The organism is Pseudomonas spirodelae, from assembly GCF_034653255.1.
GTDB lineage: Bacteria > Pseudomonadota > Gammaproteobacteria > Pseudomonadales > Pseudomonadaceae > Aquipseudomonas > Aquipseudomonas spirodelae.
On record NZ_JAYEET010000041.1, the window covers coordinates 1 to 46,178 of the forward strand.

Sequence of the window (46,178 nt, forward strand, 5' to 3'; positions counted from 1 at the left end):
TCGGCCAACTGCTGCCGCATCAGTGGGCATCAAGCTGAGTCACGCAAGCTAGACTGGCGGTGACGATCAGATACTACTCATTGACTTTTTTGGGCGTCACTCCGTCAGCAAATAGCAGTCGGAATATGGGCAAGTTGAACGAGGCTCTAAGCCACCAAAACCCACCAGTAACCACACTGGTGTATCACCCCAAACAGCCTACCCGTAATAGTCTCGCACTGATTTTTATGCGTGCAGCGTGTGATACAGAGTAAGCGTGCAGCCTGTGATACAGGCTACCCGTTCAGCGCGTGATACAGCGTTGGAATGTGTCTTGGCTGGACGCTTACGAAAAAACAAAGCGTTTTCCAGAAAATTGCTGAGTTTGTAGAGAAGTTTAAAGGCGTTGGGGGGACGGTCTGATTAGACCTTTCTGCCTGCCTGAAAAGCCTTTAAGGCGCGAGGGAATGCGGGGCGATTCAGTGGCCATCCGCCTAGCCCTTCTTCTCTGATGAGTCGCGATCAATGGCGGAGAGTGGTGCATCGAGCTTGGCGGGTGTCATTCCGTGCTTGTAGGCGTTGTACTGCCAGGTGGCGAACCGTTGCAACAAGAGCTGATTTTCACGCTTCAACCGTTCGTTCTCGCTTTCCAGGCGACTGATACGCTGCTCGGCAATAGCCAAGCTTGCCGGTCTCTTTGAGCTTTTGAATCCGGACTTGATCTGCTCTTTTTTGAGCGCGAATGCCGTCTTGACGCGCTCATGGGCATTCAGTGTCTGCCTAGTAGGCCGGGTACCGATCAACGGAGCGACGGCATCACACAACCCCTCCCAAGTCAGCTTGTCACGCACACTGTCGATCTGGTTGATGATGATATCGATGTCTTTTCCCGCTAGATGCTTGGCCATGACCTAAACCCCCAGCAGCGCGCGCAGCTCATCGATTTCCGGCTCCACAACGTCTTCAGATGGGGCCGACAGTTTAGGTGTTGCGGACTTAGCTGCGAGTGCCCGTTTTAAAGGACTGAACTCCTGATCATGTCGCATACGAATCACTGCACCATTCGCGGTGTCGGGCGACTCAAGAATCTGAATCAGTTGTTCAATTCGCTCGACTGTCTTGATCTGGTGCGCTGTCCAACGGCCAACACTGCCCACATCAAATTCACCGGAACTGCTGGCGTCCTGCGCTTTCTTAAGTTGCAACCGAGTACCGTCACGCTGCTGCTTCAAACGCTGCAACTTTCCTTCGTCGCCTTTGACGCATACCTGCTCTGTGCAATTCAGACAGTCCCTATGTTTCTGACAGGGCAACATCGAAAAATCGTGTACACAGAAGCCGTACTCAGTCACATGAGCAATACCTTCGCCCACAGCCTCAAGATCAGCAAAAGTAACAGGTATATTGGCCTTGATCTTTACTAACGCTGAGCCAACACCAACGCCCTTAGCTAGAGCCACATACTCATCGGTGGTCATGTGGTTGTAAGTGGCATTTTGGTGAATATTTGCCCTACCAGACCAGCGGGCAATGTAAAGCTCACCAAGGGCGTTCTGCTGACCGATGGTGTTCAAATAGTGCCTAACCTGATGAGAAGTCATCGATATTTCAGACCCGTCCAAATTCTTATAGCCATTGCGCGTCCAGATGTTTTTTTCTTGGCCATCGATATAATTCAAATCGGTTGTAAACGTGCTCTTGGAAGGCACCCACAACAACACTGGACTCGGGCCCATATCTCCACGCAATTCGTTCCAGCGAAAGCAGCAGAGCGCATCGGAGTACTTAATATGCCGTTCCTTGTTTTTCCAAGGCCAGCCTTCGGGCAACTGGCTGCGGCAATAGGTATTTAGGAACTCGAGGGTCAAAGGCTCGCCCGTGACCTGAAGCACCTGATAAGGCTCATATTTCTTGAAATATTGCCTTAGGGCAGTTCGCGTATCGTCGTTAGACAAGCCCAGCGCTCTGCACGCCTGCTGATCGGTCAAAGGTTGCGTTTCGGATACATTGGGACAGCTTTCATGGCGATAAAACTTGTCAGGATTCTCTTCGTACCAACGCGCCAGTTTTCGTCCCGCGTCGGATAGCTCCGTGAGCCGCCGAACGGCCTCGATGGCCGTCTCGTTGAAGACTTCAGAAGACCACTTGATGTCAGAGCCAAACCCCTTTCCGCCATAAAACCGAAGACCAACGCACTTGGTGCCCTGGTCATCATCTTCGTAGTGCAAGCAGTTAACAGGTAAATCCTGAATCTCAGTAATACGCGAGGGCGCGCACATCAACAAAGCGAAGATCGACGTCGTGAATCGGTCTCGCGCCGCCTGAAGGTCATTTGCGAACATCTCAGCCATCCAGTCCAACCATTGCTCATCTGGCATCTTTGCATTGCGCTTAGCTTTGGCCTCCGGGTTTGTCCGGATGATTTCTGCAGGCTTTGAGATTGGGTTTTTCCAAATAACTTGGCGTGAAATCATTCCGCTCTCATTGAGAAACTCAATGAGCTTACGAAGGGCAATTCCAGCTTGATATGCGGCCGTCTGATATTCGCGTGCAACTACTGCGGCAATATCCATGACATTAGTATCGACCAAGGTGATATCGGCCTTGCCTTTGACTTGCAACAAGGCTTTTTCGATGCAGCGAATGGCCTTGATTTCGTTTTTGAGCTTTGCTGGGTTGTGGCCCTGCTGGTAGCGCATATAAGCCTTGGCGAACGGGATGATCTCTGCGTTCAGCAACTGTTCAGGGGTGTAACCACGCGAGGGCGCTCCCATGACAGTGAAATTGCAGACCTTTGGCCAAGCATGGCTGTCCCAGTCCAGGTCAGCCCCAAAAACTGTGAGTTTGTCACGGCACATAGCAATGAAAGCTTCCAGATTAGCTCTAGCATCAAGCTCTGCTTTTGGCTTAAAGAGCAGAATGTTAGACATCTTCGTCATCCTCCCTCATTGCCTTACAACGATTTACTACGTCACTGACAGCAAGAATCAGACGGTCATTGACGGCAGCAATCTTAAGGTCGCCGGTCTGCTCAAACACGCTATCGCGCTCATTGATTAGCCCGTCAAGGACAGCTTCGTGAGGACCGTCAAGCCACGGTTGGAAATTGTTACAGGTGTAACAGGCAATGGGGGCAAGCGCGCCGCAAAATCCGTAACTGCCGCACGTGCCCACACCTTGCGCACCATTAGTAATGCGGCTACTTGGGTCATCGCCACGTATCGCGTCGCGCTCAGAGGCGATAAGCACACCCTGAAATGCCTGGGCGATAGGCCCGAGCCGCAGGGCTACTGCTTTGTTGATGTGCTTAACGATATCAGGGATGTTTTTGACGTAGACGCCGACATGCTGCGTGTCAGAGTGGTCCAGCGCCTCAGCAATCACGTATTCACGCTTGCCTTCACGCGCCAAGTTCGTGCCCAGCGTGTACCGGAAGCGATAGGGCGTGAGGTTGATCGGCAGTCCGGTGCGCTCGCTGATGACGTTGGTTGCGTCTGAAACCCTAAGCATCACGCCGCCTAAATTGGCAGTTCGCATGTGTAAGTAATCCATTGTCAGCTGCTCTTCCAAGCCAGCACTGGGATCGAGCACGCTCAAATTTGGAAATAGCGGCAGCTCGGATACCAGTTGGGCAGCCACTGACTCGCCCACCATACTTGCAAACTCTCGCTGAGTAGCCGCAGCCTGCTCTTGTAAAATAAGCCAGAGGTCTTCACTGACTGCAAACTTGCTGAACGAGCTGCGCCAACCCTGAAAATGCTGCTTGGCACGCGGGAAGTTAATAAAAAATTTGTCGATGCCATCTTTACTGGTCTGCTTGATGAGATCTTTGATCTTCAAACCAGCGACCTGTACTCGCCGCCGACCAGTCAGCGCGATAGTGAGTGTGAGTGCGGTATCCACTAGCGCCAGTCGCCCCTCACCGAAGGCGGTAGTTACAGCTTCGACCACGCCCTGCATTTCAATATCAGTCAACGGCCCAGAGTCGGGGCACATCGACTGAACGGCATACCCTCGCTCACCAGCGCTTAGGCGCCACTTGCTTAGCAGTTGAACGACCTCATCGGCAATGCCAGGGTGCCCCATTGCATGCCACTGCCTGATAAACGTGCGCAAAGAAGCCAGCTGCCACTCGGTATTTTTGTCGAGCGTAGAGCGGTAAGAAATAAGAGACTCGACGCTAAATGGCAACAGACAAGTGATCGTCTTAAGGTAGGTTTTACAGTGGTAAAAAAGACTTTGGGTATAGCCTGCCGAGGCTGTAGTGGCATAAAAAGCGAGCACATGACGAAGCGCGAGGTATAGATCAGGACTCAACAGCGATTTGACCGCAGCAACTGTAAAGTTGTAATCCTTACTGAGCCTCCATTGATCATCACTGAGCCTGAATTTATAGCCTTCTCGCGAAAGGAGCTCTTCATCTACAACCACCGGCGCGACCTGCCCACTCATACCTTTTCTCCTTTGTTTAAATAGCGGTCTTGCAACCCGAGCACCGCCTTAGCCGCCTCCTCTTTAATGTGCCGCTTGTTATATGTCGCCGCCGTGCCTGATGTAGGATTCCAGCCCATCAGGTAAGAGCGCACTTGCTGCTCGCGCTCAGGCGTTACGCCTTTTTCATCCAACTGTTTCGAGAACACATAATTCCAGGCGTGGCGCAAAGCATGAGCATGCACGTCACCGAACTCTGGCCCTAGGCTTTTGATCTCACGCATGAACTTGGCGAATCCTGCTAACGACAGCGGACGCCCGCAAGATGGGCCGACCTTGTGCGTAACGAACAGATAGCCGTGTTTTTTCGCTCCCGGCACTTTGCTCCGATACTTGAGCACGTAGTCATGAATGCGATCAGCCAGTAACGGATCGACGGGAATGGTGCGCTCACGCGTCTTCGCAACGGGCTGATATGAGCGCAGATCTCCTTTTGCATCAGGCCGCCGAACAACCGACAGTTTGTTTGCAGAAAAGTCGACATCTTCGACCTTCAGGTTCAACAACTCGCCGCGCCGCATGCCTGTCACGCGCAAAATGGCAATCATCAACGCATTGCGAACCTGCACCTCATAACTTTTAACCGGGTTGTCCTTACAGCCAGGCTTAAGCGCCTTGTCGAGCCTGTTGAGCAACTCAACATCGAGATGCATCTCATCCCGATCCTTTTGCGACTTATTAGAAATTTTCGGGCGGCAGGCCTTGAGCGTGCTGACCATAGCCTGAATGCGCTTTTTAGTTTCCTCAGAGCCTTGCTGAAGCTGAACCGCGAGGAAGCCAAGGTACTCCGCTACGACCGTCAGGCGGGCATATTGCACCTTGGTAGAGACGACCTTTGGCTTGTGCTTATGCGAAGTGATTGAGACGACTTTCTTTTCAGCCTGCACGTCGCCATCTAGTGAGCGCTGCATGTAATCGCGTATAGCGTGAATTTGATAAGCCTCGAGAAGCTCACCACTGGCAAAGCTCGATTCGATATCGACCTTGTAGTCAGCCTGCCAATCGTAGAGCACCTTTATCGCACTTAAGGTGTTTCTGATGGTATTTGCAGCCCTGCTGCCACCTCGGATTACCACAGTGACGTACAGAGCGGGGAAGTAAAGGGGCATACCGTTTTCGTCAACGAGAAGCATGTAACGCTCGCCGCCTTGAAAGATCACGTGCCTAACCGAAAGCCCCATGACAACCACCCATATAATTAACACTTCTACACGGTATGCTACTACCTCTAATCTTACAATAAATATTTTACACAGTAAAAAACAAGAGCCCCCGTAATACGGGGGCTCTGTGTTAAAAATTTACACTATGGTCTTAGGTACGGGCTAGAACGGAATATCGTCATCAAAGCTGTCGAAATCCGGCGCAGGCTGAGCCGCCGGTTGTGGTGCCGGACGCGGAGCGGCTTGCTGTGGTGCGCGCTGCGGCGCAGCAGGACGCTGCTGACGCGAAGCAGAATCACCACCGGTGTTGTCTGGACGGCCGCCCAGCAGCTGCATGGTGCCCTGCATATCCACAACGATTTCAGTGGTGTAACGCTTGATGCCGTCTTTTTCCCACTCGCGGGTTTGCAGTTTGCCTTCGATATAGACCTGCGAACCTTTGCGCAGGTATTCGCCGGCGATCTCCGCGACCTTGCCGAACATCGAAACGCGGTGCCATTCGGTCTTTTCGACCTTCTGCCCGGTTTGCTTGTCGGTCCACTGCTCGCTGGTGGCCAGGCTCAGGTTGGTAACCGCGTTGCCGTTTGGCAGGTAGCGGGTTTCCGGGTCCTGTCCGCAGGTGCCGACCAGAATGACTTTGTTAACCCCACGGGCCATAACGTTCTCCTAAGCTTTCAGCACGTCGCCGGCGCCGGCTCTAGGAGGCGCTCGAGGGACGTACGATCCAATTGTTGGGTATCCACTTTGATATAGATGGCCGCTTCATCGCGCGCCACTACGGCATCCGCCACTCCGGGCACTGCCTGTAAACGCTCGGCCAGTCCAGCTTCTTGCAACGCTGCCGCTGAAAGCGGCAGGCGCAGGCTGGTTACATACGGCGGTTCGCGCATAGTAACAGCAAAGGCTAGCCAAAAAAGAGCCAGTAAGGCACAGCCCGCAAACACGCCCGACAGACTGTAGTGCTGATACAGCCAACCACCAAGGATGCCGCCGATAGCCGCGCCAAGGAACTGGCTAGTGGAATACACGCCCATCGCCGTCCCTTTGCCGCCAGCCGGTGCAACCTTGCTGATCAGCGACGGCAACGAAGCTTCCAGCAGGTTGAATGCCGTGAAGAACACCACCGTACCGAGCACCAGCGCGCGCAGACTGGTGCCGAACCACCAGAAGAACAGCTCACACAGCAGCAGCACCATCACCGCGCCGAGTAGCACATGCTTCATCCGGCGTTTTTTCTCGCCATAAATGATAAACGGCACCATGCCGAAGAAACCCACCAGCAGCGCCGTCAGATAGACCCACCAGTGCTCTTCCTTGGCCAACCCGCCCTGCTCCACCAATGCCAAGGGCAAGGCGATAAAACTAGCCATCAAGATTGCATGCAGCACCAGAATGCCGAAGTCCAGGCGCAACAAGTCCGCATTTTTAAGGGTCGGCACTAACGCCCGCTTATTCACCCCGGACTCGCGATGCTGCAACGGCCCGGCGGAAGAAGGCACGAGCCCCGCGACAATAACAATACCCAGCAGCGCCATGGCGGCGGTGGCAAGAAACAACCCCGACAAACCAAAGGCGCGGGTTAGCAGCGGCCCCACCACCATCGCCACGGCAAAGGACAGGCCGATGCTCATGCCGATCATCGCCATGGCCTTAGTCCTGTGCTGCTCGCGGGTAAGGTCGGAGAGCAACGCCATCACCGCCGCAGAAATCGCGCCAGCCCCCTGCAGCACACGCCCGGCAATCACCCCGTAGATCGAATCGGCATTGGCCGCCAGCAGGCTACCGGCGGCAAAGATCACCAGCCCCGCATAGATCACCGGACGACGACCGATACGGTCACTGAGCATGCCAAAAGGAATCTGCAAAAACGCCTGTGTCAGACCATAGGCACCGATGGCCAGGCCGATTAGCGCCGGCGTACTGCCCTGCAATTCCATGCCATAGGTTGCCAGCACGGGCAGCACCATAAACATACCGAGCATGCGGAACGCGAACACCAGCGCCAGGCCACCGGCCGCGCGGGTTTCACTGCCGCTCATACGCTCGCTGTGCGGATCATGCATGGGAAAGACCCTGAATAAAGAGGCGGCGATTCTACCAGCACTCAATCGATGCGGCACAGCAGTGACGCTTTGCCGCGCTCGCCTTTGGCCCCGTATACTCGGTGGTTTTCCGCCCGCCATGCGAGGCCGCTGTTTGTGGACAAGATTCTGATCCGGGGTGCCCGCACCCATAACCTGAAGAATATCGACCTGACCCTGCCGCGCGACAAGCTGATCGTGATTACCGGCCTGTCCGGCTCCGGCAAGTCATCACTGGCTTTTGACACCCTCTACGCCGAGGGCCAGCGCCGCTATGTCGAATCACTCTCGGCCTACGCTCGGCAATTTTTGTCGATGATGGAAAAGCCCGATGTCGACACCATCGAAGGCCTCTCGCCAGCGATCTCCATCGAGCAGAAATCCACCTCACACAACCCGCGTTCCACCGTCGGCACCATCACCGAGATCTACGACTACCTGCGCCTGCTCTATGCCCGCGCCGGCATTCCGCGCTGCCCGGACCATGACCTGCCGCTGGAGGCACAAACCGTCAGCCAGATGGTCGATCAAGTGCTGGCTCTGCCCGAAGGCAGCAAGCTGATGCTGCTGGCGCCGATTATTCGCGAGCGCAAGGGCGAACACTTGGCGGTCTTCGATGAACTGCGCGCCCAGGGCTTTGTCCGCGTGCGAGTCAACGGCAAGATTTATGAGCTGGACGAGCTGCCGAAACTCGACAAGCAAAAGAAGCACAGCATTGATGCGGTGGTTGACCGCTTCAAAGCCCGCGGCGACCTGCAGCAGCGCCTCGCCGAGTCGTTCGAGACGGCACTGAAGCTGGCCGACGGCCTGGCGCTGATCGCCCCAATGGAAGGCGAGAGCGGTGAAGAAATCATTTTCTCTGCGCGCTTCGCCTGCCCGACCTGTGGCCACTCAATCAGTGAACTGGAACCCAAGCTGTTCTCGTTCAACAACCCGGCGGGTGCCTGCCCGACCTGCGACGGTCTTGGCGTTAAGCAGTTCTTCGACATCAAACGCCTGGTCAATGGCGAGATGACCCTGGCCGAGGGCGCAATCCGCGGCTGGGACCGACGTAACGTCTATTACTTTCAAATGCTCGGTTCCCTTGCCGCACATTACGGGTTCAGCCTGGAAGTACCCTTTGATGAGCTCAGCGCCGAACACCAGAAGTGCATCCTGTTCGGCAGCGGCGCGCAGAACGTCGACTTCAAATACCTCAACGACCGTGGCGATATCGTCAAACGCTCGCACCCGTTCGAAGGCATCGTGCCGAACCTGGAGCGGCGCTACCGTGAAACCGAATCCACCAGCGTGCGTGAAGAGCTGGCTAAGTTCCTCAGCACCCAAGCCTGCCAGGACTGCCGCGGCACCCGCCTGCGCCGGGAAGCGCGGCACGTGTGGGTCGGCGAGAAGACCCTGCCGGCGGTCAGCGGCATGCCAATTGGCGACGCCACCGAGTATTTCGGCAGCCTCGCGCTGCCGGGGCGACGCGGCGAAATTGCCGAAAAGATCCTCAAGGAAATTCGCGAGCGCCTGCAGTTTCTGGTCAACGTCGGCCTCGACTACCTGACCCTGGACCGCAGCGCCGACACCCTGTCCGGCGGTGAAGCGCAGCGCATCCGCCTGGCCAGCCAGATTGGCGCCGGCCTGGTCGGGGTCATGTACATCCTCGACGAACCCTCTATCGGCCTGCATCAGCGCGACAATGAACGCCTGCTCGGCACCCTGCGCCACCTACGAGACATCGGCAACACGGTGATCGTGGTCGAGCACGACGAAGACGCTATCCGTATGGCCGATTACGTGGTCGATATTGGCCCAGGTGCCGGCGTACACGGCGGTCAAATCGTCGCCCAGGGCACAGCCGCTGAAGTCATGGCTCACCCCGACTCTCTGACCGGCAAGTACCTCTCCGGCCGAGTGAAGATCAAAGTGCCGGACAAGCGAACGCCACGCGACAACACGCTTTTGCTGAAGATTAAGGGGGCTCGCGGCAACAACCTGCGCAATGTCGACCTGGAGATCCCAATTGGCCTGCTGACCTGCGTCACTGGCGTATCCGGCTCGGGCAAATCGACACTGATCAACAACACCCTTTATCCGCTGAGTGCCACTGCGCTCAACGGCGCCACTACCCTAGAAGCCGCCGCCCACGACAGCATCGACGGCTTGCAGCATTTAGACAAAGTGGTCGACATCGACCAAAGCCCGATAGGCCGCACGCCACGCTCGAACCCGGCGACCTATACCGGCCTGTTTACGCCGATTCGCGAACTGTTCGCGGGCGTGCCGGAGTCGCGCTCGCGCGGTTACGGGCCTGGGCGCTTCAGCTTCAACGTCAAGGGCGGGCGCTGCGAGGCCTGCCAGGGCGACGGCTTGATCAAGGTGGAGATGCACTTCCTGCCGGACATCTATGTGCCTTGCGACGTGTGCAAGAGCAAACGCTACAACCGTGAAACCTTGGAAGTGAAGTACAAGGGTAAAAGCATCACCGAAGTACTCGACATGACTATCGAGGAAGCGCGACTGTTCTTCGATGCCGTGCCGGCGCTGGCGCGCAAGCTGCAAACCCTGATGGATGTTGGCCTGTCCTATATAAAGCTGGGGCAGAGCGCGACCACCCTGTCCGGCGGCGAGGCGCAGCGCGTCAAGCTGAGTCGCGAGCTAAGCAAGCGCGACACAGGCAAGACGCTGTACATCCTTGATGAGCCAACCACCGGCCTGCACTTCGCCGATATCCAGCAACTGCTCGACGTCCTGCACCGCCTGCGCGACCACGGCAATACCGTGGTGGTGATCGAGCACAATTTGGACGTTATCAAGACCGCCGACTGGCTGGTAGATCTCGGCCCAGAAGGCGGCTCCAAGGGCGGTCAGATTATTGCGGTCGGCACACCCGAGGAAGTCGCCGAAATAGCGCAGTCGCATACGGGTTACTTCCTCAAACCGCTACTGGAGCGTGATCGCGACTAACCTCGCACGCTACAAAAAAGCCCCGCACAAGCGGGGCTTTTTATTATCAGCTGCAACCTTACATCTGCGCCTGCAGGTAGTTCTCTAGACCAATCCTGTCGATCAGCCCTAGCTGCACCTCCAGCCAGTAAGCATGATCTTCTTCAGTGTCCTTGAGTTGCACCAGCAGGATATCGCGGGTCTGGTAATCCTGATGCTGCTCGCACAGGGCAATACCTTTGCTCAGTGCGGCGCGCACGTGATATTCCAGCGCCAAGTCGAGCTTGAGCATCTCAGGCACTGTTTGGCCAAAACGGAAGCTATCCGGAACCATGTCAGGCGAACCTTCGAGAAACAGAATCCGCTTGAGGATGGCATCGGCGTGCTGAGTCTCCTCTTCCATTTCATGGTTGATGCGCTCGTACAGCTTGTTGAAGCCCCAATCCTCATACAGGCGCGAATGCACGAAATATTGATCACGCGCCGCCAGCTCGCCTTTAAGCAGCATTTTCAGGTAATCGATGACTTCTACATGGCCTTTCACGGGGCATTTCCTTAAACGAGCGGTACAGGCGTTAATGCTGGCCTCACGCAGCGCATGGGTCAAGCACAAAGCTAGAATCTAGACGACCACAGGTGCTTAGCAGCGCTCAGTACAGCAGGTGGGCGACGCTTATTTCACGTATAAAAAAACCGGGCCAAGGCCCGGTTTTTTATACAACCTACAACTTACTCAGCGTCTACAGCTGCACCAGCGACCGGACGGTCAACCAGCTCAACATAAGCCATTGGAGCATTGTCGCCAGCGCGGAAACCGCACTTGAGAATACGCAGGTAACCGCCCTGACGGGTGGCATAGCGCTTGCCCAGGTCGTTGAACAGCTTACCAACGATAGCTTTCGAACGTGTACGGTCGAAGGCCAGACGACGATTGGCAACGCTGTCTTCTTTAGCCAGAGTAATCAGCGGCTCGGCAACGCGACGCAGCTCTTTGGCTTTCGGCAGAGTAGTTTTGATCAGCTCATGCTCGAACAACGATACCGCCATGTTCTGGAACATGGCCTTGCGGTGTGCGCTGGTGCGGCTGAGGTGACGGCCACTTTTACGATGACGCATGGTTCAATTCCTTACCAAACTCACGTTCGGTGATGATGACGATCAGGCAGTCGCCTTATCGTCTTTCTTCAGACTTGCCGGCGGCCAGTTGTCGAGGCGCATACCGAGGGAAAGACCGCGAGAAGCCAGAACATCCTTGATTTCAGTCAGGGACTTCTTGCCCAAGTTCGGCGTTTTCAACAGTTCCACTTCGGTGCGCTGAATCAGATCACCGATGTAGTAAATGTTTTCTGCCTTGAGGCAGTTAGCCGAACGAACAGTCAATTCCAGGTCATCAACCGGACGCAGAAGGATCGGATCGATCTCGTCTTCCTGCTCGATAACCACAGGCTCACTGTCACCTTTGAGGTCGACGAACGCAGCCAACTGCTGTTGCAGGATGGTTGCAGCGCGGCGAATAGCCTCTTCAGGATCCAGAGTACCGTTGGTCTCTAGGTCGATAACCAGCTTGTCCAAGTTAGTACGCTGCTCAACACGAGCGTTTTCCACCACGTACGACACACGGCGTACCGGGCTGAAAGAAGCATCCAGCTGCAAGCGACCAATGCTGCGGCTTTCATCTTCATCGCTCTGACGAGCGTCAGCCGGCTCATAGCCGCGACCACGAGCGATGGTCAGCTTCATGTTCAGCGCGCCAGTGGAAGCCATATTGGCGATTACGTGGTCGCCATTGACGATTTCGACATCGTGATCCAGCTGAATATCGGCAGCGGTAACTACGCCCGAGCCCTTCTTCGCCAGAGTCAGTGTCACTTCGTCACGACCGTGCAGTTTGACAGCCAGACCTTTCAGGTTGAGCAGGATTTCAATGACATCTTCCTGAACACCTTCGATGGCGCTGTACTCATGGAGTACACCGTCAATCTCGGCCTCAACTACTGCACAGCCAGGCATAGAGGACAACAAGATGCGTCGCAGCGCGTTGCCCAGGGTGTGGCCAAAGCCACGCTCGAGAGGCTCGAGAGTGATCTTGGCGCGGGTCGGACTGACCACCTGCACATCAATGTGACGGGGGGTCAGGAACTCATTTACCGAAATCTGCATGGATGCACCTATTTTCTAGCCCTTACTTGGAGTAGAGCTCGACAATCAGGCTTTCGTTGATGTCGGCGGAGAGATCACTGCGAGCCGGAACGCTTTTAAACACGCCAGACTTCTTCTCAGTGTCTACATCTACCCATTCAACGCGGCCACGCTGAGCACACAGCTCGAGAGCTTGAACAATGCGCAGCTGATTCTTCGCCTTCTCGCGAACTGCAACGACGTCGCCAGCTTTAACCTGGTAGGACGGAACGTTTACAGTATTGCCGTTTACGCTGATCGACTTGTGCGATACCAGCTGACGGGATTCAGCGCGAGTAGAGCCGTAGCCCATGCGATAAACCACGTTATCCAAACGGCACTCGAGCAATTGCAGCAGGTTCTCACCAGTAGCGCCTTTCTTGCCGGCAGCTGCTTTGTAATAACCGCTGAATTGACGCTCAAGCACACCGTAGATACGACGAACTTTTTGCTTTTCACGCAGCTGAGTACCGTAGTCAGACTGACGACCACGACGCTGACCGTGAATACCTGGGGCTGCTTCGATGTTGCACTTCGATTCCAGAGCGCGTACACCGCTTTTCAGGAAAAGATCTGTGCCTTCACGACGAGACAGTTTGCATTTGGGACCAATGTAACGAGCCATTTCTCACTGTCTCCTGATTACACGCGACGCTTCTTCGAAGGACGGCACCCGTTGTGCGGGATAGGCGTCACATCGGTGATGCTGGCGATCTTATAACCACAGCCGTTCAAAGCACGGACAGCGGACTCACGACCCGGACCGGGACCCTTAACGTTAACGTCGAGGTTCTTCAGGCCGTATTCCAGCGCAGCTTGACCAGCACGTTCTGCAGCCACCTGGGCGGCGAACGGGGTGCTTTTACGCGAGCCGCGGAAACCCGAACCACCAGAGGTAGCCCAGGACAGAGCATTGCCCTGACGGTCAGTAATGGTCACGATTGTGTTGTTGAACGAAGCGTGGATGTGGGCGATGCCATCAACCACTGTCTTTTTGACTTTCTTACGAGTACGAGCAGCAGGTTTTGCCATGACTAAATTCCTGTCGATGCGCGAATGCGATTACTTGCGGATCGGCTTACGCGGGCCCTTACGGGTACGCGCGTTGGTCTTGGTACGCTGACCGCGAACCGGCAGACCGCGACGATGACGCAGACCACGGAAGCAACCCAGGTCCATCAAACGCTTGATTTTCATGTTCACTTCACGACGCAGGTCGCCTTCGGTATTCACCTTGGCTACTTCGCCACGCAGCTGCTCGATCTGCTCATCAGAGAGATCTTTGATTTTTGCAGCCGGATTAACGCCGGCGGCAGCACAGACTTTCTGTGCAGTAGTGCGACCAACACCATAGATGTAGGTCAACGAGATAACAGTGTGCTTGTTATCCGGAATGTTAACGCCTGCAATACGGGCCATTCAGTGGAACTCCAATTGACAGCTACCTACGCCCCGGAAGCCAAGAAATAGGGCGCGAGATATTAACGCTGTAAAAACAAATAATCAACCCGGCAGCGCACTAGCTGCCGGGCTTATCACTTCTTCACAATCAGCCTTGGCGCTGCTTGTGACGCGGCTCCGCACTGCAAATAACGCGAACAACACCTTCGCGACGAACAATTTTGCAGTTACGGCACAGCTTTTTCACCGATGCACGAACTTTCATCACCAACTCCTCGAACCTTATGGACTTCAGCGCAGCATGCCGCTGCCGTAGCCCTTCAGGTTGGCTTTCTTCATCAGGGATTCGTACTGGTGCGAAACGAGGTGCGATTGTACTTGCGACATGAAGTCCATCACAACCACTACCACGATCAGCAACGAAGTCCCGCCAAGATAGAACGGTACGTTGGCAGCCACCACCAGGAACTGGGGCAACAAGCATACGGCCGTCATGTACAGAGCACCGAACATGGTCAAACGCGTCAACACGCCATCGATATAGCGCGCCGACTGCTCGCCTGGACGGATACCGGGAATAAAGGCACCGGACTTCTTCAGGTTCTCCGCTACGTCTTTCGGGTTGAACATCAGCGCTGTATAGAAGAAGCAGAAAAATACGATCCCTGCACTAAACAGCAAAATGTTCAACGGCTGACCAGGAGCGATAGCCTGTGAAATATCCTGCAGCCAGCCCATACCCTCAGACTGACCAAACCAGGCACCCAGCGAAGCCGGGAATAACAGAAGGCTGCTGGCGAAAATAGCCGGGATAACCCCTGCCATATTCACCTTCAACGGCAAGTGGCTGGTCTGCGCAGCAAAGACCTTGCGACCCTGCTGACGCTTGGCGTAATGCACCGCAATGCGACGCTGACCACGCTCAATGAACACCACGAAACCGATAATCGCTACTGCCAGCAAACCGATGGCGATCAAGGCAAAGATATTAATATCACCCTGACGAGCAGACTCGAAAGACTGCCCAATCGCCGACGGCAGACCGGCCACGATGCCTGCAAAGATCAGCATCGAAATACCGTTGCCAACACCACGCTCAGTGATTTGCTCGCCCAACCACATCATAAACATTGCACCCGCCACAAACGTGGTAACTGCAACGAAGTGGAAGCCGAAATCGACCGTAAACGCTACGCCCTGACTGGCCAAGCCGACGGACATGCCAACTGCTTGGACAATAGCCAGGACGAGGGTGCCGTAGCGGGTGTACTGGCTAATCTTACGACGGCCAGCCTCACCTTCCTTCTTCAACTGCTCCAACTGCGGGCTAACAGCGGTCATGAGCTGCATGATGATCGACGCCGAAATATACGGCATGATCCCCAGTGCAAATATGCTCATGCGCTCCAACGCGCCACCGGAAAACATGTTGAACAAGCTAAGAATGGTCCCCTCATTCTGTCGAAACAGGTCCGCCAGCCGATCAGGGTTAATACCGGGAACCGGGATGTGTGCACCTATCCGATAGACGATAATCGCCATTAACAGAAAGCGCAGACGAGCCCAGAGCTCGGATAACCCGCCATTGCTGAGCGCTGAGAGAGCACCTTGCTTAGCCATTTATTCCTCGAACTTACCGCCAGCTGCTTCGATAGCCGCGCGCGCACCTTTGGTGACGGCGATACCTTTAAGGGTGACTGCCTGAGTAACTTCACCGGACAGCATGACTTTCACACGCTGTACGTTTTGGTTGATCAGGTTGGCATCCTTCAGCGACTGCAGAGTAACAATGCCGCCTTCGATTTTATTCAGCTCGGAAGTACGCACTTGCGCACGATCCATAGCTTTCAAAGAAACGAAACCGAACTTTGGCAGACGACGGTGCAGAGGCTGCTGGCCGCCTTCGAAACCCGGAGCAATGGTGCCACCGGAACGGGAGGTTTGACCTTTGTGGCCGCGGCCACCAGTCTTACCCAAACCGCTACCGATACCACGGCCCGGACGGTGCTTCTCGCGACGGGAACCCGGCGCAGGACTCAGATCGTTCAGGTACATGTATTAACCCTCGACTCGCAGCATGTAGTAAGCCTTGTTGATCATCCCGCGATTCTCGGGAGTATCCAAAACTTCTACGGTGTGACCGATGCGACGCAGACCCAAACCTTTAACGCAAAGTTTATGGTTGGGGATACGGCCGGTCATGCTTTTGATCAGCGTAACTTTTACGGTAGCCATGATTAGAGAATCTCCTCGACGCTCTTGCCACGCTTAGCCGCAATAGAACCTGGCGACTGCATTGCTTTCAAACCTTTGAAAGTGGCGTAAACCACGTTTACTTGGTTAGTCGAGCCGTAGCACTTAGCCAAAACGTTCTGTACACCAGCCACTTCCAGAACCGCACGCATAGCGCCGCCGGCAATGATACCGGTACCTTCAGAAGCAGGCTGCATGTACACCTTAGAAGCGCCATGGTTAGACTTAATGGCGTACTGCAAGGTGGTACCGTTCAGGTCTACCTGGATCATGTTGCGACGAGCAGCTTCCATCGCCTTCTGGATGGCAGCCGGCACTTCACGGGATTTGCCACGGCCAAAACCGACGCGACCCTTACCATCACCCACCACGGTCAACGCGGTGAAAGTGAAGATACGGCCACCTTTAACGGTTTTAGCAACGCGGTTTACCTGTACCAGCTTCTCGATATAGCCTTCGTCGCGCTTTTGGTCGTTATTTGCCATAACTTAGAACTCCAGCCCGCCTTCACGAGCAGCATCAGCCAGCGCCTGGACGCGGCCGTGGTACTTGAAGCCAGAACGGTCGAATGCAACCTGAGTCACACCAGCGGCTTTCGCACGCTCGGCAACCAGCTCGCCAACTTTCTTGGCCGCGTCGACGTTGCCAGTGGCGCCGTCACGCAGTGCTTTGTCCAAGGTAGAGGCACTGGCCAGAACCTTGCTGCCGTCGGCCGAAATGACCTGGGCATAGATGTGCTGCGAAGAGCGATACACGCAGAGACGCACGGCTTCTAGCTCGTGCATTTTCAGGCGTGCTTTGCGAGCGCGACGCAGTCGAGTAACTTTTTTGTCGGTCATTTGCTATGCCCTACTTCTTCTTGGCTTCTTTACGGCGGACGACTTCGTCAGCGTAACGAACACCTTTGCCCTTATAAGGTTCAGGACGACGGAAGTCACGAATCTCCGCAGCGACCTGACCAACCACTTGCTTGTCCGTACCCTTGATCAGGATCTCGGTCTGGTTGGGAGTCTCAGCCACGATGCCTTCCGGCAATTCGTACTCAATCGGATGGGAGTAGCCCAGAGAGAGGCTCAACACCTGACCTTTGGCTTGCGCCTTGTAACCAACGCCGACCAATTGAAGCTTACGCTCAAAGCCAGCGTGGACGCCGATCACCATATTGTTGACCAGAGCACGAGTAGTGCCGGCCATGGCGCGAGTCTGCTGATCACCATTGCGAGCAGCGAAACGCAGCTCACCGGCTTCATGCAGGACTTCAACGGACGAGTGAACATTCAGTTCGAGAGTGCCCTTGGCACCCTTTACCGAAAGCTGTTGGCCGGCGAGTTTGACCTCAACACCAGCTGGCAGCGTAACGGGGTTCTTAGCAACGCGAGACATGCTTATTCCCCCCTTAGAACACTGTGCAAAGCACTTCGCCGCCGACACCGGCAGCGCGCGCAGCGCGGTCCGTCATCACACCTTTATTGGTGGAGACGATGGAAACCCCGAGACCGCCACGAACTTTCGGCAGATCATCAGAGGATTTATATTGGCGAAGGCCTGGGCGGCTTACGCGCTTAACTTCTTCGATAACCGGACGGCCTTCGAAGTACTTCAGCTCGATGGACAGCTGCGGCTTAACTTCACCGCTGATCTGATAACCCGCAATATAACCTTCGTCTTTCAAAACTTTGGCTACAGCCACCTTCAACGTGGAAGACGGCATGCTTACGACGGACTTTTCAGCCATCTGGGCATTACGGATACGAGTTAGCATGTCCGCTAACGGGTCCTGCATACTCATGGGCTAGACGCTCCTGATACAAAAAGAATTAGCCTTGCGGCTACAGTCGCTGAGAATTCTTGAAAAAATCAAGCCAGGCTCAGGCGAGCCGAGCATTCTAGAGACTGATCAAAAATGAATCAAGCCCCAAAGGGGCTTGATTCACAGATAAGACAAAGCCGGCACTAGGCCGGCTCTGCTTTTTACCAGCTGGCTTTAACCAGACCTGGTACATCACCACGCATTGCAGCTTCACGCAGCTTGATACGCGACAGACCGAACTTGCGATAAACGCCGTGCGGACGACCGGTAATGCGGCAGCGATTACGCAGGCGCGAAGCGCTCGCGTCACGCGGCTGCTTCTGCAGCGCCACCTGAGCTTCCCAACGCGCTTCTGGACTGGCGTTCAGATCGGCGATGGTAGCTTTCAGCTCAGCACGCTTCTTAGCGTACTTTGCTACCGTTTGCTGACGCTTCAGCTCACGGTTTTTCATGCTGGTTTTGGCCATGATCCAACTCCAATCAGTTGCGGAACGGGAATTTGAAAGCACGCAACAAGGCGCGACCTTCATCATCCGAACGAGCGGTGGTGGTCAGGGTAATGTCCAAACCACGCAGAGCGTCGATCTTGTCGTAGTCAATTTCCGGGAAAATGATCTGCTCTTTAACGCCCATGCTGTAGTTGCCACGACCATCGAAGGACTTGGCATTCAGGCCGCGGAAGTCACGCACGCGCGGCAGGGAGATAGACAGCAGACGATCCAGGAACTCATACATCTTTTCGCGACGCAGAGTAACTTTGACGCCAATCGGCCAGCCCTCACGAACCTTGAAGCCTGCAATCGACTTACGGGCATAAGTCACAACGACTTTCTGACCGGTGATCTTTTCCAGGTCGGCTACAGCGTGCTCGATGATTTTCTTGTCACCGATTGCTTCGCCCAGGCCCATGTTAAGGGTGATCTTGGTGATGCGCGGAACTTCCATCACGTTCGCGAGCTTAAGTTCTTCCTTAAGCTTCGGCGCGATTTCTTTCCGGTAAATCTCTTTTAGTCGTGCCATGGTCTTCTACCTAGCAGTGTTCAAGCATCAACCGCTTTTTGGGTCGACTTGAAGACACGAATTTTCTTACCGTCTTCAACTTTGAAACCAACGCGATCAGCCTTGCTGGTTTCGCCATTGAAAATGGCAACGTTAGAAGCGTGCAGAGGCGCTTCTTTCTCGATGATACCGCCCTGAACGCCCGACATCGGGTTCGGCTTGGTATGGCGCTTCACCAGGTTGATCCCACCAACGACCAAACGGTCGTCAGCGAGCACCTTCAGCACCTTGCCACGCTTACCTTTGTCTTTACCGGCGATCACGATGATCTCGTCGTCACGACGAATCTTTTGCATGTCGGATCTCCTTAGAGCACTTCAGGGGCGAGCGAGACGATCTTCATGAACTTCTCATTACGAAGCTCACGAGTCACTGGCCCAAAAATACGAGTGCCAATTGGCTCTTGCTTGTTGTTCAGCAGAACAGCAGCGTTGCCATCGAAGCGAATGATCGAGCCATCAGGGCGACGAACGCCGTGACGCGTGCGGACTACTACAGCAGTCATCACTTGGCCTTTCTTCACTTTACCGCGCGGAATTGCTTCCTTAACGGTCACCTTGATGATGTCGCCGATGCCAGCGTAACGACGGTGGGAACCGCCAAGCACCTTGATACACATAACGCGACGAGCACCGCTGTTGTCAGCGACGTCGAGCATGGATTGAGTCTGAATCATATAATTTCTCCGACCCTTAGCCCTTAGACTTCCACTGCGCGTTCGAGGATCTCAACCAGCGCCCAAGACTTAGTCTTGGCTACGGGACGCGTTTCACGAATGGAAACTTTGTCGCCGATCTTGCTCTGGTTGGTTTCGTCGTGCGCGTGCAGCTTGGTCGAACGCTTGACATATTTGCCGTAGATCGGGTGCTTAACGCGACGCTCGATCAATACGGTGATGGTCTTGTCCATCTTGTCGCTGACGACACGGCCGGTCAGCGTACGGACTGTTTTTTCGGCTTCAGCCATGATCACTTACCTGCCTGCTGGTTGAGCACAGTTTTCACACGAGCGATGTCGCGCTTAACTTGCGAGAGCAGGTGAGACTGCCCCAACTGGCCAGTTGCTTTCTGCATACGCAGATTGAACTGGTCGCGCAGCAGGCCGAGCAGTTGCTCGTTCAGCTGCTGTGCTGATTTTTCACGAAGTTCATTCGCCTTCATCACATCACCGTCCGCTTAACAAAAGTGGTGGCGAGCGGCAGCTTTGCAGCAGCCAGGGCAAAAGCCTCACGCGCCAACTCTTCGGAAACGCCTTCGATCTCATACAGGACTTTGCCTGGCTGGATCTGAGCTACCCAATATTCAACGCTACCCTTACCTTTACCCATCCGCACTTCGAGAGGCTTCTTGGTAACCGGCTTGTCCGGGAAAACGCGAATCCAGATTTTCCCGCCACGCTTAACGTGACGAGTCAGAGCACGACGAGCGGACTCAATCTGACGGGCGGTGAGACGACCGCGGGCAACAGACTTCAGCGCGAACTCGCCGAAGCTGACTTTGCTACCGCGCTGAGCCAGACCACGGTTGTGGCCGGTCATCTGCTTACGGAACTTCGTACGCTTTGGTTGCAACATTTGGCGTACCCCTTACTTAGCAGCTTTTTTACGAGGCGCAGGTGCTTGTGGTTTCAGTTCTTCTTTAAGGCCACCAATTACTTCGCCTTTGAAGATCCAAACCTTGACACCGATCACACCATAAGTGGTGTGCGCTTCGTACGTGGCATAGTCGATATCGGCACGCAGGGTGTGCAACGGCACACGACCTTCGCGATACCATTCGGTACGTGCAATTTCAGCACCGCCGAGACGACCGCTCACTTGGATTTTGATGCCCTTGGCACCAATACGCATGGCGTTCTGTACAGCGCGCTTCATAGCGCGACGGAACATCACACGACGCTCCAGCTGCTGAGCTACGCTCTGCGCAACCAGCATACCGTCGAGCTCCGGCTTACGGATCTCTTCGATATTGATGTGCACAGGCACACCCATTTGCTTGGTCAGGTCCTGACGCAGCTTCTCAACATCTTCACCTTTCTTACCGATAACGATACCGGGACGAGCAGTGTGGATGGTGATACGTGCAGTCTGAGCCGGGCGAGCAATGTCGATACGGCTTACGGACGCGCTTTTTAGTTTGTCTTGGAGATACTCACGCACCTTCAGATCAGCGAACAAATAGTCCGCATAAGTCCGACCGCTGGCGTACCAGACGGAGGTGTGCTCCTTGACGATTCCCAGGCGAATGCCAATGGGATGTACTTTCTGACCCATCTGATCGACTCCGTTACTTGTCCGCAACCTTGACAGTGATATGGCAAGACCGCTTGACGATGCGATCAGCGCGGCCTTTGGCACGCGGCATGATGCGCTTCAGCGAACGCCCTTCGTTGACGAAAACGGTGCTGACCTTCAAGTCATCAACGTCTGCGCCTTCGTTGTGCTCGGCGTTGGCTACAGCCGACTCCAGCACTTTCTTGATGATCTCGGCGGCTTTCTTACTGCTGAAAGCCAGGAGGTTGAGCGCTTCGCCCACCTTCTTCCCGCGGATCTGGTCGGCGACCAAGCGGGCTTTCTGGGCGGAGATGCGAGCGCCCGACAACTTAGCGGCTACTTCCATTTCCCTACCCCTTAACGCTTGGCTTTCTTGTCAGCCACGTGCCCACGATAGGTACGAGTGCCGGCAAATTCGCCCAGTTTGTGACCGACCATGTCTTCGTTCACCAGAACTGGGACATGTTGACGACCGTTATGTACAGCAATGGTCAGACCGACCATTTGCGGCAGGATCATGGAACGGCGCGACCAGGTTTTCACCGGCTTGCGATCGTTCTTTTCCACCGCCACTTCGATCTTCTTCAGTAGGTGAAGATCAATAAAAGGACCTTTTTTCAGAGAACGTGGCACTGTCGTATCCCTCTATTTACTTGCGACGACGGACGATCATGTTGTCGGTGCGTTTGTTACCACGAGTCTTCGCGCCCTTCGTCGGGAAGCCCCATGGAGACACCGGATGACGACCACCAGAGGTACGACCTTCACCACCACCGTGTGGGTGGTCAACCGGGTTCATGGCAACACCACGAACGGTTGGGCGAACGCCACGCCAGCGCTTAGCACCAGCTTTACCCAGCGAACGTAGGCTGTGCTCGGAGTTCGAGACTTCACCCAAGGTCGCACGGCATTCAGCCAGGACTTTACGCACTTCACCGGAACGCAGACGCAGGGTCACGTAGACACCTTCACGCGCAATCAGCTGAGCCGAAGCACCAGCGGAACGTGCGATTTGTGCGCCTTTACCCGGCTTCAACTCGATACCGTGCACCGTGCTACCAACTGGAATGTTACGCAGTTGCATGCTGTTGCCCGGCTTGATCGGAGCCATGATGCCCGCAATCAGCTGATCGCCAGCGCTCACGCCTTTAGGGGCGATGATGTAGCGACGCTCGCCATCTGCATAAAGCATCAGCGCGATGTGCGCAGTACGGTTTGGATCGTATTCAATACGCTCGACAGTGGCTGGAATGCCATCTTTGTCGTTGCGACGGAAATCGACCAGACGGTAATGCTGCTTGTGGCCACCACCGATATGACGGGTGGTAATACGACCATTGTTGTTACGACCGCCAGTCTTCGACTTCTTTTCAAGCAGCGGAGCGTAAGGAGCGCCTTTATGCAGCTCCTGATTGACCACCTTGACCACAAAACGGCGGCCAGGGGAAGTCGGTTTGCATTTAACGATTGCCATGATGCACCCCTTCCTTACTCAGCACTGCTGGCGAAATCGAGATCTTGGCCTGGCTCAAGCGAAATGATCGCTTTCTTCCAGTCGTTACGCTTGCCCAGACCACGAGCGGTGCGCTTAGTCTTACCGAGAACATTCACGGTATTGACAGCAGCAACGTTCACACTGAACAGGCTTTCGACGGCCTTCTTGATTTCCAGCTTGGTTGCATCAATTGCAACCTTGAAAACGAATTGGCTTTTTTTATCAGCCAGAAGTGTTGCCTTCTCGGAGATGTGCGGGCCAAGCAGCACTTTAAATACGCGTTCCTGGTTCATCCCAGCAGCTCCTCGAATTTCTTCACGGCAGATACGGTAACCAACACCTTCTCGTACGCGATCAGACTGACTGGATCGGAACCCTGCACATCGCGAACTTCAACGTGCGGCAGGTTACGTGCAGCCAGGTACAGATTTTCATCGATAGCATCGGACACGATCAGTACGTCGGTCAGGCCCATGCCATTCAACTTGTTCAGCAGATCTTTAGTCTTCGGCGCTTCAACACTGAAGTCCTCGACAACGATCATACGATCAGTGCGAACCAGCTCAGCAAGAATCGAGCGGATAGCCGCGCGATACATCTTCTTGTTCAGCTTTTGATCGTGATTCTGCGGACGAGCCGCGAAGGTCACACCACCGCCACGCCAGATCGGACCACGAGTGGTACCTGCACGAGCACGACCGGTACCCTTCTGACGCCATGGGCGCTTACCGCCACCGGATACGTCGGAACGAGTCTTCTGCTGCTTGCTGCCCTGACGGCCGCCGGCCATGTAGGCCACAACTGCTTGGTGAACCAGGGTCTCGTTGTATGCGCCGCCAAAAGTGGCTTCGGATACTTCGATTGCTTGAGCGCCATTTACATTTAATTGCATGTCAGCTTCCCCTTAACCGCGAGCCTTGGCTGCCGGACGGACAACCAGGTTGCCGCCAGTAGCGCCAGGAACGGCACCCTTGACCAGCAGCAGGTTGCGTTCAGCATCGACGCGCACTACTTCTAGGGACTGCACAGTCACGCGCTCAGCACCCATGTGACCGGACATTTTCTTGCCCTTGAATACGCGACCCGGAGTCTGGCACTGGCCAATGGAACCCGGAACACGGTGGGACACGGAGTTACCGTGAGTGTTGTCTTGGCCGCGGAAGTTCCAACGCTTGATGGTACCGGCAAAGCCTTTACCTTTGGACTGACCGGTGACATCCACCAGCTGACCAGCTTGGAATATTTCAGCGTTGATCAGATCACCTGCCTGGTACTCGCCTTCTTCAAGACGGAATTCCATAACAGTACGACCTGCCGCGACATTCGCCTTAGCGAAGTGACCGGCTTGCGCCTTGCTGACACGAGAAGCGCGACGCTCACCGACAGTGACTTGCACTGCACGATAGCCATCGGTCTCTTCAGTTTTAAACTGAGTGACGCGATTCGGTTCGATCTCAATGACCGTAACCGGAATGGAGACACCTTCTTCGGTGAAAATGCGGGTCATACCGCACTTACGTCCGACTGCACCAATAGTCATGTTGTAACCTCATGAGTGTACGGGGCTTTCACCCGCTATGGCCGCCCATTTCAGAGCGTTACACGACTAAAACCTAAAGCGGTCTTAGCCGAGGCTGATCTGCACTTCCACACCAGCCGCAAGATCAAGCTTCATCAGCGCGTCAACGGTTTTATCCGTTGGCTGGACGATGTCCAGAACACGCTTATGAGTACGGATCTCGAACTGATCACGCGCGTCTTTGTTGACGTGCGGTGAGGTCAGTACGGTGAACCGCTCTTTGCGGGTAGGCAGAGGAATAGGACCACGCACCTGAGCACCAGTACGTTTCGCGGTTTCCACGATTTCCTGGGTAGATTGATCGATCAGGCGATGGTCAAAAGCCTTCAACCGAATACGGATTTGTTGGTTTTGCATTTTGACCTCAGATTCCAAGCTGCTATTCCCAACGAGCGCAATACGCCCGTTAAAAGGAGGCGTGATTCTATAGACGCCCCTAGCAGGTGTCAACCCAATAAAAAAGCCCCCGCAAGCGGAGGCTTTTCTTAAATCATCACTTACGCGATGATTTTGGCTACGACGCCGGCGCCGACGGTACGACCACCTTCACGAATGGCGAAACGCAGACCTTCTTCCATTGCGATGGTCTTGATCAGAGTGACAGTCATCTGAATGTTGTCACCTGGCATTACCATTTCAACGCCTTCCGGCAGTTCGCAGTTACCAGTTACGTCAGTTGTACGGAAGTAGAACTGAGGACGGTAGCCTTTGAAGAACGGAGTGTGACGACCGCCTTCTTCTTTGCTCAACACATACACTTCTGCAGTGAAGGTGGTGTGCGGCTTAACCGAACCTGGCTTGACTAGAACCTGGCCACGCTCAACGTCGTCACGCTTGGTGCCACGCAGCAAAACACCGCAGTTCTCACCAGCACGACCTTCGTCGAGCAGCTTGCGGAACATTTCAACACCAGTACAGGTGGTGACGGTGGTGTCACGCAGACCAACGATTTCCAGCGGATCTTGAACGCGAACAATGCCACGCTCGATACGGCCAGTCACAACGGTACCACGACCCGAAATCGAGAATACGTCTTCGATTGGCATCAGGAATGGCTTGTCGGTCAGACGAACTGGCTCTGGGATGTAGCTGTCCAGAGTTTCAACCAGTTTACGAACGGCAGTGGTGCCCATTTCGTTGTCGTCTTTACCTTCCAGCGCCATACGCGCGGAACCGATGATGATCGGAGTGTCATCACCCGGGAAATCGTAAGTGCTGAGCAGGTCGCGCACTTCCATTTCCACCAGCTCCAACAGCTCAGCGTCGTCTACCAGGTCAGCCTTGTTCAGGAAGACCACGATGTACGGAACGCCAACCTGACGGGACAGCAGGATGTGCTCACGGGTTTGCGGCATCGGACCATCAGCGGCCGAGCAAACCAGGATAGCGCCGTCCATCTGCGCAGCACCGGTGATCATGTTCTTCACATAGTCAGCGTGACCTGGGCAGTCAACGTGAGCGTAGTGACGGATGTTCGAGTTGTACTCAACGTGCGCGGTGTTGATGGTGATACCACGAGCTTTTTCTTCTGGCGCGCTGTCGATCTTGTCGAAGTCAACAACAGCCGAACCGAAAACCTCGGAGCAAACACGGGTCAACGCTGCAGTCAGCGTGGTTTTACCATGGTCAACGTGACCGATAGTGCCAACGTTGACGTGCGGTAGGGAACGATCAAATTTTTCTTTAGCCACGACAATTAACTCCTTGCCTAAAGGGCTGAATCAGCCTTGTTTTTTGGTTACAGATTCGACGATGTGCGACGGAGCTGTATTGTATTTTTTGAATTCCATAGAGTAGCTTGCGCGACCCTGAGACATGGAACGAACGTCGGTTGCATAACCGAACATCTCACCCAGCGGAACTTCGGCACGAATAACCTTACCGGAGACCGTGTCTTCCATACCCAAGATCATGCCGCGACGGCGGTTAAGGTCGCCCATCACGTCACCCATATAGTCTTCAGGGGTAACAACTTCTACCGCCATGATCGGCTCGAGCAATTCACCGCCACCCTTCTGGGCCAGCTGCTTGGTTGCCATCGAAGCCGCCACCTTGAACGCCATCTCGTTAGAGTCGACGTCATGGTAAGAACCATCGAACACGGTAGCCTTCAGGCCGATCAGCGGATAGCCGGCAACAACGCCGTTCTTCATCTGCTCTTCGATACCCTTCTGGATAGCCGGGATGTATTCCTTAGGAATCACACCACCCACAACCTCGTTGACGAACTGCAGACCTTCCTGGCCTTCATCGGCAGGCGAGAAGCGCACCCAGCAATGACCAAACTGACCACGACCGCCGGACTGACGAACGAACTTGCCTTCGATTTCGCAGTTCTTCGTGATGCGCTCACGATAGGAAACCTGAGGCTTACCGATGTTGGCTTCGACGTTGAACTCGCGGCGCATGCGGTCGACCAGGATATCCAGGTGCAACTCACCCATGCCGGAGATGATCGTTTGACCTGTCTCTTCATCGGTTTTGACGCGGAAAGATGGATCTTCCTGAGCAAGCTTGCCCAGTGCGATACCCATTTTTTCCTGGTCATCCTTGGTCTTAGGCTCTACGGCAACCGAAATAACCGGCTCCGGGAAGTCCATGCGAACCAGGATGATTGGCTTGTCAGCGTTGCACAAAGTCTCACCGGTGGTGACGTCCTTCATGCCGATCAACGCCGCGATGTCACCAGCGCGAACTTCTTTGATCTCTTCACGGGCGTTTGCGTGCATTTGCACCATACGACCCACACGCTCTTTCTTGCCCTTAACCGAGTTGATCACGCCGTCACCGGAGTTCAACACGCCCGAGTAAACACGGACGAAGGTCAAAGTACCCACGAATGGGTCAGTAGCGATCTTGAACGCCAGCGCCGAGAACGGCTCGTCGTCGGTAGCATGACGCTCCAACTCGATAGTCTCGTCATCCGGGTCAGTACCCTTGATGGCTGGAATATCGCTAGGCGCAGGCAGGAAGTCGATAACAGCGTCGAGAACCAGAGGAACACCCTTGTTCTTGAACGAAGAACCGCAAACAGCCAGAACGATTTCACCAGCGATAGTACGCTGACGTAGAGCGCCCTTGATTTCCGCGATGGTGAGCTCTTCACCCTCGAGGTACTTGTTCATCAGTTCTTCATTGGCTTCGGCCGCAGCCTCAACCATGTTGCTGCGCCACTTCTCAGCGTCTGCCAACAGCTCAGCCGGGATATCCTTGCGAACAGGGACGGTACCCTTGTTAGCGTCGTCCCAGTAAACAGCCTGCATGTTGATCAGATCGATCTGGCCCTGGAAGTTGTCCTCAGAACCGATAGCCAGCTGGATCGGCACTGGGGTGTGACCCAGACGCTTTTTGATCTGCTCAACTACACGCAGGAAGTCAGCACCGGCACGGTCCATCTTGTTTACGTAAACAAGACGCGGAACGCCGTATTTGTTGGCCTGACGCCATACGGTTTCCGACTGAGGCTCAACGCCCGAAGTACCGCAGAACACAACGACAGCACCGTCGAGTACACGCAGCGAACGCTCAACTTCAATGGTGAAGTCTACGTGGCCAGGGGTATCGATGACGTTGAAGCGATGCTCGTCTTTGTACTGCTTCTCGGAACCTTTCCAGAAGGCGGTGATAGCAGCAGAAGTAATGGTAATACCACGCTCCTGCTCCTGCACCATCCAGTCTGTGGTCGCGGCGCCATCATGCACCTCGCCCATTTTGTGGCTTTTGCCTGTATAGAACAGGACACGCTCTGTAGTAGTGGTCTTACCGGCGTCCACGTGGGCGCAGATACCAATATTACGGTAGCGGCTAATCGGGGTAATACGAGCCATAAAGCCCTCGCAAATTTAGAAGCGCAAAAATTAGAAGCGGTAGTGCGAGAAAGCCTTGTTGGCCTCAGCCATACGGTGCACGTCTTCACGCTTCTTAACTGCAGCACCTTTGCCTTCAGCGGCATCCAGCAACTCGCCAGCCAAGCGCAGAGCCATAGACTTCTCGCCACGCTTACGGGCGTAATCTACCAACCAACGCATGGCAAGCGCATTACGACGGGACGGACGAACTTCGACCGGAACCTGGTAAGTAGCACCGCCTACACGGCGCGACTTCACTTCGACCAGCGGAGCGATGGCGTCGAGAGCTTTCTCGAAGATTTCCAGGGGATCGCTGTTCTTACGCTCTTTAACCTTGTCCAAGGCGCCATAAACGATACGCTCGGCAACGGCTTTCTTACCGCTTTCCATCACGTGGTTCATGAACTTGGCCAGGATTTGGCTTCCGTACTTTGGATCATCAAGCACTTCGCGCTTGGCTGCTACACGACGTCTTGGCATTTGATAAGCCCTCAAACGGTCTTCAGGTTAGCCCGGGACTGCATCCGCTAAGGATGGATGCCCGACCTTACTCTTATCGACTCAGAAAAATAGAAACTCGTTTTTCAGTACAAGCACCGATTACTTCGGACGCTTGGTACCGTACTTCGAACGACCCTGCTTACGGTCTTTAACGCCGGAGGTATCCAGCGAACCGCGCACGGTGTGGTAACGAACACCTGGCAAGTCTTTTACACGACCGCCACGGATCAGTACGACGCTGTGCTCTTGCAGGTTGTGACCTTCACCACCGATGTACGAGGAAACCTCGAAACCGTTGGTCAGGCGCACACGGCATACTTTACGCAGTGCCGAGTTAGGTTTTTTCGGCGTAGTGGTATACACGCGAGTGCACACACCACGACGCTGCGGGCAGTTCTGCAGCGCAGGCACGTCGGATTTCTCGACGATACGCTTACGCGGCTGACGTACCAGCTGGTTGATAGTTGCCATCTTAAGCTCCACTGTTGTCTTGCGACGCTATTACCCTACTAAACAAAATGGCAGAGCACGTGCCCTGCCAAATTTAGGGGTGCATGAGTCTAATGAGACTCACCGCCCCAGTCAAGACAAAGCCCCGCTACCGAAGTAGCAGGGCTTTGTACTTAATTGCCGCTAAAGTTCAGCGCTTCGGTCAGTGCAGCTTCCACTTCACTGGCGCTAACCCGGACCGGCTTGTCAGCTTCACGCTTGCGCTTGCGCTCAGCGTGGTAAGCCAGACCGGTACCGGCTGGGATCAGACGACCCACAACCACGTTTTCTTTCAGGCCACGCAAGTAATCGCGCTTGCCAGTAACCGCTGCCTCGGTAAGAACCCGAGTGGTTTCCTGGAAGGAGGCCGCCGAGATAAACGACTCGGTGGACAACGACGCCTTGGTGATACCCAACAGCACGCGGTTGTACTTGGCGATGAACTTGTCTTCTGCTGCCAGACGCTCGTTCTCACCCAGTACCGCGGTCAACTCCATCTGGTCGCCCTTGATGAAGGTCGAATCGCCCGACTCAGCCACTTCAACCTTGCGCAGCATCTGGCGCAGGATGGTTTCGATGTGCTTGTCGTTGATCTTCACGCCCTGCAGGCGGTACACGTCCTGGATCTCGTTGACGATGTACTTGGCCAGCGCGCTGACACCCAGCAAACGCAGGATATCGTGCGGATCGCTTGGACCGTCGGAGATCACTTCACCCTTGTTGACCTGTTCACCTTCGAACACGTTCAGGTGACGCCACTTCGGAATCAGCTCTTCGTACGGATCGCTACCGTCGTTCGGGGTAATGACCAGACGGCGCTTGCCTTTGGTCTCTTTACCGAACGCGATGGTGCCGCTGATTTCAGCCAGAATCGAGGCTTCTTTCGGACGACGCGCTTCGAACAAGTCGGCAACGCGCGGCAGACCACCGGTGATGTCACGGGTCTTAGACGTTTCTTGCGGGATACGCGCGATAACATCACCGATCGCGATCTTCGCACCGTTCGCCACACCCACCAGGGCGTTAGCCGGCAGGAAGTACTGAGCCATTACGTCGGTACCTGGCAGCAGTAGATCCTTGCCATCTTCGCCAACCATCTTCACAGCAGGACGGATGTCCTTGCCGGCAGCCGGACGATCTTTCGGATCGAGGACTTCGATGTTGGTCAAACCGGTCAATTCGTCGGTCTGACGCTTGATGGTGATACCTTCTTCCATGCCCACGTAGGTCACGATACCTTTCATTTCGGTAACGATCGGGTGGGTGTGCGGGTCCCACTTGGCGACGATGGCGCCAGCGTCAACCTTGTCACCTTCCTTCACGGAGATAACAGCACCGTACGGCAGCTTGTAGCGCTCACGCTCACGACCGAACTCGTCGGCAATTGCCAGCTCGCCGGAGCGGGAAACCGCCACCAGGTTGCCGTCGACACGCTCAACGTGTTTCAGGTTGTGCAGACGAATTGCACCGCCGTTCTTCACTTGTACGCTGTCAGCAGCCGAGGTCCGGCTAGCCGCACCACCGATGTGGAACGTACGCATGGTCAGCTGGGTACCCGGCTCACCGATCGACTGGGCAGCGATAACACCCACTGCTTCACCGATGTTGATCTGGTGACCACGAGCCAGGTCGCGACCGTAGCACTTAGCGCAGATGCCGTAGCGGGTTTCACAGCTGATCGGCGAACGTACGATCACTTCGTCGATGCTGTTCAGCTCGATGAATTCAACCCACTGCTCGTCAACCAGCGTACCGGCTGGAACGATGACTTCCTCGGTGCCTGGCTTGAACACGTCACGGGCGATGACTCGACCCAGTACGCGCTCACCCAACGGCTCTACAACGTCGCCGCCTTCAATGTGCGGCGTCATCAGCAGACCGTGCTCGGTGCCGCAATCGATTGCGGTTACTACCAGATCCTGCGCCACGTCTACCAGACGACGAGTCAGGTAACCGGAGTTAGCGGTTTTCAACGCGGTATCCGCAAGACCCTTACGAGCACCGTGCGTCGAGATGAAGTACTGCAGAACCGACAGACCCTCGCGGAAGTTCGCGGTGATCGGCGTTTCGATGATCGAGCCGTCCGGCTTGGCCATCAGACCACGCATACCAGCGAGCTGACGGATCTGCGCAGCAGAACCCCGCGCACCGGAGTCGGCCATCATGTACATCGAGTTGAACGACTCTTGCTCAACGGTATTGCCGTCGCGATCAACCACTTTCTCTTTCGAGAGGTTGGCCATCATCGCTTTGGAGACTTCATCGTTGGCCTTGGACCAAAGGTCGATCACTTTGTTGTACTTCTCGCCCTGGGTTACCAGGCCGGAGGCGTACTGCGATTCGATCTCTTTAACTTCCTCGGTGGCGGCGTCAATGATGCGCGCCTTCTCATCCGGGATAACGAAGTCGTTCACACCAATCGACACACCGGAGATGGTCGAGTAGGCGAAACCGGTGTACATCAACTGGTCAGCGAAGATAACGGTGTCTTTCAAGCCAACGGTGCGGTAGCACTGGTTGATCAGCTTGGAGATTGCCTTCTTCTTCATCGGGTGGTTGACCACGTCATACGACAGGCCAGCCGGCACAATCTGGAACAACAACGCACGGCCGACAGTGGTGTCGACGATACGAGTGTTCTTGGTGATGCTGCCGTCGCGATCTTTGATCACTTCATTGATGCGCACTTTAACGCGAGCATGCAACGAGGCTTCGCCGCCGCGGAATACCCGGTCAACTTCCTGTAGGTCAGCGAATACGCGGCCTTCGCCTTTGGCGTTGATCGCTTCGCGGGTCATGTAGTACAGACCCAATACCACGTCCTGGGACGGTACGATGATCGGCTCACCGTTGGCAGGCGACAGGATGTTGTTGGTCGACATCATCAGCGCGCGCGCTTCCAGCTGGGCTTCCAGCGTCAGCGGTACGTGCACGGCCATCTGGTCACCGTCGAAGTCGGCGTTGTACGCGGCGCAGACCAGCGGGTGCAGTTGAATTGCTTTACCTTCGATCAGAACCGGTTCAAACGCCTGGATGCCCAGACGGTGAAGGGTTGGCGCACGGTTGAGCAGCACTGGGTGTTCGCGAATCACCTCGGCGAGAACGTCCCACACCTCTGGCAGTTCGCGCTCGACCATTTTCTTGGCGGCTTTGATGGTGGTCGCAAGGCCACGCATTTCCAGCTTGCCGAAAATGAACGGCTTGAACAGCTCGAGGGCCATCTTCTTCGGCAGACCGCACTGGTGCAGACGCAGAGTCGGGCCTACGGTAATTACCGAACGACCGGAGTAGTCCACGCGCTTACCGAGCAAGTTCTGACGGAAACGACCTTGCTTACCCTTGATCATGTCAGCCAAGGATTTCAGCGGACGCTTGTTCGAGCCAGTGATGGCGCGACCACGACGGCCGTTGTCGAGCAGGGCGTCGACCGCTTCTTGCAGCATGCGCTTTTCGTTGCGCACGATGATGTCCGGCGCGGACAGATCCAGCAGGCGCTTCAAGCGGTTGTTACGGTTGATCACGCGGCGATACAGATCGTTGAGATCCGAGGTCGCGAAGCGGCCACCGTCCAGTGGAACCAGTGGACGCAGGTCTGGCGGCAGAACCGGCAGAACGGTCAACACCATCCACTCAGGCAGGTTACCGGAACCGAGGAAGGCTTCCATCAGCTTCAGACGCTTGGACAGCTTCTTGATCTTGGTTTCCGAGTTGGTTTGCGGAATCTCTTCGCGCAGACGGCCAATCTCGTGCTCCAGGTCGATCGCGTGCAGCAGTTCGCGAACGGCTTCAGCACCCATGCGGGCGTCGAAGTCATCACCGAACTCTTCGAGGGCTTCGAAGTACTGCTCGTCGTTCAGCAGCTGGCCTTTTTCAAGGGTGGTCATGCCCGGATCGATAACGACATAGCTCTCGAAGTAGAGAACGCGTTCGATATCACGCAGGGTCATGTCCATCAGCAAACCGATACGGCTTGGCAGCGACTTGAGGAACCAGATGTGGGCAACCGGCGAAGCCAGTTCGATGTGCGCCATGCGCTCACGACGAACCTTGGCCAGGGCCACTTCAACGCCGCACTTCTCGCAGATTACGCCGCGATGCTTCAAGCGCTTGTACTTACCGCACAGGCACTCGTAATCCTTTACTGGGCCAAAGATCTTGGCGCAGAACAGGCCGTCACGCTCAGGCTTGAACGTACGGTAGTTGATGGTTTCCGGCTTTTTAACTTCACCGAACGACCACGAACGGATCATCTCAGGCGACGCCAACGCAATACGGATTGCGTCGAACTCTTCGACTTGACCCTGGTTTTTCAGCAAATTCAGTAGGTCTTTCAAGGCCTTTCCTCCTGGCGGAGCAGAGAACGGGCTATACAGCCACGCTCTCGATTCGCGTCACGTGTTATTCGGTTTCCAGATCGATGTCGATACCCAGCGAACGGATCTCTTTGATCAGTACGTTGAAGGACTCGGGCATGCCCGGCTCCATACGGTGATCACCGTCCACGATGTTTTTGTACATCTTGGTACGGCCGTTCACGTCGTCCGACTTCACGGTCAGCATTTCCTGCAGGGTGTAGGCGGCGCCATAGGCTTCCAATGCCCAGACCTCCATCTCCCCGAAGCGCTGACCACCGAACTGCGCCTTACCACCCAGCGGCTGCTGAGTAACCAGGCTGTAGGAACCCGTGGAACGCGCGTGCATCTTGTCGTCCACCAGGTGGTTCAGTTTCAGCATGTACATGTAGCCAACGGTGGTCGGACGCTCGAACAAGTTGCCGGTACGACCGTCAACCAGCTGCATCTGACCGCTCTCTGGCAGATCTGCCAGCTTGAGCATGGCCTTGATCTCAGTTTCCTTGGCGCCGTCAAACACCGGCGTGGCCATCGGCACACCGCCTTTGAGGTTGTGCGCCAGACGCAGGATTTCCTGATCACTCAGTTCATCCAGGCTTTCCTGACGACCGCCAATCTCGTTGTAGATCTGCTGCATAAACTTACGCAGCTCGGCGACCTTGCGCTGCTCTTCGAGCATGCGGTTGATCTTCTCGCCCAGGCCTTTAGCCGCGAGGCCAAGGTGAGTTTCGAGGATCTGCCCAACGTTCATACGCGACGGTACGCCCAGCGGGTTGAGAACGATGTCGACCGGCGTACCGTTGACGTCGTGCGGCATGTCTTCAACCGGCATGATCACCGAGACCACACCCTTGTTACCGTGACGACCAGCCATCTTGTCACCCGGCTGGATGCGACGACGGATAGCCAGGTAAACCTTGACGATCTTCAGTACGCCTGGTGCCAGGTCATCGCCCTGCTGCAGCTTGCGCTTCTTGTCTTCGAACTTGTCGTCGAGCAAGTGACGGCGGTCGGAGATATAGGCCTGAGCCTTTTCCAACTGCTCGTTCAGCGCATCATCAGCCATACGCAGTTTGAACCACTGGCCGTGCTCGAGGCCGTCGAGGAACTCGTCGGTGACTTCTGCGCCCTTCTTCAGGCCAGCGCCGCCTTCGGCTTTCTTACCCACCAGAGCAGAACGCAGACGCTCGAAGGTGGCACCTTCAACGATGCGGAACTCTTCATTGAGGTCCTTACGGATCTCATCGAGCTGGCTCTTCTCGATCGACAGGGCGCGCGCATCACGCTCAACGCCGTCGCGGGTGAAGACCTGCACGTCGATAACGGTACCTTTGGTGCCAGTCGGCACACGCAGGGAGGTGTCTTTAACGTCAGACGCCTTCTCACCGAAGATCGCACGCAACAGCTTCTCTTCTGGGGTCAGCTGGGTTTCGCCTTTCGGCGTCACTTTACCTACCAGAATGTCGCCAGGGCCGACTTCAGCACCGACATACACGATGCCTGCTTCGTCCAGCTTGTTCAGTGCGGACTCACCAACGTTCGGGATGTCGGAAGTGATTTCTTCCGAACCAAGCTTGGTATCACGCGCCACACAGGTCAGTTCCTGAATGTGGATGGTGGTGAAACGATCTTCTTGCACCACGCGCTCAGAGAGGCAGATGGAGTCTTCGAAGTTGTAACCGTTCCACGGCATGAACGCGACGCGCATGTTCTGACCCAGAGCCAGTTCACCCATATCGGTGGACGGGCCGTCGGCCAGGATGTCGCTGCGCTCAACCTTGTCACCTTTGCTCACCAGCGGACGCTGGTTGATGCAGGTGTTTTGGTTGGAACGGGTGTATTTGGTCAGGTTGTAGATGTCGACACCGGCTTCGCCAGTTTCAACTTCGTCGTCATTGACGCGAACTACCACACGGCTGGCATCAACCGAATCAATCACACCGCCACGACGTGCCACGACGCAAACGCCGGAGTCACGCGCTACGTTGCGCTCCATACCGGTACCTACCAGCGGCTTGTCAGCACGCAGTGTCGGTACAGCTTGGCGCTGCATGTTCGAACCCATCAACGCACGGTTGGCGTCGTCGTGCTCGAGGAACGGAATCAACGAAGCAGCAACCGAAACTACCTGCTTGGGCGATACGTCCATCAGGGTGACGTCTTCAGGCGCTTTAACGGTGAATTCGTTGAGGTGACGTACGGCCACCAACTCATCAACCAGCTGACCGCTGTCGTTCATGGTCGCCGAAGCCTGGGCGATCACGTGATCGGCCTCTTCAATGGCGGACAGGAAGACGATTTCGTCAGTCACCAGGGTGTCTTTCACCACACGGTACGGGCTCTCAAGAAAGCCGTACTGGTTGGTGCGCGCATAGGCTGCCAACGAGTTGATCAGACCAATGTTCGGACCTTCAGGCGTCTCGATCGGGCACACGCGGCCGTAATGAGTCGGGTGTACGTCACGGACTTCGAAGCCAGCACGCTCACGTGTCAGACCGCCCGGGCCAAGAGCCGAAACACGGCGCTTGTGGGTGATTTCGGAGAGCGGGTTGTTCTGGTCCATAAACTGCGAAAGCTGGCTGGAACCGAAGAACTCTTTAACGGCAGCCGCGACCGGCTTGGCGTTGATCAGGTCCTGCGGCATCAAGCCTTCGCTTTCAGCCATCGACAGACGCTCTTTGACCGCACGCTCTACACGTACCAGGCCAACGCGGAACTGGTTCTCGGCCATCTCGCCAACGCAGCGAACACGACGGTTACCCAGGTGGTCGATGTCATCGACGATGCCTTTGCCGTTACGGATATCGACCAGGGTCTTGAGGACCGCAACGATATCTTCTTTGCTCAGCACGCCCGAACCTTCGATCTCGGTACGACCGATACGACGATTGAACTTCATCCGACCTACAGCCGACAGATCGTAACGCTCTGGGCTGAAGAACAGGTTGTTGAACAGGGTCTCGGCTGCATCCTTGGTTGGCGGCTCGCCAGGACGCATCATGCGGTAAATCTCGACCAGCGCTTCCAACTGATTGGTGGTGCTGTCGATCTTCAAGGTATCGGAGATGAACGGACCGCAATCGATGTCGTTGGTGTACAGCGTTTCGATGCGTACAACCTGAGCCTTAACCACATGGGCCAGGATCTCGACGCTCAATTCGGTGTTGCACTCAGCGATGATTTCGCCGGTAGCCGGATGCACGATAGCCTTAGCCGAGGTACGACCGATCAGGTAATCAATCGGTACTTGCAGCTCGGTAATACCTGCCTTATCCAACTGGTTAATGTGGCGCGCGGTAATCCGACGGCCTTGCTCAACGATGACCTTGCCTTTGTCGTCCAGGATATCCAAGACAGCAATCTCACCGCGCAGGCGATGCGGGACCAATTCCAGGTTGAGGGTTTCGCCCTTAACGTGGAACACGTTGGTCGCATAGAACGCGTCCAGCACTTCTTCTGTGCTGTAGCCCAGTGCACGCAACAGCACGGAAGCTGGGAGCTTGCGACGACGGTCGATACGCACGAACACGGCGTCCTTCGGATCGAACTCAAAGTCCAACCAGGAGCCGCGGTAAGGAATGATGCGCGCCGAGTACAGCAGCTTGCCCGAGCTGTGCGTCTTACCACGGTCGTGGTCGAAGAACACGCCTGGGGAACGGTGCAGCTGGGAAACGATAACGCGCTCGGTACCGTTAATAACAAAGGTACCGTTCTCGGTCATGAGCGGAATTTCGCCCATGTACACTTCTTGTTCTTTGATGTCCTTGATCGCTTTATTCGACGACTCTTTGTCGAAAATGATCAGACGGACTTTGACTCGCAACGGCACGGCGTAGGTTACGCCACGCAGCGTACATTCCTTGACATCAAAAGCCGGCTCGCCCAGGCGATAACCGACATACTCCAGAGCAGCATTGCCGGAATAGCTGATGATCGGGAAAACAGACTTGAAGGCCGCATGCAGGCCAATGTCGCGGAACTGGTCCTTGGTCGCTCCTGCCTGCAGGAATTCGCGATACGAATCCAGCTGGATGGCCAGGAGATAAGGCACATCCATGACATCCGGCAACTTGCTAAAGTCCTTGCGGATACGTTTTTTCTCAGTATATGAGTAAGCCATCAGCGTTCCCCAGCTTGGTCACCTGCTTATTTGGCCCCTCCGACGGGAGTTGCCAGAAACTCTTGCAAACCCTAAGTTTGCGCCGCCACTTCGGGCGGGGTTTTCACGCCCCAGGCCAGCCTACGATTAGCCGACCTAGAACGGAAAAAGGCCGGTGGCAAAAGCCACCAGCCATCAGCCTTACGCGAGTCGCTCGGGCTGTAGACGCAAGGTCGTCGCTTACTTGAGCTCGACTTTGGCGCCAGCTTCTTCCAAGGTAGCCTTGGCTTTGTCAGCTGCGTCTTTCGCAACAGCTTCCAGAACCATGGCAGGAGCGCCGTCAACAACAGCCTTGGCTTCTTTCAGGCCCAGACCGGTCAGCTCACGAACTGCCTTGATCACGTTTACTTTCTTCTCGCCGGCTTCAAGCAACATCACGTTGAATTCGGTTTGCTCTTCAACAACAGCGGCAGCAGCAGCTGGGCCAGCAGAGGCAACAGCAGCGGTAACGCCGAAGGTTTCTTCCATTGCTTTGATCAGCTCAACAACTTCCAGAACAGTTTTCTGGCCGATTGCTTCGATGATTTGCTCGTTAGTCAGAGACATGACTTTAAATCCTGTATTGGGGTGACAGCCTACGCAGCCATCAAATTAAACATATGATTTTGAAAGAGCTGACGATGCCTTAGGCAGCAGCAGCTTCTTTCTGGTCGCGAATGGCCGCCAGAGTACGAGCCAGCTTGCTGGTAGCGCCTTGAATCACGCTCATCAGCTTCGCAATGGCTTCGTCGCGAGTTGGCAGCGAAGCCAACACGTCGATCTCGTTTGCTGCGAGGAACTTGCCCTCAAACGCAGCTGCCTTAATCTCGAACTTATCCTGACCCTTTGCGAACTCTTTGAAAATACGAGCAGCAGCGCCCGGATGTTCCTTGGAGAATGCAATCAGGGTCGGGCCTTTGAACACGTCATTGAGGACAGCATAATCAGTGCCCTCAACAGCGCGCTTGAGCAGGGTATTACGTACAACACGCACGTATACACCAGCCTCGCGGGCCTCTTTACGGAGTCCGGTCATAGCGCTTACAGTCACACCGCGGGCATCAACCACAACAGCGGACAGAGCGACTTTGGCAGCCTCGTTGACTTCAGCGACGATGGCCTTCTTGTCTTCGAGTTTAATTGCCACGGGTTTAACTCCTGCTTGTTACCGTTTCATCTGGCCGAAGCCCGATGTCGTTTTGGTGTCTGATTCGGTAAGGAACCGGGAGCACCATCTGCGTAGGCTTTAAGTTTAAGACTTGCGCCACCTACGGTCTTGGATAGCCCCCGCAAAGCAGGGACCCCAAAATGTCGAAACGGCGCAATCACTCGCGCCACCTCTATGTGTTACGCGTCCAGCGAGCCTTGATCAATGATCAAACCTGGGCCCATAGTGGTGCTCAGGGTTACGCGCTTAACGTAGATACCTTTCGAAGTCGATGGCTTCAGACGCTTAAGGTCAGAAATCAGCGCTTCAACGTTCTGCTTGAGCTTCTCAGCGTCAAAGCCAACCTTGCCAACAGAACCGTGGATGATGCCGTTCTTGTCAGTACGGAAACGCACTTGACCAGCCTTAGCATTCTTCACCGCAGTCGCAACGTCAGGGGTAACGGTACCGACTTTCGGGTTTGGCATCAGACCGCGCGGGCCAAGCACTTGACCCAGCTGACCAACAACGCGCATTGCATCCGGGGAAGCAATTACTACGTCATAGTTCAGGTCGCCGCCTTTCATTTCGGCAGCCAGATCGTCCATACCTACGCGGTCAGCGCCGGCAGCCAGAGCGGCTTCAGCAGCTGGGCCCTGGGTGAACACGGCAACGCGAACGCTTTTGCCCGAGCCATTCGGCAGCACAGTAGCGCCACGAACAACCTGGTCAGATTTACGCGGATCAACGCCAAGGTTGACGGCAATATCTACCGACTCAGAGAACTTGACGGCCGACAGCTCAGCCAGCAGAGCAGCAGCTTCAACAAAGTTATAAGCCTTACCAGCTTCAACTTTCTCAGCGATTGCCTTTTGACGCTTAGTCAACTTAGCCATTACACACCCTCCACGTTGAGGCCCATGCTGCGAGCGGAGCCGGCGATAGTACGCACAGCCGCGTCCATATCAGCGGCAGTTAGATCAGACTGCTTAGTCTTGGCGATCTCTTCCAGCTGAGCACGAGTCACAGTGCCGACCTTAACGGTGTTCGGACGAGCCGAACCGCTAGTCAGACCAGCAGCCTTCTTCAACAGAACGGCAGCCGGGGTGCTTTTGGTTTCAAAGGTGAAGCTACGGTCGCTATATACAGTGATGATCACTGGAGTCGGCAGGCCTGGCTCGATACCCTGAGTACGGGCATTGAACGCCTTACAGAACTCCATGATATTCACGCCGTGCTGACCCAGAGCTGGACCGACGGGTGGCGACGGGTTGGCTTGCGCAGCCTTTACTTGCAGCTTGATATAAGCCGTAATTTTCTTAGCCATGAGCTACTCCAATATTGGGTTCTAACGCCTTGCGGCTCCCCAGTTATTACCTGTTTATCCCAGTGACGACAAAACCCCGCAGCCCAAGGCTGCGGGGTAAGGGATGCTTATTTCAGTTACGCCTTTTCGACCTGACTGAACTCCAGCTCTACCGGGGTAGAGCGACCAAAAATAGTCACAGCTACCTGGATACGGCTTTTCTCGTAATTAACTTCTTCAACAACACCACTGAAATCGGCAAACGGACCATCGGTCACGCGCACCATCTCACCCGGCTCGAACAATGTCTTAGGCTTCGGCTTATCGCCACTATCAGCCACGCGACGCAAGATAGCCTCAGCTTCTTTCTCAGTGATTGGCGCCGGCTTATCAGCGGTACCGCCAATGAAACCCATGACGCGAGGCGTGTTCTTGATCAAATGCCAAGTCGCCTCACTCATTTCCATCTGCACCAGGACATAACCTGGAAAAAACTTACGCTCGCTCTTGCGCTTCTGACCATTCCGCATCTCGACTACTTCTTCAGTAGGGACCAGAATTTCGCCAAAAACATCTTCCATACCAGCGAGCTTCACACGCTCGACCAACGAGCGCATCACATGCTTCTCGTAACCCGAGTAAGCATGCACAACGTACCAACGCTTAGCCACGGGACACCTTTAACCGACAATCAACGAAACAAGCCAACCAAGCAGGGAATCAAGCCCCCACAACATCAACGCCATAACCAGAACAACAGCCACAACAATCAATGTTGTCTGCGTGGTTTCCTGACGAGTAGGCCAAACGACCTTGCGAATTTCAACGCGCGCTTCTTTTGCCAGCACCCAAAAGGCTTGGCCTTTTGATGTCTGCAAAGCAATCACACCAGCACCCGCGGCAACCACCAGCAGCGCCAGAACACGATACAAGATAGGCTCAGCAGAGAAATACTGATTACCGACCACACCTGCAATCACTAGAGCAGCGACAACGAGCCACTTCACTAGATCAAAGCGCGAGTCTTTGGCTTCAGCCTTAACATTCATCTACTAGTATCCTGTAAAAAGACGCGCCAAATTCAATTGAATATGGCAGGTCAGGAGGGAATCGAACCCCCAACCTACGGTTTTGGAGACCGTCGCTCTGCCAATTGAGCTACTGACCTAAAAACTGAATCAGGCCGACCATTATGCCGGCCTGACTAAAACAGATCAATCGATTAAGCGATGATCTTTGCTACGACGCCAGCGCCGACGGTACGACCGCCTTCACGAATGGCGAAACGCAGACCTTCTTCCATTGCGATGGTTTTGATCAGCGTGACTGTCATCTGCACATTGTCACCCGGCATTACCATCTCAACACCTTCCGGCAATTCGCAGTTACCCGTCACGTCAGTTGTACGGAAGTAGAACTGAGGACGATAACCCTTGAAGAAGGGAGTATGACGACCACCTTCCTCCTTACCCAACACATACACTTCAGCAGTGAAGGTAGTGTGCGGCTTAACAGAACCTGGCTTAACCAGAACCTGACCACGCTCAACGTCGTCACGCTTGGTACCACGAAGCAGTACACCACAGTTCTCACCAGCACGACCTTCGTCAAGCAGCTTCCGGAACATCTCAACACCCGTACAGGTAGTCTTGATAGTGTCACGCAGACCAACGATCTCAATTTCCTCCTGGATCTTGACAATACCGCGCTCGATACGACCAGTCACAACAGTGCCGCGACCAGAGATCGAGAACACATCCTCAATCGGCATCAGGAACGGCTTATCTATCGCACGAACCGGCTCAGGAATATAGGTATCTAGCGTCTCTACCAACTTCTTAACAGCGGTAGTACCCATTTCATTATCATCTTGACCGTTCAGCGCCATCAGCGCAGAACCGATAATGATTGGCGTATCGTCACCCGGGAAATCGTAAGTACTGAGCAGGTCACGCACCTCCATCTCAACCAGCTCCAGCAACTCGGCATCGTCAACCATGTCAGCCTTATTCAGGAAAACCACGATGTACGGAACACCAACCTGACGGGACAGCAAGATGTGTTCACGAGTTTGCGGCATCGGGCCATCAGCGGCCGAACAAACCAGGATAGCGCCATCCATCTGCGCCGCACCAGTGATCATGTTCTTCACATAGTCAGCGTGCCCTGGGCAATCAACGTGCGCGTAGTGACGAATCAGAGAATCGTACTCTACGTGCGCAGTATTGATGGTGATGCCGCGAGCCTTTTCTTCTGGAGCGCTGTCGATCTTATCGAAGTCAACGCGCGCAGAACCAAAAACCTCGGAGCAGACACGAGTCAAAGCAGCAGTCAGAGTGGTCTTACCGTGGTCAACGTGACCGATTGTGCCTACGTTGACGTGCGGCTTGTTACGCTCAAACTTTTCTTTAGCCATTTTGACTGCCTCCGAGAGAAGAATTGACCCAGCATCACCGCCATAAAACAAAGGCAGATACTTGCATATCTGCCTTCATTATTATGGAGCTCATGAGCGGACTTGAACCGCTGACCTCACCCTTACCAAGGGTGTGCTCTACCAACTGAGCTACATGAGCAAAACACGACGCAAGAGCAGTAAAACTGGAGCGGGTAGCGGGAATCGAACCCGCATCATCAGCTTGGAAGGCTGAGGTTCTACCACTAAACTATACCCGCTCAATCTACAACTGTTGCTAAATCTGGTGGAGGGAGAAGGATTCGAACCTTCGAAGTCGATGACGTCAGATTTACAGTCTGATCCCTTTGGCCACTCGGGAATCCCTCCAAACGGGGCGGCATTCTCATTCGATGCCGACCTACTGTCAAGCAATTTCTCATTATAAAACCTGAGGTTAGCTACATTGACAGCAACTCTGCAGAGCACTTGTAAGCGCCACCCTGCTGAGCGGGCGCCATTCTATGCATTCTAAAGCCCCCTTGCAACCCCCTCGCACGGCATTATTTGCTGTTCTAAGCCATTGAAGTCAAAAGCTAAACGCTGCAGCACGGAATCATCCGCCAAACGCCTACTTTGCGGGGAGATACGTACCCAAAAACTGCGATGCGCACGAGTCAGCTCGCGAAGCGATGGCTCATAACCAGCGCTCTGCAAGCGCTGAATAACACTTTGCGCGGAATCACTGCGCGGAAAGATGCCCAGCGATATGCCGTTGGCCAGATCACCCTGAGTAATAATGTAGCTGTCAATTTTCCGCGCCTGCAGCTCACGCAACTGGCGCAGCGAAGCTTGCCGTGAAGCCAAAGGTGGCAGGTAGACCCAGTAGTCGACACCACCCGCCGCATCCATACTTTGCACCCGCGACTGAATATCCAGGCTCAGCAACCGCTGCTCGACCGCTGACGCATCCGCTCTCGACTCAAAACCGCCAAGAAACAAGCACACCGCCTCAACCGGCTGAACCTCGGCAACATTTCGTCGTATCGGCGCACTCGACTCACTCAGCAGACGAATATCCCGCTTACTGCCTTGCGCCAAATTGAGCGGAGCAACCTCTGTAACCCTTAGCGGGGCCTGCTGCTGATGCCAAACGTAATAGAATAAATTCAGCACAATGAACCACAAGAACATCCAGCGCATGCATGACCTCAATTTACCGGGCAAGCGATCGCCAAGCCTATAAAAACCAGATCCGGTACAACCCGCACACCCGGCACGACATCGACGACCAAGGGCGCATCCCCTCCGGTGAGGAAAACATCAAAATCCTCCCCAAGGAACTCTGCAGCCATAGCTACTTGAGTGCTGACGAACCCACGCAGCATCAGAACACAACCACGCTCAACAGCCTCTGCAGTTGCGCGCCCCGGCACCAGGTCTTCAAGCGCACGCGTGGCTTCTTCGCTGTTATAGCGAGTCCGCCGCGTATGGGTACGCAGCTGCGTGCGCATCAAAGGCAAGCCTGGACAAATAAAACCACCCAAGTGCTCGCCTTCCATACTGACAAAATCAGAAGTAACCGCAGTACCTAGATCGATAACCAACGCAGCCTTGCGCGACAGCTGATAGGCCCCTACCACAGCAAGCCAACGATCAAGCCCAAGGCGCTGGTATTGACCATAACCGTTACGCACCCCCGCCAAAAACGTTGCGGAGCGCGCAACCCGACACTCAACAGCAAAGGCCTGCTCAATGAGCGCAATTAACTGCGCCGTTTCTTCATCACTGCGCACACTCACTAAACGGCAGGCACGCAACAACACGTTTTGCTCGCGCACAATAGCTATCAGCGCTTGATCCGACTCAACAACCCCACCGGCAATCGCCATAGCACTGTCGCCACAAAGCAAACGCCACTTTATAAGCGTATTACCGCAGTCGAGCTCAAGAATCATCACGCAACCTCAAACTGAGCTCACCACCACTAAAGACACGCTCAACACCATCAACACTTAGACGAATGGCACCCGAGTGATCCACCCCTAAAACCTTTCCTTCCACAGGAGCAGCGCCTGCCGTTAACGCAACAGATCGACCCTGCCATAGATGATTAGCGTGCCACTCATCCTGTAATGCGGCGAAACCATCCCGACGCTGTATGTCTAGATAGCGTGACAGCTGCTTGTTTAACTCAGTCACTAGCTCATTTCGGTTTAACAGACACGCCAACTCAGCACGCATCGACGTCCACGGCTGCCCAATAGCCCCCGCTTCAGACACAAGCATATTCACATTCAAACCGATGCCGATGACCACATGACAAATATCAGCTGGGTCCCCTGAGAGCTCCAACAAAATACCGGCCAGCTTACGATCACCAACCAGCACATCATTTGGCCATTTGAGCCCAGCCTCAGTCACACCAAAGCAATGGATAACATTGAGCAGCGCCAAGCCAACAGCCAAACTCATGCCATCAAGCTGACGAACACCGCCCTCAACACGAACGACCAGGCTGTAATAGAGGTTTTCACCGAAAGGACTGATCCAACTACGCCCTCGCCGCCCTCGCCCACTCGTTTGCCGCTCAGCCAACACATAGAACGGTAGCGAGGCGGCCGAAGGAAGAAGACGCAACGCCTCTGCATTAGTCGAATCGACGCTTGGCATCACGCAAGCGTGCCACTGCGGCGCACCTACTTGAGCATTCAGCCAATCCTCATCGAGCAACTGCAAGGGAGTTTCTAGCCGGTAGCCGCGCCCACGCACCTTGTGTACCGGCAGCGACAACTCGGCCTGAAGCACCTGCAGCTGCTTCCAAACTGCCGAACGACTAACACCCAAAGCCGCGCCGAGCGCCTCACCAGAGTGGAAGCGCCCATCTTGAAGAAGCCTTAACAATGCAAGCATTTGAGTTCCGCCACGCAATAAGGCACGCATGATAACGACGCACAGTTTGGTTGCCTATCAAGGCTTGGCCGCGCGACTTAATTTTCTGTGCCCAAAGTAAAACCCCCGACCAGTTTCCTGATCGGGGGTTTTGGTGTAGGTGCTTGACGATGACCTACTCTCACATGGGGAGACCCCACACTACCATCGGCGATGCATCGTTTCACTACTGAGTTCGGGATGGGATCAGGTGGTTCCAATGCTCTATGGTCGTCAAGCGATTCAGCTGAGATGTCGTGCTGCTTGCGCGGCTCGCTACCTCGAATTGGGTATGTGATGTGGTTTGTAGTTGTGCAAATTTTCGGCTGTTGCAGTCTTCATAGAGACACACAAACATCAAATTGTTTGGGTGTTATAT

Annotated in this window: 52 protein-coding genes, 4 tRNA genes and 1 rRNA gene; 1 reads left to right on the top strand and 56 read right to left on the bottom strand. The window is 55.0% G+C overall.

Annotation, left to right across the window (positions count from 1 at the left end; all coding sequences use genetic code 11):
* Positions 1-473: 473 nt before the first annotated feature.
* From SOP97_RS13465 to SOP97_RS13490, 6 genes are all read right to left on the bottom strand, one after another.
* Positions 474-887: a hypothetical protein gene (locus SOP97_RS13465; protein ID WP_322949535.1), complete on the bottom strand. Its 414-nt coding sequence runs from the start codon at positions 885-887 to the stop codon at positions 474-476.
* 3 nt (positions 888-890) lie between these two features.
* Complete coding sequence (locus SOP97_RS13470) at positions 891-2,909, bottom strand: integrase (RefSeq protein ID WP_322949537.1); 2,019 nt, start codon at positions 2,907-2,909, stop codon at positions 891-893.
* A complete protein-coding gene (locus tag SOP97_RS13475) occupies positions 2,902-4,431 on the bottom strand; it encodes a site-specific integrase (RefSeq protein ID WP_278378421.1) in 1,530 nt (509 codons plus the stop codon). Before SOP97_RS13475 ends, SOP97_RS13470 begins: the two co-directional genes overlap by 8 nt.
* Positions 4,428-5,603: a tyrosine-type recombinase/integrase gene (locus SOP97_RS13480; protein ID WP_278445700.1), complete on the bottom strand. Its 1,176-nt coding sequence runs from the start codon at positions 5,601-5,603 to the stop codon at positions 4,428-4,430. Before SOP97_RS13480 ends, SOP97_RS13475 begins: the two co-directional genes overlap by 4 nt.
* A gap of 192 nt (positions 5,604-5,795) precedes the next feature.
* Complete coding sequence (locus SOP97_RS13485; protein ID WP_274087716.1) at positions 5,796-6,290, bottom strand: single-stranded DNA-binding protein; 495 nt, start codon at positions 6,288-6,290, stop codon at positions 5,796-5,798.
* 17 nt (positions 6,291-6,307) lie between these two features.
* Complete coding sequence (locus tag SOP97_RS13490) at positions 6,308-7,696, bottom strand: MFS transporter (RefSeq protein ID WP_274087715.1); 1,389 nt, start codon at positions 7,694-7,696, stop codon at positions 6,308-6,310.
* Between the two features lie 135 nt (positions 7,697-7,831).
* Here SOP97_RS13490 and uvrA point away from each other — a divergent pair, with 135 nt between their 5' ends.
* Positions 7,832-10,666 carry an excinuclease ABC subunit UvrA gene (uvrA, locus tag SOP97_RS13495; protein ID WP_322949543.1) on the top strand — a complete coding sequence of 945 codons (2,835 nt, stop codon included), beginning with the start codon at positions 7,832-7,834 and terminating at the stop codon, positions 10,664-10,666.
* 58 nt (positions 10,667-10,724) lie between these two features.
* Here uvrA and bfr read toward each other — a convergent pair whose 3' ends face one another.
* The 50 genes from bfr to rrf all read right to left on the bottom strand — a co-directional run bounded on the left by bfr (position 10,725) and on the right by rrf (position 46,038).
* Positions 10,725-11,189: a bacterioferritin gene (gene bfr / locus SOP97_RS13500; RefSeq protein WP_322949545.1), complete on the bottom strand. Its 465-nt coding sequence runs from the start codon at positions 11,187-11,189 to the stop codon at positions 10,725-10,727.
* Between the two features lie 185 nt (positions 11,190-11,374).
* The gene (gene rplQ / locus SOP97_RS13505) at positions 11,375-11,761 is read right to left on the bottom strand and encodes a 50S ribosomal protein L17 (protein ID WP_160347644.1); all 387 of its coding nucleotides are present in this window, start codon (positions 11,759-11,761) and stop codon (positions 11,375-11,377) included.
* A 42-nt stretch (positions 11,762-11,803) separates the two neighbouring features.
* Positions 11,804-12,805, bottom strand: coding sequence for a DNA-directed RNA polymerase subunit alpha (locus SOP97_RS13510; protein WP_136665573.1), 1,002 nt, complete (start codon positions 12,803-12,805; stop codon positions 11,804-11,806).
* Between the two features lie 22 nt (positions 12,806-12,827).
* Complete coding sequence (gene rpsD, locus SOP97_RS13515; protein WP_274087712.1) at positions 12,828-13,448, bottom strand: 30S ribosomal protein S4; 621 nt, start codon at positions 13,446-13,448, stop codon at positions 12,828-12,830.
* Between the two features lie 17 nt (positions 13,449-13,465).
* Entirely contained in the window at positions 13,466-13,855 is a 390-nt protein-coding gene (rpsK, locus tag SOP97_RS13520) for a 30S ribosomal protein S11 (RefSeq protein ID WP_013789773.1), read from the bottom strand.
* 30 nt (positions 13,856-13,885) lie between these two features.
* Entirely contained in the window at positions 13,886-14,242 is a 357-nt protein-coding gene (gene rpsM / locus SOP97_RS13525; RefSeq protein ID WP_274087711.1) for a 30S ribosomal protein S13, read from the bottom strand.
* 130 nt (positions 14,243-14,372) lie between these two features.
* Positions 14,373-14,489, bottom strand: coding sequence for a 50S ribosomal protein L36 (rpmJ, locus tag SOP97_RS13530; protein ID WP_014854209.1), 117 nt, complete (start codon positions 14,487-14,489; stop codon positions 14,373-14,375).
* 26 nt (positions 14,490-14,515) lie between these two features.
* A complete protein-coding gene (gene secY, locus SOP97_RS13535; RefSeq protein WP_090243123.1) occupies positions 14,516-15,844 on the bottom strand; it encodes a preprotein translocase subunit SecY in 1,329 nt (442 codons plus the stop codon).
* Positions 15,845-16,279, bottom strand: coding sequence for a 50S ribosomal protein L15 (gene rplO, locus SOP97_RS13540; protein WP_090243121.1), 435 nt, complete (start codon positions 16,277-16,279; stop codon positions 15,845-15,847). It lies immediately after the preceding gene.
* A gap of 3 nt (positions 16,280-16,282) precedes the next feature.
* On the bottom strand, positions 16,283-16,459 hold the full coding sequence (gene rpmD / locus SOP97_RS13545; RefSeq protein ID WP_003186033.1) for a 50S ribosomal protein L30: 177 nt from the start codon (positions 16,457-16,459) through the stop codon (positions 16,283-16,285).
* A gap of 2 nt (positions 16,460-16,461) precedes the next feature.
* Entirely contained in the window at positions 16,462-16,962 is a 501-nt protein-coding gene (rpsE, locus tag SOP97_RS13550; protein WP_274087710.1) for a 30S ribosomal protein S5, read from the bottom strand.
* A gap of 3 nt (positions 16,963-16,965) precedes the next feature.
* Complete coding sequence (gene rplR / locus SOP97_RS13555) at positions 16,966-17,316, bottom strand: 50S ribosomal protein L18 (RefSeq protein ID WP_079204532.1); 351 nt, start codon at positions 17,314-17,316, stop codon at positions 16,966-16,968.
* Between the two features lie 10 nt (positions 17,317-17,326).
* Complete coding sequence (gene rplF / locus SOP97_RS13560) at positions 17,327-17,860, bottom strand: 50S ribosomal protein L6 (protein ID WP_090243104.1); 534 nt, start codon at positions 17,858-17,860, stop codon at positions 17,327-17,329.
* 13 nt (positions 17,861-17,873) lie between these two features.
* Positions 17,874-18,266: a 30S ribosomal protein S8 gene (rpsH, locus tag SOP97_RS13565; protein WP_090243103.1), complete on the bottom strand. Its 393-nt coding sequence runs from the start codon at positions 18,264-18,266 to the stop codon at positions 17,874-17,876.
* Between the two features lie 182 nt (positions 18,267-18,448).
* Complete coding sequence (gene rpsN, locus SOP97_RS13570; RefSeq protein ID WP_090243102.1) at positions 18,449-18,754, bottom strand: 30S ribosomal protein S14; 306 nt, start codon at positions 18,752-18,754, stop codon at positions 18,449-18,451.
* A gap of 13 nt (positions 18,755-18,767) precedes the next feature.
* Entirely contained in the window at positions 18,768-19,307 is a 540-nt protein-coding gene (gene rplE / locus SOP97_RS13575) for a 50S ribosomal protein L5 (RefSeq protein WP_274087709.1), read from the bottom strand.
* A 20-nt stretch (positions 19,308-19,327) separates the two neighbouring features.
* The gene (gene rplX / locus SOP97_RS13580) at positions 19,328-19,642 is read right to left on the bottom strand and encodes a 50S ribosomal protein L24 (protein ID WP_274087708.1); all 315 of its coding nucleotides are present in this window, start codon (positions 19,640-19,642) and stop codon (positions 19,328-19,330) included.
* An 11-nt stretch (positions 19,643-19,653) separates the two neighbouring features.
* Positions 19,654-20,022, bottom strand: coding sequence for a 50S ribosomal protein L14 (gene rplN, locus SOP97_RS13585; RefSeq protein WP_014854220.1), 369 nt, complete (start codon positions 20,020-20,022; stop codon positions 19,654-19,656).
* A gap of 23 nt (positions 20,023-20,045) precedes the next feature.
* Entirely contained in the window at positions 20,046-20,312 is a 267-nt protein-coding gene (gene rpsQ, locus SOP97_RS13590) for a 30S ribosomal protein S17 (protein WP_090243097.1), read from the bottom strand.
* A gap of 2 nt (positions 20,313-20,314) precedes the next feature.
* Positions 20,315-20,506 (bottom strand): 50S ribosomal protein L29, encoded by a 192-nt coding sequence (rpmC, locus tag SOP97_RS13595; protein WP_002555481.1) that lies wholly within the window; start codon positions 20,504-20,506, stop codon positions 20,315-20,317.
* A complete protein-coding gene (gene rplP / locus SOP97_RS13600; protein ID WP_042552939.1) occupies positions 20,506-20,919 on the bottom strand; it encodes a 50S ribosomal protein L16 in 414 nt (137 codons plus the stop codon). The genes rpmC and rplP overlap by 1 nt, the downstream gene beginning before the upstream one ends.
* A gap of 12 nt (positions 20,920-20,931) precedes the next feature.
* The gene (gene rpsC / locus SOP97_RS13605) at positions 20,932-21,618 is read right to left on the bottom strand and encodes a 30S ribosomal protein S3 (RefSeq protein ID WP_069519907.1); all 687 of its coding nucleotides are present in this window, start codon (positions 21,616-21,618) and stop codon (positions 20,932-20,934) included.
* Between the two features lie 13 nt (positions 21,619-21,631).
* A complete protein-coding gene (rplV, locus tag SOP97_RS13610; RefSeq protein ID WP_003210077.1) occupies positions 21,632-21,964 on the bottom strand; it encodes a 50S ribosomal protein L22 in 333 nt (110 codons plus the stop codon).
* Between the two features lie 11 nt (positions 21,965-21,975).
* Positions 21,976-22,251 (bottom strand): 30S ribosomal protein S19, encoded by a 276-nt coding sequence (rpsS, locus tag SOP97_RS13615; RefSeq protein WP_010486981.1) that lies wholly within the window; start codon positions 22,249-22,251, stop codon positions 21,976-21,978.
* A gap of 16 nt (positions 22,252-22,267) precedes the next feature.
* On the bottom strand, positions 22,268-23,092 hold the full coding sequence (rplB, locus tag SOP97_RS13620) for a 50S ribosomal protein L2 (RefSeq protein WP_090243094.1): 825 nt from the start codon (positions 23,090-23,092) through the stop codon (positions 22,268-22,270).
* A 14-nt stretch (positions 23,093-23,106) separates the two neighbouring features.
* Positions 23,107-23,406: a 50S ribosomal protein L23 gene (gene rplW, locus SOP97_RS13625; RefSeq protein WP_274087707.1), complete on the bottom strand. Its 300-nt coding sequence runs from the start codon at positions 23,404-23,406 to the stop codon at positions 23,107-23,109.
* The gene (rplD, locus tag SOP97_RS13630) at positions 23,403-24,005 is read right to left on the bottom strand and encodes a 50S ribosomal protein L4 (protein WP_274087706.1); all 603 of its coding nucleotides are present in this window, start codon (positions 24,003-24,005) and stop codon (positions 23,403-23,405) included. Before rplD ends, rplW begins: the two co-directional genes overlap by 4 nt.
* Positions 24,006-24,017: 12 nt before the next feature.
* A complete protein-coding gene (rplC, locus tag SOP97_RS13635) occupies positions 24,018-24,653 on the bottom strand; it encodes a 50S ribosomal protein L3 (protein ID WP_274087705.1) in 636 nt (211 codons plus the stop codon).
* Positions 24,654-24,737: 84 nt separating this feature from the next.
* The gene (rpsJ, locus tag SOP97_RS13640) at positions 24,738-25,049 is read right to left on the bottom strand and encodes a 30S ribosomal protein S10 (RefSeq protein ID WP_010486970.1); all 312 of its coding nucleotides are present in this window, start codon (positions 25,047-25,049) and stop codon (positions 24,738-24,740) included.
* Positions 25,050-25,189: 140 nt separating this feature from the next.
* Positions 25,190-26,383, bottom strand: a complete 1,194-nt coding sequence (gene tuf, locus SOP97_RS13645) for an elongation factor Tu (RefSeq protein ID WP_274087704.1) — start codon at positions 26,381-26,383, stop codon at positions 25,190-25,192.
* 30 nt (positions 26,384-26,413) lie between these two features.
* Positions 26,414-28,519, bottom strand: a complete 2,106-nt coding sequence (fusA, locus tag SOP97_RS13650) for an elongation factor G (RefSeq protein ID WP_274087703.1) — start codon at positions 28,517-28,519, stop codon at positions 26,414-26,416.
* Between the two features lie 30 nt (positions 28,520-28,549).
* Positions 28,550-29,020, bottom strand: coding sequence for a 30S ribosomal protein S7 (rpsG, locus tag SOP97_RS13655; RefSeq protein WP_073269011.1), 471 nt, complete (start codon positions 29,018-29,020; stop codon positions 28,550-28,552).
* 120 nt (positions 29,021-29,140) lie between these two features.
* Positions 29,141-29,512, bottom strand: coding sequence for a 30S ribosomal protein S12 (gene rpsL / locus SOP97_RS13660; protein ID WP_003463319.1), 372 nt, complete (start codon positions 29,510-29,512; stop codon positions 29,141-29,143).
* 152 nt (positions 29,513-29,664) lie between these two features.
* A complete protein-coding gene (gene rpoC, locus SOP97_RS13665; RefSeq protein ID WP_322949567.1) occupies positions 29,665-33,864 on the bottom strand; it encodes a DNA-directed RNA polymerase subunit beta' in 4,200 nt (1,399 codons plus the stop codon).
* A 64-nt stretch (positions 33,865-33,928) separates the two neighbouring features.
* On the bottom strand, positions 33,929-38,002 hold the full coding sequence (rpoB, locus tag SOP97_RS13670; RefSeq protein WP_274087701.1) for a DNA-directed RNA polymerase subunit beta: 4,074 nt from the start codon (positions 38,000-38,002) through the stop codon (positions 33,929-33,931).
* A gap of 219 nt (positions 38,003-38,221) precedes the next feature.
* Complete coding sequence (gene rplL / locus SOP97_RS13675; protein ID WP_274087700.1) at positions 38,222-38,587, bottom strand: 50S ribosomal protein L7/L12; 366 nt, start codon at positions 38,585-38,587, stop codon at positions 38,222-38,224.
* Between the two features lie 79 nt (positions 38,588-38,666).
* On the bottom strand, positions 38,667-39,167 hold the full coding sequence (rplJ, locus tag SOP97_RS13680; RefSeq protein WP_274087699.1) for a 50S ribosomal protein L10: 501 nt from the start codon (positions 39,165-39,167) through the stop codon (positions 38,667-38,669).
* 200 nt (positions 39,168-39,367) lie between these two features.
* A complete protein-coding gene (gene rplA, locus SOP97_RS13685) occupies positions 39,368-40,063 on the bottom strand; it encodes a 50S ribosomal protein L1 (RefSeq protein WP_274087698.1) in 696 nt (231 codons plus the stop codon).
* Positions 40,063-40,494, bottom strand: coding sequence for a 50S ribosomal protein L11 (rplK, locus tag SOP97_RS13690; protein WP_274087697.1), 432 nt, complete (start codon positions 40,492-40,494; stop codon positions 40,063-40,065). Before rplK ends, rplA begins: the two co-directional genes overlap by 1 nt.
* A 116-nt stretch (positions 40,495-40,610) precedes the next feature.
* Positions 40,611-41,144: a transcription termination/antitermination protein NusG gene (gene nusG / locus SOP97_RS13695; protein ID WP_274087696.1), complete on the bottom strand. Its 534-nt coding sequence runs from the start codon at positions 41,142-41,144 to the stop codon at positions 40,611-40,613.
* Positions 41,145-41,153: 9 nt separating this feature from the next.
* On the bottom strand, positions 41,154-41,522 hold the full coding sequence (gene secE, locus SOP97_RS13700; protein WP_322949571.1) for a preprotein translocase subunit SecE: 369 nt from the start codon (positions 41,520-41,522) through the stop codon (positions 41,154-41,156).
* 43 nt (positions 41,523-41,565) lie between these two features.
* Positions 41,566-41,641, bottom strand: a tRNA-Trp gene (locus tag SOP97_RS13705).
* Between the two features lie 54 nt (positions 41,642-41,695).
* Positions 41,696-42,889: an elongation factor Tu gene (gene tuf, locus SOP97_RS13710; protein WP_322949573.1), complete on the bottom strand. Its 1,194-nt coding sequence runs from the start codon at positions 42,887-42,889 to the stop codon at positions 41,696-41,698.
* Positions 42,890-42,973: 84 nt separating this feature from the next.
* Positions 42,974-43,049: transfer RNA gene (locus SOP97_RS13715), tRNA-Thr, on the bottom strand.
* Between the two features lie 26 nt (positions 43,050-43,075).
* Positions 43,076-43,149 (bottom strand) — tRNA-Gly (locus SOP97_RS13720).
* Between the two features lie 24 nt (positions 43,150-43,173).
* A tRNA-Tyr gene (locus tag SOP97_RS13725) sits at positions 43,174-43,258 on the bottom strand.
* Between the two features lie 141 nt (positions 43,259-43,399).
* Complete coding sequence (locus tag SOP97_RS13730) at positions 43,400-44,071, bottom strand: SPOR domain-containing protein (RefSeq protein WP_274087778.1); 672 nt, start codon at positions 44,069-44,071, stop codon at positions 43,400-43,402.
* Positions 44,072-44,079: 8 nt separating this feature from the next.
* Complete coding sequence (locus SOP97_RS13735; protein ID WP_322949576.1) at positions 44,080-44,826, bottom strand: pantothenate kinase; 747 nt, start codon at positions 44,824-44,826, stop codon at positions 44,080-44,082.
* On the bottom strand, positions 44,816-45,781 hold the full coding sequence (birA, locus tag SOP97_RS13740) for a bifunctional biotin--[acetyl-CoA-carboxylase] ligase/biotin operon repressor BirA (RefSeq protein WP_274087692.1): 966 nt from the start codon (positions 45,779-45,781) through the stop codon (positions 44,816-44,818). Before birA ends, SOP97_RS13735 begins: the two co-directional genes overlap by 11 nt.
* A 141-nt stretch (positions 45,782-45,922) precedes the next feature.
* Positions 45,923-46,038, bottom strand: a 5S ribosomal RNA gene (gene rrf, locus SOP97_RS13745).
* Positions 46,039-46,178: the final 140 nt, after the last annotated feature.

Excerpts from the sequence above, each read along its gene's own strand:
- SOP97_RS13465 (WP_322949535.1), bottom strand. The coding sequence starts at position 887 with ATGGCCAAGCATCTAGCGGGAAAAGACATCGATATCATCATCAACCAG.
- SOP97_RS13470 (WP_322949537.1), bottom strand. The coding sequence starts at position 2,909 with ATGTCTAACATTCTGCTCTTTAAGCCAAAAGCAGAGCTTGATGCTAGA.
- SOP97_RS13475 (WP_278378421.1), bottom strand. The coding sequence starts at position 4,431 with ATGAGTGGGCAGGTCGCGCCGGTGGTTGTAGATGAAGAGCTCCTTTCG.
- SOP97_RS13480 (WP_278445700.1), bottom strand. The coding sequence starts at position 5,603 with ATGCTTCTCGTTGACGAAAACGGTATGCCCCTTTACTTCCCCGCTCTG.
- SOP97_RS13485 (WP_274087716.1), bottom strand. The coding sequence starts at position 6,290 with ATGGCCCGTGGGGTTAACAAAGTCATTCTGGTCGGCACCTGCGGACAG.
- SOP97_RS13490 (WP_274087715.1), bottom strand. The coding sequence starts at position 7,696 with ATGCATGATCCGCACAGCGAGCGTATGAGCGGCAGTGAAACCCGCGCG.
- rplQ (WP_160347644.1), bottom strand. The coding sequence starts at position 11,761 with ATGCGTCATCGTAAAAGTGGCCGTCACCTCAGCCGCACCAGCGCACAC.
- SOP97_RS13510 (WP_136665573.1), bottom strand. The coding sequence starts at position 12,805 with ATGCAGATTTCGGTAAATGAGTTCCTGACCCCCCGTCACATTGATGTG.
- rpsD (WP_274087712.1), bottom strand. The coding sequence starts at position 13,448 with ATGGCTCGTTACATTGGTCCCAAATGCAAACTGTCTCGTCGTGAAGGC.
- rpsK (WP_013789773.1), bottom strand. The coding sequence starts at position 13,855 with ATGGCAAAACCTGCTGCTCGTACTCGTAAGAAAGTCAAAAAGACAGTG.
- rpsM (WP_274087711.1), bottom strand. The coding sequence starts at position 14,242 with ATGGCCCGTATTGCAGGCGTTAACATTCCGGATAACAAGCACACTGTT.
- rpmJ (WP_014854209.1), bottom strand. The coding sequence starts at position 14,489 with ATGAAAGTTCGTGCATCGGTGAAAAAGCTGTGCCGTAACTGCAAAATT.
- secY (WP_090243123.1), bottom strand. The coding sequence starts at position 15,844 with ATGGCTAAGCAAGGTGCTCTCTCAGCGCTCAGCAATGGCGGGTTATCC.
- rplO (WP_090243121.1), bottom strand. The coding sequence starts at position 16,279 with ATGTACCTGAACGATCTGAGTCCTGCGCCGGGTTCCCGTCGCGAGAAG.
- rpmD (WP_003186033.1), bottom strand. The coding sequence starts at position 16,459 with ATGGCTACCGTAAAAGTTACGCTGATCAAAAGCATGACCGGCCGTATC.
- rpsE (WP_274087710.1), bottom strand. The coding sequence starts at position 16,962 with ATGGCAAATAACGACCAAAAGCGCGACGAAGGCTATATCGAGAAGCTG.
- rplR (WP_079204532.1), bottom strand. The coding sequence starts at position 17,316 with ATGACCGACAAAAAAGTTACTCGACTGCGTCGCGCTCGCAAAGCACGC.
- rplF (WP_090243104.1), bottom strand. The coding sequence starts at position 17,860 with ATGTCTCGCGTTGCTAAGAACCCCGTTACGCTGCCAGCTGGTGTTGAG.
- rpsH (WP_090243103.1), bottom strand. The coding sequence starts at position 18,266 with ATGAGTATGCAGGACCCGTTAGCGGACATGCTAACTCGTATCCGTAAT.
- rpsN (WP_090243102.1), bottom strand. The coding sequence starts at position 18,754 with ATGGCCAAAACCAGCATGAAAAACCGTGAGCTGAAGCGTCAGCAAACG.
- rplE (WP_274087709.1), bottom strand. The coding sequence starts at position 19,307 with ATGGCACGACTAAAAGAGATTTACCGGAAAGAAATCGCGCCGAAGCTT.
- rplX (WP_274087708.1), bottom strand. The coding sequence starts at position 19,642 with ATGCAAAAGATTCGTCGTGACGACGAGATCATCGTGATCGCCGGTAAA.
- rplN (WP_014854220.1), bottom strand. The coding sequence starts at position 20,022 with ATGATTCAGACTCAATCCATGCTCGACGTCGCTGACAACAGCGGTGCT.
- rpsQ (WP_090243097.1), bottom strand. The coding sequence starts at position 20,312 with ATGGCTGAAGCCGAAAAAACAGTCCGTACGCTGACCGGCCGTGTCGTC.
- rpmC (WP_002555481.1), bottom strand. The coding sequence starts at position 20,506 with ATGAAGGCGAATGAACTTCGTGAAAAATCAGCACAGCAGCTGAACGAG.
- rplP (WP_042552939.1), bottom strand. The coding sequence starts at position 20,919 with ATGTTGCAACCAAAGCGTACGAAGTTCCGTAAGCAGATGACCGGCCAC.
- rpsC (WP_069519907.1), bottom strand. The coding sequence starts at position 21,618 with ATGGGTCAGAAAGTACATCCCATTGGCATTCGCCTGGGAATCGTCAAG.
- rplV (WP_003210077.1), bottom strand. The coding sequence starts at position 21,964 with ATGGAAGTAGCCGCTAAGTTGTCGGGCGCTCGCATCTCCGCCCAGAAA.
- rplB (WP_090243094.1), bottom strand. The coding sequence starts at position 23,092 with ATGGCAATCGTTAAATGCAAACCGACTTCCCCTGGCCGCCGTTTTGTG.
- rplW (WP_274087707.1), bottom strand. The coding sequence starts at position 23,406 with ATGAACCAGGAACGCGTATTTAAAGTGCTGCTTGGCCCGCACATCTCC.
- rplD (WP_274087706.1), bottom strand. The coding sequence starts at position 24,005 with ATGCAATTAAATGTAAATGGCGCTCAAGCAATCGAAGTATCCGAAGCC.
- rplC (WP_274087705.1), bottom strand. The coding sequence starts at position 24,653 with ATGACTATTGGTGCAGTCGGACGTAAGTGCGGTATGACCCGCATTTTC.
- rpsJ (WP_010486970.1), bottom strand. The coding sequence starts at position 25,049 with ATGCAAAACCAACAAATCCGTATTCGGTTGAAGGCTTTTGACCATCGC.
- fusA (WP_274087703.1), bottom strand. The coding sequence starts at position 28,519 with ATGGCTCGTATTACCCCGATTAGCCGCTACCGTAATATTGGTATCTGC.
- rpsG (WP_073269011.1), bottom strand. The coding sequence starts at position 29,020 with ATGCCAAGACGTCGTGTAGCAGCCAAGCGCGAAGTGCTTGATGATCCA.
- rpsL (WP_003463319.1), bottom strand. The coding sequence starts at position 29,512 with ATGGCAACTATCAACCAGCTGGTACGTCAGCCGCGTAAGCGTATCGTC.
- rpoB (WP_274087701.1), bottom strand. The coding sequence starts at position 38,002 with ATGGCTTACTCATATACTGAGAAAAAACGTATCCGCAAGGACTTTAGC.
- rplL (WP_274087700.1), bottom strand. The coding sequence starts at position 38,587 with ATGTCTCTGACTAACGAGCAAATCATCGAAGCAATCGGCCAGAAAACT.
- rplA (WP_274087698.1), bottom strand. The coding sequence starts at position 40,063 with ATGGCTAAGTTGACTAAGCGTCAAAAGGCAATCGCTGAGAAAGTTGAA.
- rplK (WP_274087697.1), bottom strand. The coding sequence starts at position 40,494 with ATGGCTAAGAAAATTACGGCTTATATCAAGCTGCAAGTAAAGGCTGCG.
- secE (WP_322949571.1), bottom strand. The coding sequence starts at position 41,522 with ATGAATGTTAAGGCTGAAGCCAAAGACTCGCGCTTTGATCTAGTGAAG.
- tuf (WP_322949573.1), bottom strand. The coding sequence starts at position 42,889 with ATGGCTAAAGAAAAGTTTGAGCGTAACAAGCCGCACGTCAACGTAGGC.
- SOP97_RS13730 (WP_274087778.1), bottom strand. The coding sequence starts at position 44,071 with ATGCGCTGGATGTTCTTGTGGTTCATTGTGCTGAATTTATTCTATTAC.
- SOP97_RS13735 (WP_322949576.1), bottom strand. The coding sequence starts at position 44,826 with ATGATTCTTGAGCTCGACTGCGGTAATACGCTTATAAAGTGGCGTTTG.
- birA (WP_274087692.1), bottom strand. The coding sequence starts at position 45,781 with ATGCTTGCATTGTTAAGGCTTCTTCAAGATGGGCGCTTCCACTCTGGT.